The 57,671-nt window shown below is 34.3% G+C and carries 46 protein-coding genes and 1 tRNA gene (2 of these 47 running past the window's edge); 19 read left to right on the top strand and 28 right to left on the bottom strand.

Annotation, left to right across the window (positions count from 1 at the left end):
- Both AAGE00_RS01030 and AAGE00_RS01025 read right to left on the bottom strand, forming a co-directional pair.
- Positions 1–508 carry the beginning of a VirB4 family type IV secretion/conjugal transfer ATPase gene (locus tag AAGE00_RS01030; protein ID WP_007302030.1) on the bottom strand. 1,898 nt of this gene lie to the left of the window's left edge, so 508 of the gene's 2,406 nt are visible here — the first part of the coding sequence; the start codon lies at positions 506–508; its stop codon lies beyond the left edge, outside the window.
- 9 nt (positions 509–517) lie between these two features.
- The gene (locus AAGE00_RS01025; RefSeq protein ID WP_006015054.1) at positions 518–814 is read right to left on the bottom strand and encodes a type IV secretion system protein VirB3; all 297 of its coding nucleotides are present in this window, start codon (positions 812–814) and stop codon (positions 518–520) included.
- Positions 815–878: 64 nt separating this feature from the next.
- Here AAGE00_RS01025 and AAGE00_RS01020 point away from each other — a divergent pair, with 64 nt between their 5' ends.
- On the top strand, positions 879–2,456 hold the full coding sequence (locus AAGE00_RS01020) for a lysine--tRNA ligase (protein ID WP_213863984.1): 1,578 nt from the start codon (positions 879–881) through the stop codon (positions 2,454–2,456).
- A gap of 588 nt (positions 2,457–3,044) precedes the next feature.
- On the opposite strand, the gene AAGE00_RS01015 is transcribed toward AAGE00_RS01020, so the two are convergent.
- From AAGE00_RS01015 to AAGE00_RS01000, 4 genes are all read right to left on the bottom strand, one after another.
- Entirely contained in the window at positions 3,045–3,770 is a 726-nt protein-coding gene (locus AAGE00_RS01015; protein WP_341815281.1) for an ankyrin repeat domain-containing protein, read from the bottom strand.
- Between the two features lie 173 nt (positions 3,771–3,943).
- The gene (locus tag AAGE00_RS01010; RefSeq protein WP_007302033.1) at positions 3,944–4,522 is read right to left on the bottom strand and encodes an RlmE family RNA methyltransferase; all 579 of its coding nucleotides are present in this window, start codon (positions 4,520–4,522) and stop codon (positions 3,944–3,946) included.
- A gap of 75 nt (positions 4,523–4,597) precedes the next feature.
- Positions 4,598–5,113, bottom strand: coding sequence for a PopZ family protein (locus AAGE00_RS01005; RefSeq protein WP_007302034.1), 516 nt, complete (start codon positions 5,111–5,113; stop codon positions 4,598–4,600).
- Between the two features lie 10 nt (positions 5,114–5,123).
- Positions 5,124–6,359, bottom strand: coding sequence for a TolC family protein (locus AAGE00_RS01000; RefSeq protein WP_026097234.1), 1,236 nt, complete (start codon positions 6,357–6,359; stop codon positions 5,124–5,126).
- 131 nt (positions 6,360–6,490) lie between these two features.
- Between AAGE00_RS01000 and rplM the strand changes: the two genes are divergently transcribed.
- From rplM to AAGE00_RS00985, 3 genes are all read left to right on the top strand, one after another.
- Positions 6,491–6,949, top strand: a complete 459-nt coding sequence (gene rplM, locus AAGE00_RS00995; protein WP_006014941.1) for a 50S ribosomal protein L13 — start codon at positions 6,491–6,493, stop codon at positions 6,947–6,949.
- Positions 6,950–6,960: 11 nt separating this feature from the next.
- On the top strand, positions 6,961–7,398 hold the full coding sequence (gene rpsI, locus AAGE00_RS00990; protein ID WP_213863983.1) for a 30S ribosomal protein S9: 438 nt from the start codon (positions 6,961–6,963) through the stop codon (positions 7,396–7,398).
- Positions 7,399–7,543: 145 nt separating this feature from the next.
- Positions 7,544–7,846, top strand: coding sequence for an HU family DNA-binding protein (locus AAGE00_RS00985; protein ID WP_213863982.1), 303 nt, complete (start codon positions 7,544–7,546; stop codon positions 7,844–7,846).
- A 1-nt stretch (position 7,847) separates the two neighbouring features.
- On the opposite strand, the gene AAGE00_RS00980 is transcribed toward AAGE00_RS00985, so the two are convergent.
- Positions 7,848–8,555, bottom strand: a complete 708-nt coding sequence (locus AAGE00_RS00980; RefSeq protein WP_019236674.1) for a pyridoxine 5'-phosphate synthase — start codon at positions 8,553–8,555, stop codon at positions 7,848–7,850.
- A 372-nt stretch (positions 8,556–8,927) separates the two neighbouring features.
- Between AAGE00_RS00980 and AAGE00_RS00975 the strand changes: the two genes are divergently transcribed.
- Positions 8,928–9,383: an Hsp20/alpha crystallin family protein gene (locus AAGE00_RS00975; RefSeq protein WP_019236675.1), complete on the top strand. Its 456-nt coding sequence runs from the start codon at positions 8,928–8,930 to the stop codon at positions 9,381–9,383.
- An 850-nt stretch (positions 9,384–10,233) separates the two neighbouring features.
- On the opposite strand, the gene gltX is transcribed toward AAGE00_RS00975, so the two are convergent.
- Positions 10,234–11,586 (bottom strand): glutamate--tRNA ligase, encoded by a 1,353-nt coding sequence (gene gltX / locus AAGE00_RS00970; RefSeq protein WP_213863981.1) that lies wholly within the window; start codon positions 11,584–11,586, stop codon positions 10,234–10,236.
- Between the two features lie 151 nt (positions 11,587–11,737).
- Between gltX and AAGE00_RS00965 the strand changes: the two genes are divergently transcribed.
- On the top strand, positions 11,738–12,409 hold the full coding sequence (locus AAGE00_RS00965; RefSeq protein ID WP_341815280.1) for an ankyrin repeat domain-containing protein: 672 nt from the start codon (positions 11,738–11,740) through the stop codon (positions 12,407–12,409).
- 61 nt (positions 12,410–12,470) lie between these two features.
- Positions 12,471–14,441, top strand: coding sequence for an acetyl-CoA carboxylase biotin carboxylase subunit (locus tag AAGE00_RS00960; protein ID WP_012481866.1), 1,971 nt, complete (start codon positions 12,471–12,473; stop codon positions 14,439–14,441).
- On the opposite strand, the gene AAGE00_RS00955 is transcribed toward AAGE00_RS00960, so the two are convergent.
- From AAGE00_RS00955 to AAGE00_RS00930, 6 genes are read right to left on the bottom strand one after another with little or no spacing between them, the layout of a single operon-like run.
- Positions 14,424–15,419, bottom strand: a complete 996-nt coding sequence (locus AAGE00_RS00955; protein WP_213863978.1) for a COX15/CtaA family protein — start codon at positions 15,417–15,419, stop codon at positions 14,424–14,426. The two genes, AAGE00_RS00960 and AAGE00_RS00955, sit on opposite strands and share 18 nt — an antisense overlap.
- Complete coding sequence (locus AAGE00_RS00950; RefSeq protein WP_341815279.1) at positions 15,401–16,990, bottom strand: glycosyltransferase family 2 protein; 1,590 nt, start codon at positions 16,988–16,990, stop codon at positions 15,401–15,403. Before AAGE00_RS00950 ends, AAGE00_RS00955 begins: the two co-directional genes overlap by 19 nt.
- A gap of 5 nt (positions 16,991–16,995) precedes the next feature.
- Complete coding sequence (locus AAGE00_RS00945) at positions 16,996–17,472, bottom strand: ATP synthase F0F1 subunit B (RefSeq protein WP_052264897.1); 477 nt, start codon at positions 17,470–17,472, stop codon at positions 16,996–16,998.
- 7 nt (positions 17,473–17,479) lie between these two features.
- Positions 17,480–17,959 (bottom strand): hypothetical protein, encoded by a 480-nt coding sequence (locus AAGE00_RS00940; protein ID WP_213863977.1) that lies wholly within the window; start codon positions 17,957–17,959, stop codon positions 17,480–17,482.
- 3 nt (positions 17,960–17,962) lie between these two features.
- Complete coding sequence (locus AAGE00_RS00935) at positions 17,963–18,190, bottom strand: F0F1 ATP synthase subunit C (protein WP_006014985.1); 228 nt, start codon at positions 18,188–18,190, stop codon at positions 17,963–17,965.
- A 59-nt stretch (positions 18,191–18,249) separates the two neighbouring features.
- A complete protein-coding gene (locus tag AAGE00_RS00930) occupies positions 18,250–18,975 on the bottom strand; it encodes a F0F1 ATP synthase subunit A (RefSeq protein ID WP_096097195.1) in 726 nt (241 codons plus the stop codon).
- Positions 18,976–19,212: 237 nt separating this feature from the next.
- Between AAGE00_RS00930 and AAGE00_RS00925 the strand changes: the two genes are divergently transcribed.
- Together AAGE00_RS00925 and pheT are read left to right on the top strand one after the other, a co-directional pair.
- Entirely contained in the window at positions 19,213–19,482 is a 270-nt protein-coding gene (locus AAGE00_RS00925; RefSeq protein ID WP_010402566.1) for a hypothetical protein, read from the top strand.
- A 110-nt stretch (positions 19,483–19,592) separates the two neighbouring features.
- On the top strand, positions 19,593–21,932 hold the full coding sequence (gene pheT, locus AAGE00_RS00920) for a phenylalanine--tRNA ligase subunit beta (RefSeq protein WP_213863976.1): 2,340 nt from the start codon (positions 19,593–19,595) through the stop codon (positions 21,930–21,932).
- On the opposite strand, the gene AAGE00_RS00915 is transcribed toward pheT, so the two are convergent.
- The 3 genes from AAGE00_RS00915 to miaB form a co-directional block, all read right to left on the bottom strand.
- On the bottom strand, positions 21,929–24,703 hold the full coding sequence (locus AAGE00_RS00915; protein WP_341815278.1) for a hypothetical protein: 2,775 nt from the start codon (positions 24,701–24,703) through the stop codon (positions 21,929–21,931). The two genes, pheT and AAGE00_RS00915, sit on opposite strands and share 4 nt — an antisense overlap.
- A 44-nt stretch (positions 24,704–24,747) precedes the next feature.
- On the bottom strand, positions 24,748–27,918 hold the full coding sequence (gene ileS / locus AAGE00_RS00910) for an isoleucine--tRNA ligase (protein WP_264685567.1): 3,171 nt from the start codon (positions 27,916–27,918) through the stop codon (positions 24,748–24,750).
- Positions 27,919–28,353: 435 nt separating this feature from the next.
- Entirely contained in the window at positions 28,354–29,676 is a 1,323-nt protein-coding gene (gene miaB / locus AAGE00_RS00905; protein WP_213863972.1) for a tRNA (N6-isopentenyl adenosine(37)-C2)-methylthiotransferase MiaB, read from the bottom strand.
- Between the two features lie 666 nt (positions 29,677–30,342).
- Here miaB and recJ point away from each other — a divergent pair.
- Positions 30,343–32,082, top strand: coding sequence for a single-stranded-DNA-specific exonuclease RecJ (recJ, locus tag AAGE00_RS00900; protein ID WP_213863971.1), 1,740 nt, complete (start codon positions 30,343–30,345; stop codon positions 32,080–32,082).
- A gap of 18 nt (positions 32,083–32,100) precedes the next feature.
- Here recJ and AAGE00_RS00895 read toward each other — a convergent pair whose 3' ends face one another.
- A complete protein-coding gene (locus tag AAGE00_RS00895) occupies positions 32,101–33,273 on the bottom strand; it encodes an NADH-quinone oxidoreductase subunit D (RefSeq protein ID WP_213863970.1) in 1,173 nt (390 codons plus the stop codon).
- Between the two features lie 265 nt (positions 33,274–33,538).
- Here AAGE00_RS00895 and AAGE00_RS00890 point away from each other — a divergent pair, with 265 nt between their 5' ends.
- The 6 genes from AAGE00_RS00890 (at position 33,539) to AAGE00_RS00865 (ending at position 42,276) form a co-directional block, all read left to right on the top strand.
- Entirely contained in the window at positions 33,539–34,060 is a 522-nt protein-coding gene (locus AAGE00_RS00890) for a cytochrome b (RefSeq protein WP_213863969.1), read from the top strand.
- Between the two features lie 5 nt (positions 34,061–34,065).
- The gene (locus AAGE00_RS00885) at positions 34,066–35,061 is read left to right on the top strand and encodes an NAD(P)H-dependent flavin oxidoreductase (protein ID WP_010402622.1); all 996 of its coding nucleotides are present in this window, start codon (positions 34,066–34,068) and stop codon (positions 35,059–35,061) included.
- Positions 35,062–35,193: 132 nt separating this feature from the next.
- Positions 35,194–36,555 carry a DUF350 domain-containing protein gene (locus AAGE00_RS00880; RefSeq protein WP_149168655.1) on the top strand — a complete coding sequence of 454 codons (1,362 nt, stop codon included), beginning with the start codon at positions 35,194–35,196 and terminating at the stop codon, positions 36,553–36,555.
- Between the two features lie 104 nt (positions 36,556–36,659).
- Positions 36,660–37,025, top strand: coding sequence for a hypothetical protein (locus AAGE00_RS00875; RefSeq protein ID WP_007302058.1), 366 nt, complete (start codon positions 36,660–36,662; stop codon positions 37,023–37,025).
- A gap of 51 nt (positions 37,026–37,076) precedes the next feature.
- Entirely contained in the window at positions 37,077–39,431 is a 2,355-nt protein-coding gene (locus tag AAGE00_RS00870) for a type VI secretion protein (protein ID WP_007302059.1), read from the top strand.
- Positions 39,412–42,276, top strand: coding sequence for a hypothetical protein (locus AAGE00_RS00865; protein ID WP_213863967.1), 2,865 nt, complete (start codon positions 39,412–39,414; stop codon positions 42,274–42,276). The genes AAGE00_RS00870 and AAGE00_RS00865 overlap by 20 nt, the downstream gene beginning before the upstream one ends.
- A 245-nt stretch (positions 42,277–42,521) precedes the next feature.
- On the opposite strand, the gene AAGE00_RS00860 is transcribed toward AAGE00_RS00865, so the two are convergent.
- The 8 genes from AAGE00_RS00860 to AAGE00_RS00825 all read right to left on the bottom strand — a co-directional run bounded on the left by AAGE00_RS00860 (position 42,522) and on the right by AAGE00_RS00825 (position 50,362).
- Positions 42,522–43,595, bottom strand: a complete 1,074-nt coding sequence (locus tag AAGE00_RS00860; RefSeq protein ID WP_007302061.1) for an ankyrin repeat domain-containing protein — start codon at positions 43,593–43,595, stop codon at positions 42,522–42,524.
- A gap of 90 nt (positions 43,596–43,685) precedes the next feature.
- A complete protein-coding gene (locus AAGE00_RS00855; protein WP_213863966.1) occupies positions 43,686–44,465 on the bottom strand; it encodes an SDR family oxidoreductase in 780 nt (259 codons plus the stop codon).
- Between the two features lie 5 nt (positions 44,466–44,470).
- Positions 44,471–45,115 (bottom strand): alpha/beta hydrolase, encoded by a 645-nt coding sequence (locus AAGE00_RS00850; protein WP_213863965.1) that lies wholly within the window; start codon positions 45,113–45,115, stop codon positions 44,471–44,473.
- A 97-nt stretch (positions 45,116–45,212) separates the two neighbouring features.
- Positions 45,213–45,578: a hypothetical protein gene (locus tag AAGE00_RS00845; protein WP_213863964.1), complete on the bottom strand. Its 366-nt coding sequence runs from the start codon at positions 45,576–45,578 to the stop codon at positions 45,213–45,215.
- Between the two features lie 94 nt (positions 45,579–45,672).
- Positions 45,673–47,469, bottom strand: coding sequence for an aminopeptidase P family protein (locus AAGE00_RS00840; protein ID WP_213863963.1), 1,797 nt, complete (start codon positions 47,467–47,469; stop codon positions 45,673–45,675).
- 1 nt (position 47,470) lies between these two features.
- The gene (mnmG, locus tag AAGE00_RS00835; RefSeq protein ID WP_019236692.1) at positions 47,471–49,519 is read right to left on the bottom strand and encodes a tRNA uridine-5-carboxymethylaminomethyl(34) synthesis enzyme MnmG; all 2,049 of its coding nucleotides are present in this window, start codon (positions 49,517–49,519) and stop codon (positions 47,471–47,473) included.
- Between the two features lie 89 nt (positions 49,520–49,608).
- On the bottom strand, positions 49,609–50,139 hold the full coding sequence (locus AAGE00_RS00830) for a hypothetical protein (RefSeq protein WP_007302066.1): 531 nt from the start codon (positions 50,137–50,139) through the stop codon (positions 49,609–49,611).
- Positions 50,140–50,286: 147 nt separating this feature from the next.
- A tRNA-His gene (locus AAGE00_RS00825) sits at positions 50,287–50,362 on the bottom strand.
- A gap of 131 nt (positions 50,363–50,493) precedes the next feature.
- On the opposite strand from AAGE00_RS00825, the gene murJ reads away from it, so the two are divergent.
- Positions 50,494–51,990 (top strand): murein biosynthesis integral membrane protein MurJ, encoded by a 1,497-nt coding sequence (gene murJ, locus AAGE00_RS00820; protein ID WP_026097235.1) that lies wholly within the window; start codon positions 50,494–50,496, stop codon positions 51,988–51,990.
- Positions 51,991–52,365: 375 nt separating this feature from the next.
- Complete coding sequence (locus AAGE00_RS00815; protein ID WP_341815277.1) at positions 52,366–54,855, top strand: AsmA-like C-terminal region-containing protein; 2,490 nt, start codon at positions 52,366–52,368, stop codon at positions 54,853–54,855.
- Positions 54,856–55,090: 235 nt separating this feature from the next.
- Here AAGE00_RS00815 and AAGE00_RS00810 read toward each other — a convergent pair whose 3' ends face one another.
- Together AAGE00_RS00810 and AAGE00_RS00805 are read right to left on the bottom strand one after the other, a co-directional pair.
- Complete coding sequence (locus tag AAGE00_RS00810) at positions 55,091–55,636, bottom strand: ankyrin repeat domain-containing protein (RefSeq protein ID WP_007302070.1); 546 nt, start codon at positions 55,634–55,636, stop codon at positions 55,091–55,093.
- A gap of 53 nt (positions 55,637–55,689) precedes the next feature.
- The gene (locus tag AAGE00_RS00805; protein ID WP_007302071.1) at positions 55,690–56,865 is read right to left on the bottom strand and encodes a phage portal protein; all 1,176 of its coding nucleotides are present in this window, start codon (positions 56,863–56,865) and stop codon (positions 55,690–55,692) included.
- Between the two features lie 311 nt (positions 56,866–57,176).
- On the opposite strand from AAGE00_RS00805, the gene lipB reads away from it, so the two are divergent.
- Positions 57,177–57,671, top strand: the 5' portion of a protein-coding gene (lipB, locus tag AAGE00_RS00800; RefSeq protein ID WP_052264792.1) for a lipoyl(octanoyl) transferase LipB. The gene runs 123 nt beyond the window's last position; 495 of the gene's 618 nt are visible here — the first part of the coding sequence; its start codon is at positions 57,177–57,179; its stop codon lies off the right edge, out of view.

Here is a 57,671-nt window from a genome sequence, read left to right as displayed (position 1 = left end):
AGGTATCACGCATATCACTTTCCCAAGCATGTTTTGAAGTTACATGCCCAAATTTTTTCAGTAGATGTGATAAAAATTCTACTCCCTTTGTATCTGCCCTACGAATAATCGTAATGTATAAATCATTAATAAAAGATTGCCTAGTTGCGTGTTTTTCTCTCCATTTTAGATTTACATGGTTAGCAAAAAAATTTGGTAAACTCTGATTTGCAAATTCATCAGAAAAAATATTTTTCTTACGTCTGATGGTATGAAAGTACAAACTAAATGCTGGAGATGAAATGCTTCTTAGCATCTGATTTCTGATATTATTTTGTATCACCAAGTCTTCATCATCGGCCGTTTCAAACGCAAAGCCATTTAATTTTATAAATTTAACTAACCAATTCTGCTTTGTTATCAAGGTTGTACTATTCCAATAGCAAGAATAAGGTATAAATTCGGCAGCGTGAACCTCTCTACTTAGAATAGATTTATTCTTTGATTGAATAGCTCTAAATCTCAACATTGCATAACATCAAGTAATGTCATAAGAATTGGCTCCATGATAAAACCGATTTAAACATTTGGAACATTTTCCCAACTTTACCATAAATAACTCAATAAACAACGGTTCCTTTGCAGAAGCTATATAGCCAAGTCCATGTATACCTGGTAACATCAGGAGAATTACTCTAAGATCATTTGTATTAATGAAAATTAGCATGCAAATTAGAACGTTTAATATTGCAAACATATAACTCACACCAAAGAGCATTGCAGGTCTTGTAAGACCTTTAAATAATTGATTCGTTTGTATGCTGCCAGTAGACATATCTTTAACCTTCTAATAAGAGCTCTAACACTAATACTACATCATTAATTAAAAATCTATTGAAATGAATAGCACTTTAGGTAAGATAATTAATTTAAATTCAATGATTATAAGCTGGCCATTTCAAGAAGCAGAAAAAATACTACAAGAATTCCCTAATAAAAAAGAGATAATATTTGAGACTGGTTATGGTCCCTCGGGTTTACCACATATTGGTACTTTTGGGGAAGTTTTTCGTACCACAGTTATTGCAAACGCTCTAAAAAAAATAGCTCCTAGTATAAAAACCAAAATCATTGCAGTTTCCGACGATATGGATGGTTTGCGAAAAATACCAGATAATGTACCAAATCAGGAAATGCTAAGAGAGAATCTGAACAAGCCATTAACCATGATACCTGACCCATTTGGCACTCATGAGAGTTATGGTCATCACATGAATTCGTTGTTGTGTAAATTTCTTGATTTGTTTGGATTTGAATACGAATTTAGGAGTGCAACAGAGTGTTATAAATCTGGCGTTTACGATGAAAAACTTTTACTCCTGCTGAAAAATTATGATAAAGTGATGGACGTAATGCTTCCATCATTTCGGGAAGAAAGGCAGCAAACCTATAGTCCATTCTTGCCGATATGCCCAAAAACTTCCCAAGTTTTACAAGTTCCAGTAATTGAAACAAATACAGATAAAGGAACAATCACGTATGAAGACCGAAACGGGGGAAAAATAGAAGTTCCAGTGACAAAAGGAAAATGTAAACTGCAATGGAAACCTGATTGGGGGATGAGGTGGGCTGCATTCGGAGTTAATTACGAAGCTCATGGAAAGGATTTGACTCCATCTGCTGTGCTTTCAAGTCAAATATGTAAAATACTTGGAGAAAAGCCACCGCTTTTGTTTTGCTATGAGTTATTTCTTGATAAAGAAGGAAAGAAGATATCAAAATCAAAAGGAAATGGTATTTCAATTGAGGAGTGGCTAACTTACGCGCCAACAGAGAGTTTAGCGCTATACATCTTTCAGAGTCCTAAAAAAGCTAAACGTTTATATTTTGATGTGATACCAAAATCAACTGATGAATATTTAGAGTTTGCTAAGCGTTACAATGAGAGTGAAGAAAAGGATGTAAATAGCCCTGTATGGCACATCCACCAGGGTAAAGTTCCAAACGTAGAAACTTCAGGCATAAATTTTTCTTTACTTTTAAACCTGGCAGCAGCTTGTAATGCTGAAAATAAAGAGATTCTTTGGGGTTTTATATCAACTTATGCACCAAACGTTACACCAGAAAGCAACAAAATGCTAGATAGGCTTTCAGATTTTGCAGTTAGGTATTATTATGACTTTATCAAGCCAATAAAAGCATATAAAACCTCAAACGAAAAAGAGAAAGAAGCGTTGCTAGATTTAAAGAATAACCTACATTCCTTGCCTATTACCGCCACTGCTGAAGAGATTCAATCTCAGGTCTTTTCCATTGGAAAAAAGCACAATTACAGCAACTTACGTGATTGGTTTCAGTTGCTGTATGAAACGCTGCTTGGCCAAAAAACTGGTCCAAGAATGGGATCTTTTATAAAGCTTTATGGGATAGATAATACAATCTCTCTTATAGAAAGTGCTACTGAACGTACACTTTAGAGTTTACCTTCTTTCATTTGAGCCCTCTAGTTTTATTACTTGACAAACCTTCCCACTTTCCTTATTATACTAATAAAGGTATTTATCCTTGTTTTTGGGCTCAACGACAAAATTCAGGTGTTTATTGGCAAATTACATAAAATTATAGCAGCTTTTTTTATTTTTTCTACATTCAGCCAAATCGCGCTTGTTAGCACATTATCAATTTACATTATTAAAACTCGCTATACAGGGATTCTTTTGTCTTTTTTTATTTAGTAAATTTCTTAATATTTGTAGCTAAAGTAATTTTAGAGAGCCAGCGCGTGACCAACCTGGTCAGTTTTCTGAATCCCAGTACTGGGATGACAAGAAGAGAGCTGACTTGAATGACACCAAATGGACACTGAGACAGAGGCTACTTGAATAATATTTCACCATGTCATTCCAGCACTTGATGCTGGAATCCAGAAGTTTTTTTGAGCACAAAAGTTATGCTAAGTTTTTCTTGGTAAGAAACCAGTGTCAGCTACTTGAATGAAACTATTTTGGATGAAAATCAGTGTCAGCTACTTGAAAAGGAAGAAGAGACTTCTTCCTTCTACTTAACTACACTGTTACACTTGACTTTGAAGAAATTTCTGATTGTAAATCAACTTCATTTAGCTTATGACCAGGACTTGACTTTGCTTTTGCAATAGCGTCCTTTAACTCATCACAAGGCTTATACACTTCATACGTAATACCACCAGCAACAAGTCCTGTGAGTACAGCAGCAGCCACAGCTATCCCAGCCATAGCACCTACTGATAATGACACACCAAAAAAATATGCATAAGTAACTACTATAGCAGCTATACAAGATGCAATAATAAATATATGAGCACCCAAGTCTACTGCTTTCCCAATTGCTTTTTTAGTAAATATTTCTGCCAAATTTTTGTTACAACGAACTTTTACTAAAGGATCAGCACCGGCTTTTAATAGAGCTCTTACTATCTTGTGATGACCTTTATCAAAAGCTATATACAAAGGAGTTTTTCCAGATCCATCTTGAAAATTAACATTTATACCTTTTACTTCTAATAGAGCTTTTACTACATTTTCTTGATTATATAGACATGCTACATTTAATAATGTTAATCCTTTTTTGTCATAATAATCATAAACACTAAATTTATAATTTATATCAAAACTTTCGTTCTTCCATTCTTCATAAGTAGATGGGTCTCTTTTTTCTATTCGCTCTTTTATTTTTTCAACTATGTTATTACCATTCAAATCATTTTCACGATTTACTGTACTTAATATCTTTTTCAACAATGCTAAATACATATAAAATTCTCCTATAATAATAATATACTTTAATTATCATATACTTAAGCAATAAAGTCAAGAGTTTAATTAATTATCATAAATATTTAAACAAGAAAAAGGGGCTTTTGTGCGAGCGTTATTAATCTTCAGTTTAATAGGATAAGATTCGTCAACATTTCTGTAAGTACCTGCTATACAGAATAGTTGCCACCAATAAAGCCTAAACTTACTAAATACATTTCTGTAGATTCAGATCTACTTGACTTTGGTTTGAAGTATCTTACTGTTTTAAACATTTTTTTTAGCTCATTGCAGAAATCTTTATCAGACTCTCCTTGAAAAATTTTTACTACAAATTTGCCATCATGATTCAAAAAATGCTTTGCAAAATTGAGCGCTGCTTCGCATAAAAGCATAATTCTGATATGATCTAACGATTTTAAACCGCAAGATTCTGGTGCCATATCAGATAAAATTACATCAAATTTGTGATCCTTGAATTTTTCTCTTAAAATTTCAAGTTCGCTGATAATATCACACTGTATACACTCTACTCCACTAATTGCGTTTATTGGTTTTATGTCAACAGCAATCACACTCGCTCCTTTCTTAGATGCAACTTGTGACCATCCACCAGGAAAAGCGCCAAGATCAATAATTTTTTGCCCTTGTTGGAGTAGTTTAAATTTATCGTCTATTTCTATTAACTTATATGCCGAGCGCGATCTATAACCGTCCTTATTGGTTTTTTGCACATACTGATCATTCAAATGGCGATGTAGCCATCTTGTTGAAGATAACTTTCTACCTCTAGCTGTTTTTACTCTGGTCTTTATACTAATAACCTACTTATTATTGATTATATCTTTGAGCTCTTTTTCAACTACTTCTTTTACCAATGCATGTAGATACTTATTCAGCCACTCTGAAAGCTGAGGTTTTAAAAGAGATACAACTAATTCTTCAACAGTAAGATCCGCTCTTTTTTGTTGTTTATGCCGTAGTTCGCTTTGCATCTTTTCAAGCAATGTTTTAATTTCCTCCATATTTTCTTTTAAAACTAAATGCTCGTTACTTTGTTCTTGATAGCTCACTTTGTTATTACTCATTTGGATATTATCATACAAATTTTTCTCTTCTGAGTTGTAACTATTAAATTGGTTATTCATTTTCTCACTTTGGCAATTATTCTCTTCTTCACTATTTTCTTTTTCTTCGATGTCTTCTGGATACTCCTCTTCAAGGCATAATACGTCATCATCTTCATCTATTATTTCTGCTCTATCACCACTTGGATTTTTACCCGATATAGCTTTTTTTATATCTTCTAGTATATCTTTTACAGATTGATTATCGCTCATACCATTAAATTTAAAGGTTTATACTATTTATCATAAAAAGCAAGTTGTAAACACTAATTACATAATTGCTTTTTGCCTGAATTAGATCGGAACGTGCTTTAAATAGTTCATCTTCAGTATCCAAAAGATCAATTGTGCTCTTTAAATTTAAGTTTACTTCTTGCGCAACTCCTTCCAATGCTAAAGCTGCTGCTTTTTCTGCTTCTTGACTTGCTTTAATAATAGCTTTTGCTGTCAGCACGTTATTCCAAGCATTTATAACTGCTTGTTCTATATTTTTTACTGCTTCGTAATAATCGTAAGTGGATTGTTTTGCATCCATTTTAGCTCTACTAACACCAAAAACATTAACTCCTCTTTTAAAGATCGGAATATCAAGAGTAAAGACAACATTCACATTTTCTAGTAACGTGTCCAATTTTATATTGTCCTTTCCAAAATTTTTACTTGCGCTTAGATTCAAAGAAGGAAGCCACTTGGAAGTTTCAGCGATCACTTCCATTCCGGCTGCTCTTTTTTGATAAACTGCTGCTTTTAGGGACAAGTTATTAGTTTTTGCTAATTGTAAACATTCATTTAATTCTGGTATAGAAGGTAGTTTACCATTAGTCTCGTGAAGATTATCAGCATCTTCACCAATTAAATGATAGTAAGCAATATTAGCGAGCTTTAATTCACCTTCAGCATCAACTCTTTTGGATATAGAAGATGAAAATTTTGCTTTTGCGAATAAAACCTCAGCATTAGTAACTTCTCCAAGAGAAAAGCGTTTTTTCATAGCTGACAAATGTTCTAAAGAAACACGTTCTTTATGTTCTCTCAGTTTTAATATTTCTGCCTTTTGTAAAACATTAACATATGCTTTCACAGCGCTGAGTGCAACTTCTTGCTTTGACTGCTGAAATCTAATTTTTGCTGCTTTAAGAAGATGACTTGATCGGCTAAATGTAGCAAAAGTGCCCCCACCGTCTATTATTCTTTGGCTTAATGTTAGACGCTTTCCAGAGTTTTGTCGATCGTTAATAATATTAAAATTACTATCGAAATTATATTGTAAATTAATGTCAGGTAAAAATCCAGCCAATCCAGAAGATTTCAGCTGTTTTTCAGCACTCTTATATTGGTAAAACTGAGACTTTATTTTTGAGCTGTTTTTGATAGCTTTGCTTATGGCTTCTTCCAAATCGATTGCATAGCAACCTATAGTACCAAAAGCAATTATAAGTATAATAATCAATCGAAACATTTTGCTTTCTAGCATGTTGTTTAAGTTATTAGCATAAATTACTTTAATAATCAATAACTAATGTTGTAACTAATGTTGTTGACACTATCAAGCAACTCAGTGTATCATAATCTACTGTTATGTATTGATATATGAAAACTTTTTTCTTAAAAGAGAAACAAGTCGATAAAAAATGGCTTGTTATAGATGCAGAAGGATTAGTAGTAGGAAGGCTTGCAGCGTTTGTAGCAGCGCTATTGCGTGGAAAGCATAAGCCTGAATACACACCTCATATGGATTGTGGAGATAATGTAATTATTGTTAATGCAGAAAAGGTACATTTTACCGGAAAGAAACTTAAAGATAAAATCTACTATAGGCATACAGGTTATTCTGGTGGTTTAAAGAAAACTACTCCAGATAATATTTTAAATGGCAAATTCCCTGAGCGTGTGATAAAAATGGCAGTAAAAAGAATGCTTGATGATGGTCCTATGGCACGTAGACGGTTTGAAAATTTGTATGTTTATTCTGGTTCAGAACATAAGCATCAAGGACAGCAACCTGAAAAAATAGATTTTGCCTCTTTAAATCGTAAAAATAAGAAATAATGGAGTAAAAAGTGAAAATAAATAATAATGATCAGCCAAAAAAGGCATTGATTGACTCACTTGGTCGTTCATATGCTACAGGTCGAAGGAAAGAATCTGTAGCAAGAGTATGGATAAAGCCAGGAAGTGGAAAATTTAGTGTTAATAAAAAAGATGATTTAATTTCTTATTTTAAAAGAGAATCAGTGTGTCAAATGATTAAAGCGCCATTCATAGTAACTTCTATGTTAGATAGGTATGATGTGTTTGCAACTGTAAAAGGTGGAGGACTATCTGGCCAAGCAGGTGCCTTAGCTCATGGAATAAGCAGAGCTTTAAGTAGTATAAGTCAAGATCTACACTCTATATTACGTAAGGGTGGATTCTTAACTAGAGATTCACGTGTTGTTGAGCGTAAGAAATATGGTCAACATAAAGCTCGGAAAAAATGTCAGTTTTCTAAGAGATAATTGTTTCATAATGGTATTTTTTTGTAAATATTATACAAGTTCTTACAAGGTTTTATGACATTTTCTCTTTTTATGACGAATTTAGTTGACTATTGGTATTAGCATAATATGCTGTTTATGTAATTTTTCAATATTAAGGTAATTTATGAGTAAAGAAGATATAGTAAACCAACTGAGTCAAGAGTGCTCTAGTCAAGGTATAGATATAACAAAAGCTAGTTTGAGTAAGATTCATGATATTTTTATGGAAACAATCAAGAACGATCTAAATCGTAAAGGTGAAATACGTTTGCATGGAATAGGGACATTCTCTACTGCTATAAGTAAGGAAAGACAATGCCGTAATCCTCAAAATGGTGAGATTATGACCGTTCCTGAAAAGAAAAGAGTAAGGTTTAAAGCAAGTCAAGCTCTTTCAAGTACTTTAAATACCAAAGAGAAAGTATAAGCTACTTAGATATTGTCATTTTCATCTTTTTAGTTACACTATGTAAGCCATGAAATATAGCCTCGCTGATTAAAGAATGGCCTATATTAAGAGCTGAGATGTGAGGTATTTCTTTTATTCTTTTAGCATGTTTATAATTTATGCCATGCCCTGCGTGGCATTCTACTCCTAGCTTATTAATGTATTCTGCAGAGTTAGTAATAAGTTTTAATTTTTCTTCTGATGGATTATCACAGTAATCCCCTGTGTGAATTTCTATTATGTCAGGCTTTCTTTCTAGCTTCTCAAGATATTTTAGTTGATTAATATTTGGATCGATAAACAGTGAGACTTTTATGTCAAAGCTATGCATTTCCTCTATTATACCAGAAAGTTTACTGTGCATATTCACGATATTCAGGCCACCTTCGGTTGTTAATTCTTCTCTTTTTTCTGGTACTATACAAATCGAATAGGGTTTTACTTCTTTTGCTATTTTGAGCATTTCTTCCGTAGCTGCAATTTCAAGGTTCAACTCAGTGCTAATGTTTTGTTTTAGATTGAATACATCCTCATCTCTGATATGCCTTCTGTCTTCTCGTAAGTGTACGGTGATAAAATCTGCTCCAGCATCAATAGCTATTTTTGCTGCTTTTAATGGATCTGGATAAGAAGCTCCACGTGCGTTGCGAAGGGTTGCAACGTGATCAATATTAACGCCCAATTTCACAATTTACCTCAAAAATTATTTATAAATTATACATATTATTAGATCTTATGCATGTCATTGTTTAATGCCATAGCTGAAAGACGGAGCTAGCAATTATACCAATTCTCATTGTTGGCAAGTCAAATAAGAAACATTCAAAATTGTTTGATTGTGGAAGTGGAAAGAGAAGTAATAAATTTGCATACACTTGCCCTTTTTTACAGTTAATCTAGTTTATAGAACTACTCGTGGTAATCCAAATAAGATTTTTTCTCATAATCAAGTTATAGTAAACGGGGAAAATTTTTCGCATCTAAAAAATTTTAGATTTAGGATTGAAATTAATAAGTGGAGTGATTATGTAATGCATGTATTAGTAAAAGGAGGTACAACATGAGTAATATAGTTCATTTAAATAAAAACAATAATCGTGATAATTTTAGTGTAAGAGGGTTACAAAGAGCCGTTGATGACATATTTGATAGCTTCTTTACAGGATGGAACCCAGAGCTTTCTAAAAGAGGCAGTAGCCTACTACCAGTTTGTGACCTTTATGAAACAAAGGAAAGCTATTGCCTATCATTAGAGTTACCAGGTATTCCTAAAGAAAGCATAGACATTAGTATATCTGGCGATAACTTAATAGTGAAGGGTGAAAAAACATGTGATAATGAATCAAAAGATAAGCAGTTTTACCACAAAGAAAGGTACTATGGTTCTTTCTATAGATCTATTCAACTTCCAACAAATGTAGAGCAAGATAAGGTATCTGCCAACTTTTTAGATGGGGTATTGCATGTAACCATACCTAAATCAGAGAAACACACCAAGAAAATTGATGTAAAGTAACCAGTAAGTAATAGCAGGCTTCTGACCTTGAGGCTTGCTATTTTAATATCTGTTCAGCAGAGTGGCAAAATAAGGTAAATGAGAAAAGACAACTAAATGAATGTCATGAAAGTAGCTGATGCTGGCTCCCTTATGAAGGTGTCATCTTAGCACCCAGACACTGATTTTTTAATTGAAAATGTTGTCTTGTTTGTGATAAATTTTGCTCGATGCCAGTGTCGAGCACTGGCATGACATTATAGAAGCTGGAATTACAGTACTTGAATGACAATATTTGCTGTGTAATTTACCTTAAAAAATGAATATTCCTACAGCTACGTGTAAGCTACTTTCATGATACTCATTTACTTGTCTTTTTTGCCACTTTGCTGAACAGATATGCAAAATATTAACTTAGCAATACAAAAAATTATCTATAGATTAGACACACCATTAGATCTTATGCATAGTCATTTTTTAATTCCATAGCTGAGACGGAGCCTGCTCCCCTTATCATGAAACTGAAGTCTATATGGTACCACAGTATAATGATATAATAAAATATGAAAAAAATACCAATAAAAAAAGGCAAAAAAAGCCCGTATTAACTTTAACAATTTAAAATGATTTAATGTGAAAACCATAGGCGCCAATTGTTTTTTTAACTTAAAAATAAAAGTCAAGTATCAGGAATTCTAGACATAAACCCTCCTATATGAATAAAGAGCTAGCAAAAATAAACTTATATATTTTTTGCTGAAATTTGATTATTTGGTGAAAAAACCTGCAGGTGAAGATAGATTTTGGATCCTAAAAAATCTTCATTCTCCACTATAATGAAGCCACCAGAGTCTGTCAAGTAATTTTTTATTTAAATTGCTTGCAATCTTTTTATACACTCATCTTTACCAAGAATTACCATGATATCGATGATTCCAGGCGCATCCATTATTCCAGTTATTGGGGCGCGTAATGAGTGGTATATATCGCTCATTTTTATATTATGTAATTTTGAAAATTCCTTAATCTGAGAAGATAAAAAATTCTTATTCCAATCTTCACTACCTACACTCGAAAGAAATGATGCAAGTAACTTAATTACATTGAGGTTAGATTTGACAATTTGCTGAGCTTCTTCACTAAAATCAACTTGAATATAAAATTTTGCTAAGTCCAATAATTCGGTCAAATAGTTTGCTCTTTTTTTCAGCTCTGTCAGTCCCTGCAGTAAATAGCTCTTTTTTTTGTCAGTTAGAGTATTTTCTCTAAGCATTAGAGTCAGAATATCTTCATTGCTCATATTACTAATATAGTGGTTATTCAAATGCTCCAGTTTTTTGAAATCGAGCCGTGCAGGTGAGCGACCGATGCTTTCTAAATTAAACCACTCTATTGCTTGCTCATCGCTAATAATCTCATCGTTGCCATGACTCCAGCCAAGTCTTAGCAAGTAATTACGCATTGCCTGTGGCAATATTCCCATCTTTTCATAATCGCAAACACTTGTTGCACCATGCCTTTTAGATAACTTATTCCCGTCTTCTCCATGAATAAGCGGTACGTGTGCAAAGCGTGGGACATCAAAATCAAGAGCTTGGTATATTAGTAATTGCTTGAAGGTATTAGTGAGATGATCAGAGCCACGTATAATATCGGTTATTCCAGCATCATGGTCATCAACCACTACAGCAAAAATATATGTTGGAGTATTGTCAGAGCGCAAGATTACTATGTCATCAAGCTGGTCGCTACTTATTGTAACTTGGCCGTATATTTTATCGTCAACAACAATATCTTCTGAGTCTGGCACTTTGAAGCGAACAACAGGCTCTGCATTTGATGTTGAATGAGTACACTTATGCTTATATATTTTTCCTTCTTCCCTTGCTCTTATTTTCTTCTCCGCAACTTCATTCTCGGGGCAGTAACAATGATACGCCCTACCCTTTTCAACTAAAAGATTTGCAACTTCAATATGTCTATCTATTCTTTTTGATTGATATACTATTTCTCCATCATAGCTTATTCCAAGCCATTTTAACCCATCTATTATTGCATCAATTGCTTCCTGTGTTGAACGTTTTCTGTCGGTATCCTCAATCCTTAGTAAAAACTGGCCACCATGACGCTGCGCATAGAGCCAATTAAACAAAGCTGTGCGAGCTCCTCCAATATGTAAAAATCCTGTTGGTGATGGAGCGAATCTAGTGACTATACCTGGCATATTTGTCTATTGTGATAACGTAACCGATGATAACTAAAATTTGTACTTGCAACAACGTGGAACTATAGTAAATTTGAAAGATCAATTTACATTTATTTTTAACAAACTGCATTGTATAATTTAATATTAGTGAATGCAGTGAGGTGTATATATGGATAATTTATTTGAAATTGCAAGAGAAGTTGTAACAGAAGAGGATGAAAGTAAATTTATTGAAGCTTGCAAGAAAAGAGTTGCTTGTGTAGCTAAGCATAGAATTGATGAAAATGGAAACCCATTTCATATAGCAGCAAGTAAAGGGTTTCTATTATCTGCGTTACAGAAGATCATAAAGGATTTAGAAGAAAGTACCAGGGTTGAGGTTGAAAAAGCAAAAGAAGCCAAAGACTGGGAAGAAGTAAAAAGATTAGAAAAGGAACTTAAGAATAATAAGAAATATATTAAGGAAGCACTCCTCGATAAAAGCTATATTAAGGATAATAAGGCAGTATCACCTCTTTACTTCTTGGATCCTTCAGAGCAGAAGGAAGTTAAGCAAATTGCAGATATAAAATGTGGCTTTATATGTAATAAGAAGTTTCATATATGCTTATATATAGTAGGAGCTATAGTGTGTGCTACCGCTATGTGTGTATCTTTGTATCTTCTATTTTCGGCTTCTCAATCTCTTGCATTGGCTTCAATAGCAACAATAGCTTCTGGAGGATCTTCATATCTGTTATTTAAGGCATGTAATGAAGTATATGGCCTCTATAACGAAAGTACTATAGTGACAGATCCTGATGTTATGCAACTTTTAGATAGTGGTTTAGCCCCAGTGTGAAGTATTTGCAGGTAGTAATATAGAAATTTACTTTCTTAACTTAAGAAAGTATACTTATAAGATGATAAGAAAGAAGTATAGTAAGATTTTAGTAGCGAACAGAGGGGAGATTGCCTGCAGAATAATCAAAACTGCGCACAAGATGGGCATATCTTGTGTGTCTGTGTACTCAGATGCAGATGCAAATTCTGTGCATGTAAAGCAAGCAGATGAGTCAAGGCACATTGGCCCTTCGCCTGCTTATCTTAGTTACTTAAATATCGAAAAAATATGCGAAGTAGCAGTTGAAACAGGTGCCGAGGCGGTTCATCCTGGCTATGGGTTTTTAGCAGAAAATCCAGATTTTCCCCGTGCTCTGGAAAAACATAACATAGATTTCATTGGTCCAAGTGCAGAAACAATAGAAGTTACAGCCAATAAAATAACGGCAAAAGAAGAGGCAAGAAAAGCTGGAGTAAATGTAGTGCCAGGATATATGGGTAAGATCGAAGATGCTGCCCACGCAGCCATCGTTGCTGAAGAGATTGGTTTTCCCGTTATGCTCAAAGCTGCATCAGGTGGTGGTGGCAAAGGAATGCGAATTGTATATTCCAAAAAAGAAATTGAACTAGCATTTACATCAGCAACAAATGAAGCAGAGAAAAGTTTTAAAGATGGCAGTATTTTTATAGAGAAATATATAGAGCTGCCAAGACACATTGAAATACAAATCATAGCAGATAAATACGGCAATATAGTGTGTCTTGGGGAGAGAGAGTGCTCGGTACAGAGGAATAACCAGAAAATAATAGAAGAAACACCAAGCCCATTTATTAGTGAAGAAGTAAGACAAAAAATGTATGCTCAATGTGTTTCTTTGGCAAAGCAAGTTGATTATTTTTCAGCAGGTACTGTCGAGTTTGTTGTAGATAAGAACCAAAACTTCTATTTTCTTGAGGTAAATACGAGATTACAAGTTGAGCATCCAGTAACAGAATTTGTCACTGGAATAGATATAGTGGAAGAGATGATCAGAATTTCTTGCGGAGAAAAATTAAGATTTGGTCAGAATGATATTAAACTTATTGGCTCTGCAATAGAAAGCAGAATTTGCGCTGAAGATCCATCAAAGAGATTTTTTCCTTCCAGCGGAAGAATCAAATATTACGACAAACCAGATGATGTAAGAATAGATGATGGAGTAGCTAGCGGTTCAGAAATCAGCATGTTCTACGACTCAATGATTGCAAAAATTATAACCTATGGAAAAGATAGAATAGAAGCAATCAGCAGAATGCAAAAAGCATTGTCTGAATGTTATATAGAAGGAGTAACAAATAATATAGAATTTCTAGAATCCATTTTCCATCATCCAAACTTTATTGCAGCAAAACTCCACACAAGATTCATTCCAGACCATTATCCTAGTGGGTTTCAAGGCGATTTTATCACAGAGGAATATATTAAAATATTTATTTTTGCTGCACTGTATGTTCACTTAGAAAATGAGGGAAAGTATTACAGTAAGTCAACAGACGAAGCATTCATAGTGAAAATAGATGACAATGAGTACTCCGTAAATGCAAAGTATCAAGATAACACATTAACAACAGTATATAACCACAATAAATACTCCGTGGTGGGTAAGTGGAAATCAAGTTACAGATTACTATATATCACAATTAATGATGATACCAATATAGCACTTAAAATAGAAAGGCAAGGTAGCAAATACTTTATAAGACACGCAGGTATGAAAGCTAAATGTTGTGTATTGAAACCTCATGTAGCTGAACTAAGCAAATTAATGCTAAACAACAAAACAGAAGGGATTTCAGTAGACGCTGTAAAATCTCCAATATCCGGTTTATTGGTTAAATTACACGTCAATGCTGGAGATCAGGTAGAGGTAGGACAACCTCTCTTTGTTGTGGAGGCAATGAAAATGGAAAATATAATATGTGCTGAATCAGAAATGGTGATAAAAAATATCCCTGTTAAAGAAGGAAAAAATATACATGCTGGTGATTTGGTATTAGATCTGATTTCTTAAATAACGCAAGCAGTATAAACCTGATCCAAATAAGATAAATGAAAACATTTGATGGGCTATAGCAATAGCCATTGGTATATGCAGCAACAAAGTGACTATTCCTAGAATTACCTGAATGATGACGGAGAATAGCATAACATATAATGGTTTTATACTGGCATTTTTTATTGTGAGTATTGCTGTCAGAACTAATATCAGCAATGCCAATGCCCGGTGTATGAATTGCACTGTTACTCTATTTTCAAAGATATTTAGCCAAGCAGGCTGTAAGTAAAATAAATCTTCCGGAACAATTTGTCCATCCATTAGTGGAAAGGTATTATAAATTAAACCAGCATTTAGCCCTGCAACAAATGCACCGAAGATTATTTGTACTGTCACTAGGATTAAAATTATCCATATGTAACATGTAATGTTGCTATTAATTTTAATTATCTGTTTTGGTTTGATTTGGTAATCAAAAAATTGATATGACAATAATGCAAAGATAACCAACGCAAGCAGTAAGTGAAGTGCGAGCTTATAGTGACTAACATGAGGATTAGATACCAAACCGCTTTTAACCATATACCAACCGGCAAAAGCTTGTAAAATTCCAAATAATAGTGCTGTAGATAACCTTATTACTGCATTTTTAGGTATTCTTTTTTTTAGTGTAAAGTATATAAATGGTAAGATAAAAACTAAACCTGTCAGCCTTGCAATTAACCTGTGCACATATTCTATTAAGTATATGGTGCGAAACTCTTCCATACTCATACCATAATTAAATGCTTTATATTCAGGTGTAGCTTCATATTTTGATTTTTCTTTTAGCCAGTCTTGTTCACTCAGCGGTGGCAATGTTCCGGTAATTGGGTTCCATTCCGTGATTGACAATCCTGCTTTTGAAAGTCTGGTAAATCCACCAATTCCCACCATGCAAATCACCATGAGAGAGCAGAGAAAAAGCCAAATAGCTACAGGTTTTGCTTCCATAATCCATGCTGAGTTTTATTCCATTGCTGAGGGTGAATAACAAATTCCCACAAAGCGAGAAAAGCTGCAACGCTATGTAGTAGACTATAGACGGGAAAAAATATTGATACTATATAAAAATAAAAAGGCATTTTTTGTTGTCTGATAGCTATTATCAAAAAAATCAAGTTAATACCGTATACTATTATAAAATAATATAAGAATAATTCATTCAAAATTTGAGTCAGCACCAATGAAAGTAACAAAAAAGGAGTCGTGAAAAATATAAAAGCTGAGGAACCAACAAAAAGGTTTAATAGCAAAACTCCCTTAAGCCCAGTGTGCTTAAAAAGTAATTTTATATTTTTTAAATGAACGATATAAGTTTGCATATAACCTTTAATCCAGCGTGCTCTTTGTTTGATCCAAGCAAACACAGTAGTTGGTGATTCTTCCAATGTTTCTGAATCAATAATCCTGGTTTTATATCCCATTTGCGCAAGTCTCAAACCAAGGTCAGCGTCTTCAGTGACATTGTAAGCATCCCAAAAAAGCACTTTCTTTAAAATTTCCACTGAAAAATGGTTACTGCTACCACCCAAAGGTATTGGCATGTTCATTTTTTGAAATCCAGGCAAAAAATATTGAAACCAGTTCATATACTCAAGAGAAAAGAATTTTGTAAGAAAATTGCAACCAAAGTTATAGTAATTTAATTTCGCCTGTACACAAGCCAACTTTTCGTCGCCCTTATTAAATTCAATTAGTGCTTTTTTTAACTGCAACGGATCTGGCTTGTCATCTGCATCATATATTACCACATACTTTCCTCTAGCAAAGCTCATAGCATAATTGCATGACTTAGCTTTTGTTCTAGGCAGAGAATGAGGCACTTTTATTACTTCAAAATACTGTGGTAAAGTGCATTTTTCTATAGCTGCCAACATTTCTTGATCATCGCTCTCTATCACAAGCTTTACATCTAATTTTGATTTTGGATAATCCAAACTTTCAATGCTCTTAATCAATTGCTTTATAACCGCATTCTCTTTAAAAGCAGGCAATAAAATATTATATATAGGTTCATTCATCTTATCATAATCTGCTTTTTGGTTAGAAATTTTACGCAAGCCAAAAATTTTAGTTACAAATTTGAATAAAGAACTAGAACATCCGATTATAAATATCAACACCAAAGCAAAATATGCATATTTTTTTGTCAGTGTTAAAGTCGAAATCATAACAAAGAAAGAGGAAAAAAAGATTGAACTGAGCCTAATGCTTTTAGCTGAAAAATTAGGATTCTTATAATATAAGTAGTTACTTGCGAATTCTGAAATACCAAAGTGTGAGTTAAGAAGATTTAAAATCTGTTTGCTATCTACTTTTATCAATACATATTCAATACCGTAATGAGATTCGACCCAAAGGTTGATATCTTGGCTTATGTCTTCAACCATAAAAAAAGTAGTATCATTTAATTTTTGCCAAGGAATTATATTAAACCTATAGTAGAAAAGTTTCTCTTGTTCTTTGCATAAACTAGAATCAAATTTAATTTTTTCTACATTATCAGTTTGAAGTACAGGCATTAAACTTAATGCAACTTTTTGCTCAAGTCACGTGAAAACGAAGATATAACCTCACTACTACGCTTATCATCTTTACGTTCATGCATTATTTTTTTTACAGCATCAGCAGCTATACTCGCTGTGTTAGCTTGTAAATCCCCAAGAGCTTTTTCAACTTGGTCAGTAACTTTCTTCAAATTAGAATGGGCATTTTCATCTAACGTTTGATCGAGTTGCTGTCTATTATGCTTAATAATACTATTAGCCTTATCAAGTGCTTCATTCATCATTTTGTTAACTTCTGCATCTAATTTTTTGTATTTTTCAGAAGATTTTTTGTAATACTCCAACATATCTTTTCTGAATTTTTCAGTTTCTTCACTTGAAAACTTGCTTTTGTTACGTTTATTGTTAAGCGCGTTTTTTATTACCTTCCTTAGCAATTTATATGAGAGGATAAAACCTACTAAAAAAGCAAGGCTTATAACTAGTAATGTAGACATAAAAACCCTAAAATTCTTTGGATACCAAATCAGCAACAAATTCCTCTTCAATCTCAGAATTAGTTAACTTAGTATAGTAAATCAAAGCAATACTAGTAGCCATTTGTTTTAATTCACTAATATACTTAGATTTAAATTGTACTACCTTTTCTTCAACAAGTTTAATCATCTTCTTGTCTTCCTCTTCCAATATAGCCTTAACATTCGCTCTCATTTCTTCTACTTGAGCAAATGCATCATCTATGATTTTTTTTGCCCGTACTCTAGCTTGATTTAAAGCTGCATTATACTTGGCAATTTGCTCTTCTGTAAGTCTTAAAAGGTGAATAGAACTATTAAATGAATCTAACACTTCTTTACTTCTAGTGCTTATTATTTCATCTAACTTCGGTAAAAACAAACAACTCACTACAAAAAAAAGTGAAGAGAAAAAAATTAAAAACCAAAAAATTTGAGAAGAGAAAGTTGAAACATCAAGCTGTGGCATCTGTTAAGCAGCAAATATTAATAACATTGCAAGTACAAACGCAAGCAACCCCATGATTTCAACCATGGCAGCACCAATATAAACGTAACTTTTCATTTTACCTTCTGACTCAGGATTTCTCGCAATCCCATTTAACATAGCAGAGAAGATATTAGCTATACCTAAACCAGCACCGAGCATTCCAAACACAGCCAAACCAATTGCTATAAATTTTAAAGCCACTAAATCCATATATTACCTTTAACTATTTCTTTATAATATAATTGTAAAATATTCTGCAAGGAAGTCAATTACTTTACTGCATCTGACAAATATACACATGTTAATATAGTAAATATATAAGCTTGCAAAACTGCAACAAATACTTCAAATCCTATTAGTGCAATTATAAACAAAAAAGGTGCAGGTGTAAAAAATATGTTCATATTTATGACGAATCCTGCTATCACTTTGATGATTGTATGACCCGCAATCATATTTGCTGCAAGCCTTATTGATAAACTAATCGGTCTTACTAAATAAGCAAATAATTTAATAATGATGATTATAGGTGCAAGCCACGAAGGAGTTCCTTTTGGTAGCAATATGCGTAAAAATTCTACTCCTCTTTCTTTAAACCCAACAATCGTTATATAAGTAAAAACCACCATTGATAAAGCGAAGGTAACTATCACATGACTTGTAACTGTGAAACTATAAGGAAGAACACCAACTAAATTACACGATAAAATGAAAATAAATACTGTAAATATCAAAGGAATGTGCTCCAAACCTTTGCTTCCAGTGTTACTTTCTATTATTGAAACAACAAAATCATATACATATTCAACTGCAGCTTGCAAATATCCTGGTATTACTGCACCTTTTCTTATTCCAAGGAGCAAAAACAGTACCATTAATACCACCGAGATCATCATAAAAAGAGATGAGTTGGTAAAGTTTATGTCATACCCAAATAATTTTGGTAGTTCTATTATTGTATATACTTTAAATTGTTCTAGCGGATTTAACGCCATCTTGATTTATATACTTAAACTATAATAGTAAGTAAAATATAGATTTTATAGGGTAAAGTCAAGAATTAAGATAGAAGATCCATGCCATTATGGCATAAATATATCAACAAAGTATGTGATTAGAATGCTAATTATAGCCAGCGTTCTATTTAAAAATTCACTAATCTTATTAAGTTACTTAACATCTTGACTTAACATCTTATTTTAACTATAATTTAATTTTAATATGAGGCAATTATGAACGAAATAGATTTTACTAATCCACCTTTAAATTTAGAACAGGAATGTGGTAACGGGTACATCAAGTTTACAGATTATTCTTCTAACTCAGACACTGGTCTTTTCCACATGGCAGGTGAAATGCTAAATGAAAGCCATGATGTTATAGGAAATTTCACTGGTGATGCTTACATTTATAATTTCCATATAGATGATCACAATATGAACATTCAACTCTGCATGGAAATGGACTGCAAAGGTGACATAAAGAAAATTCTTTCTTTGTAGAAAGAGTAGGCTTCTCTGTTGTTTCTTGCAATATAGAAGCCACTTATTACAACAAACTTTAAAAACATCACATTTTACATTACAATGAATTTTTGTTTCTTGTTAGATAGATGAAATTCACATTATCTTGGTTACTAGAGTACTTAGAAACTAATGCCAATTTAGAAGAAATTACTGGTAAGCTAACTCACATAGGATTGGAAGTCGAAGATATAGTAGATAATACCAAATTAGCTGGATTTGTTGTTGCAAAAGTATTAGAAATCGCACCTCATCCAAATGCTGATAAATTAAAATTATGTAAAGTAAATGATGGAAGTAAAGTTCTGCAGATAGTCTGCGGAGCAAAAAATGTTAAAGAAGGCATGAAGACTGTACTTGCATCTCTTGGTAGCACATTGCCAGAAAGCAACTTTACAATTAAGCCTACAAAAATAAGAGGAGTGCTAAGTGAAGGGATGCTCTGCTCTGCCTCTGAGCTTTCGCTGACTCAAGATGAAAGTGAAGGAATAATCGAGCTTTCTGATGATTATAAAACAGGAGATAAATTTTTCAATTGCGATCCTGTAATTGACATAAACATCACTCCAAACCGTGGAGATTGCTTAGGTGTTTATGGAATAGCACGTGATCTAGCAGCAACTGGAATTGGAACGTTAAAGACTTTAATCATTCCACAACTTACCGCTTCTATGAACTCACTAATAAACGTCAAAGTCATCGATGGGGAGAGTTTTATTAGTGGAGTATATATCACTAATGTAAAAAATAAAGAGAGTCCAAAATGGCTAAAAGATAGTCTGGAATCGATAGGAATGCGCTCCATTTCTGCAATAGTTGATATTACTAATTACATCATGATATCCTTTAATCGCCCAATGCATACATATAATGCAAAAAAAATAGAAGGAGAGCTCACAGTACGTAAAGCAAACGATGGAGAAAAATTTATTGGTTTAAATGATAAAGAATACTCATTGAACAAAGACATAAGCGTTATTTCTGATGATAAAAATGTTCATGGAATTGCTGGAATTATGGGCAGCAAGTATAGCGAATGTACACTTGAAACTACTGATATCTTTTTAGAGTCTGCTTGGTTTGACCCCATCTCCATCACTAAATCTTCAAGGCAGCTAGGCATCTCCACAGACTCAAGTTACAGATTTGCACGTTCAATTGACCCTGAATTTACCCTTGATGGACTCAATCTTGCAGCCAAAATGATTTTGGATTTATGTGGCGGAGAAGTGTCAAGCATAGTGTCTGCTGGCAATTTGAATAAGGCTTATACCAAGATAAATTTTGATTATCAGAATGCAAACAAACTTGGAAGTGTATCTGCATCACCTAATGAGGTATTCGATATTTTAACAAAGCTAGGGTTTAGTATCGATAAAAAAACCGAAGGTAATTGGAATATACAAGTACCAAGCTGGAGACCGGACGTAACCATACCTGCTGACTTAGTTGAAGAGGTAGTAAGAATATACGGCTATGATAAAATAAAGGAAGAGCAACTAGCAGAAGACGTTACAGTAGAAGAAGAGACACAAGATGATTTGCGCATTTTAATGACAAGCAGAGGGTTTCATGAAGTGATAACTTGGTCTTTTATGAGTGAATCAACAGCTGAAAAGTTTGGTTACTTGAATAAGTTATTCATTATCGATAATCCATTTAATAATAACTTCAATATAATGAGGCCAAGTGTCATACCAAATTTGTTGCAAGTCACTGCAGATAATATTGCTCACGGGATATCTGATCTCGCAATTTTTGAAATTGGACCAATTTATAATGGTGAGGCTCAGTCTAAGTACGTTTTAAGTGGAATTAGATCAGGAAATAATTCGCCGAAAAACCACTATAACACTGATAGAAAAATAGATATTTTTGACGCAAAGGCTGACCTCATAACAGCTTTGGAACTTTTTAATGTCAATTGTGATAATTTAGCAATAGAGAGAGCAGAAAAAGAATATTATCACCCAGGAAAATCAGGCTCCTTATCTTTTAGAAGTAAAATAGTTGGTTATTTTGGAGAATTGCATCCGAGTATATTGGATTTTTTTAACATCAAACAAAAAATTGTAGGCTTTGAGTTGATATTAGAAAATATCGAAAATTTACCTATAAGTAGAAAAAAATTTATCGATTATAAATATCAAAGTGTAAAACGCGACTTTGCATTTATTGTAAATAAAGATGTAGCAGCAGGCAGTATAATCAATATGGTGAAAAAAAGCTCAGAGCTCATCACAGAAGTTTTGATATTTGATGTATATCATGGAAACAATATAGAATCGAATAAGATGTCTATAGCATTTTCAGTTACTTTCTGCTCTCCAACTCACACTTTAACTGAAGAGGAAATCCAAAAAGAATCAAATATGATAGTCAACTTAGTGTGTGAAAATACTGAAGGAACTTTGAGAGCTCATCATTAAGCCGTAATCGCCGTTTCCTGATTTTGCTGTGTCACGTTTACTTCATCCAATTTATTTCCTATCTTGAATTCAATATCCTTGAAAAACCTATCCCACATTCCATGCAAATGCTCTTCTACTTTAGGCCATACATCATTTTTAAATGTCGTTCCATCATCAGAAAATAAATTACCCAAAAAAACTCCTACTTCCTCATAACTTGATTGAAAATGTTGAAGAAATGTTTCTACTTCCTTATGAGTATCATGTGCCACACTCAACGCTTTTCCTTCTGTGCTCTTATCCCCACGCATTGCAACGGCAAGACCTGTTTGAATATATCCCAAGCCTGTCCTAATAGCTTTTATAGGCTGCAGCCATGAACTCTTATCACTTTTTGGTACATTATTTACTATATTTTCCACCAACCTATTTATTAAAGGAGACAATAAATCTTGACAAAAATGTTTGATATTGTCTTTTGTCTTAATCACAGGACTTTTTATGCACTTTTTTGCCAAATAGTACTCAAGTTCTGCTCTCTCTAGTAACTTCTTAATTGCTTCTTCGTTAAAAGTTTCATGCTCGAACGCCTTCAGTAAATCATCTTCTATTATTGCAAATTTTATTTTTTCACGAGATTCTAGTTCTTCTCTATAATCATTTTTTGTTTTTTTATTTATCAACAATCCTTTTTCTTCCAATTTCAACTGTTCTAATGTTTTTAGAATTTCTTTGTTATTTTCTAAGTGCTTCTGTACTAGCTTTGTATTTGGATGCTTTTCTCCTCTTCTCTCTTGCTCATCTTTTAAGTACTTATTTAAATCCTTACTCCCTTCTATTATTTTTCTCAATAGCATAGGTTTTTCAGGTCTTTTTAAGTATTTTTCAATTCTCACTCGATGTGAATTAATCTTTTCTACTAGATCTGGTGCCTCCCTTTCTAATAACTTACATGAATTCTCTATACCCTTTGCTTGACCTCTAAATAAATTTAGCATTTTACATTTCGTTATTTCTAAATACACCTTTTCTACAAAATCATTCACTTTACCCGAAATCCTTATTTCATTTAATTCACATTGCTTTATTTTTTTATCTGACTTATTCGGTAGAGTTTGAATAGTCCTTATTCTCGATTCTATTAGCATTTCCTCAACTTTTTGACCATCATATTCAAATTTAAAAAAATCTTCTAATTTCCTTTTTAAAGCACCATCTTTTAAGTTACCGTTTTTCCTATTTTTATGCATCTCTTTTAATTTTTCACCATTATATCTTATCTGTACTATTTCTCTTAAATCCTCAATCTCTCTTTCAGCATTATCTAGAGCTTTCTTTGTTTCTTGAGGGTACATATCTTCATAAGTATTAATTATTGTCCTTTCAGCTATTTTCCCTTCTTTTATAAGCTGTTTCCATTTTGCTTTAAATACAGGAAGTGCATCATCACTTATATCATCTACTTTCATAAGGGACTCTAGCCGATCATCTTCATCAGTCAAATTAAGTAACTCCTTTATTTTTAGTTCTTTCAAATCTTTGATTATCACTTCTTTCTCATTTGGTAATTCCTTACCTTGACTTTCTAATTTCTGTTTCACTAAAGTATTTTTTAGCTCATCCTCCAGTGAAAAATCTTTTCCCCGTCTATTTTGCTGAAACTTAATTGCTTGTATAAAAGCAACTTGATAAGCATTTTCTATTAAGTGAGTTGTCAACTTAGAATCTATGCTACTCACCACTTTCAGCCTGAATTTACTCAATAATTCCTTCAGTTTATCATGTGTAATATCTTTCTTTTCTAGATTCACCAGCTCTTCCATAGTTCTTGCGCATTCTTGAATCGAAGTTGCAATTACACTTCCGATCTCATTACGCAAGGGCTGAAGACCATTTTTTAAATTGATATTAGCTGATAATTTCAGTATGGTATTATGCTCTGAATCTCGTGTCACATTAAACCACTTATTATCTTCATTCTCGCATAAATCTTTAAGTAATTGTTTAAATTGCGGTGGAAACTTTATTTCCATATCATATGCAATGCTTGACTCAGAAACCTCCATTTCATGAAAAGATACCTCTATATTTTGGTGCTTATTAGAATACTGCCCCATACTTATTTTAAGAGCAGTAACTAAAGAGTGAGATAACTCTCTATTTAAAAGATAAAAAGTAGCCAAAGCAACTGTTGCAGGAACGATTAAGGCTACAAGCACAGTCACATTAACAAAAATTGCCATTGCAGCAAGAGCGCCATATGCCAATCTTTTTGGCACACCTGTTTCACTCTTTTTTATCTTATCTTCCACTACACCTTCTTGTGTCTTGCTATTTGCTTTAAATCTACTGTATATGACTAACCCCAGTGCAGTAAAAGCAATATAAGGGAGCATTAAAACTGACAGAGCTAAATTTAATACTTTCTTCTCTGGGCAAGCTCTGTTTATCTCTTTCAATATTTCGCTTGACATATTATACCAAGAGGTAAAAAAGTCAGAGTCATAATCCTTATAATGGAATATACTGAGCGGAACATTAAAAGCAGCTATTTGTTTAATTAACCAATCCTGCTTACTTACAGCATCAAAAAACTCTTCTTCCTCTTCTGAATTAGCAAGACCTAAATCATTCCCTTCTTCTACATTAGAAACATCTTCCATAGCATCAAAAAACTCTTCTTCCTCTTCCAAAGCAACATTGGAAATAGATTCTACTTTACCTGAACCATCACTGTTGTTATTTAAATCAATAACTTCTCTATGACCATCTGCAACAACTTGATTCATATCACCACCCTACTTAAGGTAATTTAAGTATAGCATAAACATTACTAACTTTGCAACTTTATTAACTTAATACCAACTGTCAAACCTTGGTATTCCTTAGAATAGAAATCGGCCTCGATCTCTTTATTAGTGTCCAAAGATAAGGCAAGGGTCTGCTCTTTTATATACTCATCCCACCTGTTTATTGCCTCTTTAACTTTCTCATCTTCTGCTTTGATTATTACTCTGATTCTATCTGATATATGGAAATCAGCCTGCTTTCTAGTTTCTTGAATAAGCCTCACAACATCTCTTGCGAGTCCTTCTAGAATTAGTTCGTCATTGAGCTCAGTGCTCAGAATAACAACCCCTTTATTGTCATCAAATACAGAAGAATATTCACTGTTTGCTTTTAACAATAGTTCATATTCACCTTTTTCTATAGTATAGTTCTCTGTTTCATCCCCCAGAAATATTTGCTCATTCTCAATTTGCTTCCACTTTTCTTCTTTGACATATTGAACTAGTTTCTTGATTTTATCTGGAATCTTCTTACCAAGTAGCGGAAAATTTAGTTTTAGCTCTAGTGACGCAACTTCTTTCAACTCACTTACTATTTCTAGTTCTTTTACATTCACCTCATCTCTTATTATCTCTTGATATTCATTTTCAAGGAAATCGCAGGAAGACCTATGATAAATGGTCATACTGCCAAGTGGCTGCCTGATGCGCATGTTAAACGTATTTCTGATGGATAATGCAGAGTTACATATCTCTCTTACCAAATCCATCTTGGCAATGAGTTCACTGTCATATCTATCTGATTGTGGAAAATCAGCCAAATGAACAGATGTTTCTTTGTACTCAAGCCCTTGCCATATAGTCTCTGTTATGAGTGGCAACAAAGGAGCTGCAGCCCGTAGTATGTAATAAAAAACTGTGTATAGAACATTATAAGCATCAGTTTTGTCTTGATCTAAATCATTTTTCCAAAAACGCTCACGACTACGACGAATATACCAATTATTTAACACTTCAAAGAAATTCATCAGGGTTTTACAAGCCTCTTGGGAATTATAGTTGTTCATAGAAGCTTGTATACTTTCCACAGCTTCAAAACATTTGGAAATCATGTAGCGATCAATGGTACTCTGATAATCTTTACAAACCTCAGCTCTAATTCCATCTGCATTTGCATACATGGTAAAAAAGTGATAACTATTCCAAATAGGTTTTATTACGTCCTTCAGAATATCTCGTATCGATTTTCCTTCTTTGTCGAGTAGTAAATTACCACCGCAAACAATGGAACCAGATAGCATAAGAAAACGCAGCGCATCAGAACCACATTTGTCAAAAACCTCCATTGGATCTGCATAATTATTTAAACGCTTGGATAATTTCTGACCTTTCACATCAAGAACCACACCGTGGCATATGCAATTCTTAAATGGCTCACTATCAAATAAAGCAGTGGAAAGCACAAAAAGCGTATAGAACCATCCTCTTGTTTGTGCTATATATTCAGTGATAAAATCCGCAGGGAAATTTTTCTCGAACCATTCTTTATTTTCAAACGGATAGTGAACTTGCGCGAACGGCATCGAGCCAGACTCAAACCAACAATCAAACACATCAGGCACACGACGCATAACTGATTTTCCTGTTGGATCATCAGGATTTGGTCTTATCAAAGTATCGATAAATGGTCTGTGCAAGTCATCTATTTTAACATTAAAATCTCGCTCTAGTTCTGCTATTGAGCCATACACATCCACTCTTGGATATTTTGCATCATCTGATTTCCACACAGGAATTGGCGTACCCCAAAATCGATTGCGTGAAATAGACCAGTCGTGCGCTCCTTCAAGCCATTTTCCAAATTGACCATCTCTAATATGATTCGGCATCCAATTAACTCTCTTATTTAGCTCTGTCATTCTTCCCTTAAACTTTGTCACAGCAACATACCAAGAAGGCATAGTGCGGTAGATTAAAGGAGTGTCAGTTCTCCAGCAGTGTGGATAATTGTGAATATATTGCTCAGTTTTAAACCAGCTCCCCTGCCTTTTTAATTTCTTGATTACTGTATCATTGGCATCAAAAACATGAACTCCTGCCAAATCTGAAACTTCAGTAGTAAATTTTCCAGCGTTATCAACTGGACAAACAGCTCGAATATCATGGCTTTGGCAAAGGTAAAAATCTTCTTCACCAAATCCAGGAGCAGTGTGCACAACACCAGTACCATCTTCTCCTGTAACATAATCAGCAATGAAAACACGGAACGCATTCTTTGTATCTTTAAAGTAATCAAACAGTGGTTTATAGGAAAGACCTGCAAGATCACTCGCTTTAAGTTTTGTATTACAGTTTTCATATTGAATATTGCTTTGTTCACAGTGGCTGACAAATTTCTCTAAATAACTTTCAGCAAAGATGCAGACTTCACCATTTACTAACACCATACAATACTCAATATCCTCCCCTACTGCCAGTGCAAGATTGCTCGGCAACGTCCAAGGCGTTGTAGTCCAAGCAAGTAATCTACATTTTTGTTTAAATTGCTTTGGATTTTCTAAAAGTTCAAAAGCAACAGTTACAGCTTTGCTAATTTTTTCTCTATATGCATTATCAAGCCTTGTTTCAAAATTAGAGAGTGGAGTTTCGCACGCCCAGCTATAGGGAACAACGCGTATTGATTCATACACCAGACCTTTATCATAAAGCTGCTTAAATGCCCACATGACCGACTCCATGAATGACTTATCCATAGTCTTATAGTCATTGTGAAAATCTACCCATCTTGCTTGTCTATTTACATACTTCTCCCATTCTGATGAAAATTTCATCACAGAAGTACGGCAATGATTATTGAATTTTTCAATGCCAAATTTCTCTATCTCAGTTCTACCAGATATTCTAAGTTCCTTTTCCGCGCCCATCTCAGCCGGTAGCCCATGGCAATCCCAACCAAATCTGCGTTCAACCCTTTTTTGCAGCATAGTTTGATATCTTGCAAATGCATCTTTTATAAAACCAGTAAGCAAGTGTCCGTAATGCGGAAGTCCATTTGCAAACGGAGGCCCATCATAAAATACAAAACAATGATCCTTGGAACGTTTCTCGACTGACTGCTCAAAAATTTTATTTTCCTGCCAAAATTTTATGATTTCCTTTTCTAGCAATGAAAAATCAGGACTGCTGCTTGTATCAGGATAATACTTCATATTCATTTTAACTGGATAAAATCAAAGAATATAGAGCTTTCTGGAAAATTACAAATTCAAAAACTCTGTTTCTATAAACATTGATAGGTATTGACATTATTATACAGCATATTAATAAATCAGACTTATTTACTTAAGTTAAAGATGAATAAAGACAATAACAGTTGGCCTTATCAGAAATTTCACGATGCTAACAAAAATAATAGTAAAAGCAGCGTTATTTGGAGATCGCTTTCTTATGAATATAATAATTCTGGAAAGGTTGAAAAAGTACACTATCAGTGGGAAAAGAAAAAAATCCCGCAAATCTATTATATCAAGTCTCATATGATTGCGTAACAGAGAGTTGTAGTCCCTTAAGGATTAAATCTAGATAGCTTATAAACTTATAAAAACACACAAAGTGCTTCTACATGAGACCATGGGAGCACTTTTCTCTAATTAGGCAGCGCATCCCAACAAACTATTTTGCCGAGCTTCCAATATCCTTACATTTACTATTTTATCTTTGTATTTATCGTCAGGATCATCAACGCATACTGATTGCATGTATGGGCTTTTACCAATAATTTGATTTTGGTGTTTACCTTTTTTATCACTGAATAGAACAGGAATAGTTTTTCCTATCATACTCTGATTAAATTCAAGTTGTTGCTTGCTAATTAATTCCTGTAAACGAAGAAGACGCTCTGTTTTAACCTCTTCTGGTACTTGATCTTTTCTTTCCGCCCCTGGCGTTCCTGGCCTTGGGCTATATTTAAAACTATAAGCCTGAGCGTACTTTACTTTTTCTACTAACTTCATAGTTTCCTCAAAATCTTTTTCAGTTTCTCCAGGAAACCCAACAATAAAATCAGAAGAAAATTCGATTTCAGGTTTCAATTTGCGCAATCTGTCTATTATTCCCAAATATTCCTCTGCCGTGTGTTTTCTATTCATTGCATGCAATATTTTATTCGAACCTGACTGCACAGGTAGGTGAACAAACGGCATGAGTTTTGATTCCTCCGCATGTACCAAGTAGAGAGATTCGTGCATATCTCTTGGATGAGAAGTTGTGTAGCGGATTCTTTCTAGCTTTTCAATTTTAGCAATGTGACTAATTAATTTTCCTAAATCCCACACCTCTCCTTCGCACTCTCCATGATAAGCATTAACATTTTGACCGAGCAAATTGATTTCCCTTGCCCCATTTGCAACTAACTTCAATGTTTCACGGAATATTTCATTTACTGGTCGTGAATACTCAGCCCCGCGTGTATATGGTACCACACAAAACGTACAAAATTTATCACAACCTTCTTGTATGGCAAGAAACGCAGAAGACCCCTGGCTATTGCCATAGCATTCATCTGGCAATTTATCAAACTTCGCAACTTCTGGAAAATCAGTATTTATTACATGACCTTTACTTCTGCTTGCTTTGACTATCAGCTCCGGTAAAACAGCGATACTCTGCGGACCAACAACAATATCAACAAAAGGAGCCCTTCTGAACACTTCTTCTCCCTCTGCTTGCGCTACACATCCAGCCACCACTATGGTCATTTCCTTATTTTTTTGTGATGAATGGATTCTTCCAAGCTCTGAGTAAAGCTTTTCTGCTGCCTTTTCTCTAATATGACAAGTATTTAATATCACCAAATCAGCTTGTTCTGCATCACTAACAACGTTGAACCCTAAAGGCTTAACTATATTCTCCATTAAAATGGAGTCATAAACGTTCATCTGACAGCCGTAAGTTTTAATATATAGGCCTTTCATATTTAAAATTCTTCACACAAATTCTAGCAAATTATACGAAAAACTGAATTCTAGTACAACAGCCAATAAAGATTGCTTGACAAACCTTCTCGCTTTCCTTACTCTGACAGTAGGGGTATTTTAAGAGCTCAAAAATCTATCTCAGTCTGCAGACTTTTCAGTCAATTTTTCAAAAAAAAACGTAGTGTATCTTCTTCAGCACGTGTTCAAATTCTGTTGTATATGCGCTGCATTTTCTTTCTAATTTTTCAGGAGGATTTTATGTCCAGAATTCCAGATACTTAACCTTTATTCTTAAGCTAAAAACCGATTGGTACCTATGGTTTTTATAAAGAAAGTGCAAAAAATACTTTAAAGAATATGAAATAAAGGTAGAAAAGGTTTGAGTAACCAAAAACTGTTTCCAGGCATAAATTTGTTATGTATACCAAAAAGTAATTACACTAATATAATATTCACACTCATATTCTAATATAGATATAATACTAATTAAAGAGCATGTTATGCAAGAAGAAGTATCAGATTTTACAGATGCTCTTTGTCAAAATAAATGTGATTCCTTTCGAGTGACACTCTCCTATATCTTTCTTTAGGTTATACAGAAGTCTAACACAATTATAGAACAAGCGTAAAAGTTCTGGTAAAGTAGTTTTATTTACAATAAATATGCTACTTGATATTGAAAAACGCAGCATAACAAATGCACTGTGGAAGTTACAAGAAGCAGATCAAAGGGAGATTTTTACTCTTATACAGAGATTTGAGTTGCCAGAAATATTAGCAAGAATATTAGTTGCTCGTGGTGTTAACATAGAAAATGCACATGACTTCTTACACCCACTAATCAGATCGCTATTACCAGATCCCTTTCACCTCCTTGATATGGATAAAGCTGTTTCTCACATAATAAAAGCAATAAACAATAATGAGAATATTGCAATATTTGGTGATTACGATGTTGATGGTGCAACGTCATCAGCATTGATTAATAGGTACCTAAGAGCGATTGGAACACGCTCTATAATCTATATTCCAGATCGTGTTGATGAGGGCTATGGATTGAACACAGATGCTTTATTACAACTTAAAAAGAATGGTATTGATTTATGTATTTCTGTTGATTGCGGTACGCTTGCATATCAACCAATAGAAGATGCAAAAGTCTTTGGACTTGATATTATAGTTGTCGACCATCACCTTGGAACAGAAAAATTACCAAGTGCTGTAGCAGTTGTTAATCCCAACCGCCTTGATGAGAGCTCTCCTTATAATAACTTAGCAGCAGTTGGAGTGTCATTTCTGCTAATTGTTGCTCTTAACAGAATCCTACGTGAGCAAGGATTTTTTACCAACAAAAAAGAACCAGATTTATTTGATCTACTGGATTTGGTTGCTCTTGGAACTGTCTGTGATGTTATGCAGATTACAGGCCTAAATAGGGCTTTTGTTTTACAAGGATTAAAAGTTATGTCAGCAAGAAAAAATGTTGGCTTACGTGTTTTGTTTGACGCTTTGGGAATCCTTGAAAAACCAAGTGTTTCGCGATTAGGGTTTAGTATTGGGCCATGTATAAATGCCGGAGGAAGAATTGGAGAAGCATCGCTCGGTGCAAGGTTGCTTTCCACCGATGATGATGATGATGCACATTCAATCGCGCTAAAACTAATAGATTTGAATAATGCAAGAAAAATGCTAGAAAATGAGGCTATTTTGGAAGCCACAACACAAGCGGAAAATTTTGCCCACTTAGGTGTAAATTTTATAATGGTAAGTGGTAATTGGCACCAGGGAATAATTGGTATCATTGCATCAAGACTAAAAGAGCAGTTTCACTTACCAACGATAGTGATATCTTTAAACAATGGAATAGGAAAAGCAAGCTGTAGGTCAATTTCTGGAGTAGATATTGGTGCTGCGGTTCTTTCTGCAAAATTTACCAACCTAATCATTGAAGGTGGTGGTCACAGTATGGCAGCAGGATTTTCGATTGAAGAAGATAAAATAAGTGATCTACATGATTTTTTTACTGAAAGATTTGCAAACTCCACAAACGATAAAACTATAAAAGCTGATGGTATAGTAACAGCTAAAGCAATAAACTTATCCCTTTGGAATCAACTGCAGCGCTTAGAGCCATTTGGAGCTGGCAATCCTGAACCAAGATTCATCATTCAAGGGGCAAAGATAAGAAAGCCGGAAGTTATAGGAGTTGACCATATAAAATGTTTTATTGCTGACGATAATGTTATGGTCAAAGCTATTGCGTTTCGCTGTGCAAATACTGAGCTTGGCTCTGCTATTATGCAGGGTAATGTTAAAGCCATTTTGGGTAAAATCTCTATGAATTACTGGAATGGCAATGAATTTGTGCAGTTTTTAATAGAGGATGTATTGACCATTAGTTGAGTTACTATTTTACAATAATTACCTATCAATCTCACCAAAGACTATATCGAGTGAACCGATAATTGCTGCAATGTCAGCAAGCATGTGTCCTTTTGCCATGAAATCTAAGGCCTGTAAATGCGCAAAGCCAGGTGCTCTTATTCGACATCTATAAGGTCTATTGGTACCATCTGAAACTATATATACTCCAAACTCGCCTTTTGGCGCTTCAACAGCCACATAAGCTTCACCTTCTGGTACACTATATCCTTCTGAATAAAGCTTGAAATGATGAATCATAGCTTCCATGGATTCTTTCATTTCTGCTCTTGGCGGTGGAGAAATTTTTCTATCTTCAGTTTTTATTGGCCCTTTAGGAATTTTCTCTATGCATTGCTTCACCAAGCTAATAGATTGCCTAATCTCCGCCATTCTTACTAAATAACGGTCATAACAGTCACCATTTTGGCCGATAGGTATATCAAAATCTAACTGATCATATATCTCATATGGCTGGCTTTTTCGCAGATCCCAAGCAAGCCCAGCAGCACGGAGCATTGGTCCACTAAAGCCCCAATCAAGCGCCTGTTTTATTGATATTTCACTAATTCCTACAGTGCGTTGCTTCCATATCCTATTTTCCGTTAAAAGTTCATCAACATCATCTATATACTTTGGAAATTGCTCTATAAATTTTGCAATATCTTCAATCAAACCTTCTGGGATATCTGCTGCAAGTCCACCTGGCCTTATATAAGCTGCATGAAATCTTGCACCTGAGGCCCTTTCATAGAACTCGAGTATTTTTTCTCTCTCTTCAAAGAGCCATAAAAGAGGAGTCATCGCCCCAACATCAAGTGCTTGAGAAGAGATATTTAGTAAATGATTTAGTATTCTTGTCAGCTCACAAAACAAAACACGCAAATATTTTGCTCTAATTGGAATTTCACATTGCAACAATTTCTCTACACACAACGAATATGCATGCTCTTGTGACATTGGCGACACATAATCAAGGCGGTCAAAATAAGGCAGAGCTTGAAGATATGTTTTATGTTCTATCAATTTTTCAGTGCCACGGTGCAAAAGCCCAATATGGGGATCTGCCCTCTCGATCACTTCACCATCCATCTCTAAAACAAGACGTAACACCCCGTGTGCAGCTGGGTGCTGAGGGCCAAAATTTAGCATCATTGTCTTTAGATCAGGCATGCTTTGGTAGCTTAAGGTATTGGAATTGTATAGGGTAAAATGTGCTTAAAGTCAATAGGCTTCTTGTACAAGCTATAACTCATCGTTACAATAGAAAAACTCTCAAAAACTTCACCACTTCTTCATAATCTGATAGACAATGTTTATGTGTCACATACAATTATTGCACTTATGTTGATCAAGGCAGCGAAATTATGTATAGATAATTTTGATTGAGAAATAGTTTTTCTACTATATAAATTCTACTTTAGAGTAATCAAAATTAATGAAAGACAATAAATATAGTTTAGGTTTAAGGATCATTCATTGGTTAATGTCTGCTTTTATTATTGGCATGCTTTGTTCTGGGCTGTACATGAAAAGTTTGCCGATTAGCAGTGAAATTAAATTCAGCATATACGCTGTTCATAAGGCTTGTGGTATCACCGTTCTTGGATTAATTATAGTACGTATATTTTTTCGCGTCTTTACTTATGTTCCTCCATTACCAGCCAATTTTTCTCGATTTGTAATCAATGCGAGCAAAACGATACACTTTGGTTTATATGCTTTGATGGTGCTAATGCCACTATCTGGTTATGTCATGTCTTCTGCTTCTAGCAAAGAGATCAAATATTTTTTCCATATCCCTTTATTAATTAACCATAATGAAGATCTAGCTAGTGCAGCTAATCAGTTACACTCGATACTTGCATATTTTATGATACTCTTTATAGCCTTGCATATAATTGGTGCTTTAAAACACACATTTATAGATAAACAAAACATTTTTAAACGTATGATATAGGTTATATGTTAAGTAGCCTCTGGAAAAAAGGAACAAATTTTCTCGGTAGTGAGTTTGCCATAATGGGTGGTGCTATGAGCTGGGTTTCAGAGAGAAATTTGGTTTCAGCAATCTCAAATGCTGGTGGATTTGGCGTGATTGCTTGCGGTGCAATGTTTCCAGACTTACTGAAAAAAGAAATCATAGAGACACAGAAATTAACTAACAAACCATTTGGTGTAAATCTAATTACTATGCACCCAAAGTTGAGTGAGTTGATAGATGTGTGCATTGAAACGAAAGTAAGCCATATAGTGCTTGCCGGTGGACTACCAACGAAGCCTAATATAGAAAAAATCAAGAGTGCGGGCATTGAAGTTATGTGTTTTGCACCAGCATTAAGCCTCGCGAAAAGGTTAGTAAAAATGGGAGTAGATGCGTTAATAATAGAAGGTATGGAAGCAGGAGGACATATCGGTCCTGTTAGCACTTCTGTTCTCGCACAAGAGATATTACCTCATTTTAAAAATGAGAAAACACCGGTGTTTGTTGCAGGTGGAATAGGAAGAGGCGAAATGATAGTGAACTACCTAGAAATGGGAGCAAGTGGCTGTCAAATAGGTACATTATTTGTCTGCACGAATGAGTCAATCGCTCACAAAAATTTTAAAGAAGTATTCATCAAATCAGCTGCGCGTAATGCTGTATCTTCTGTGCAGATTAGTGCTGATTTCCCTGTAATTCCAGTAAGGGCTATAGTTAACAAAGCAAGTGACGATTTTATGGAGCATCAAAGAGACATTATTGATAAATATCAAAATGGAGAAATCTCAAAAGAAGATGGGCAGCTTGAAATAGAAAAGTTCTGGGCTGGAGCTTTAAGAAGGGCAGTAATTGATGGAGATGTTGAAACAGGATCTTTAATGGCCGGTCAAAGTGTTGGCATGGTTGATAGAGAAAAGCCTGTAAAAGAAGTGATAGATATGTTAGTTCAACAGGCAAGCAATTATGTTGAAATGTAAAATCAGTAATCAGCAAAGAAAATAGTTAGCAAATTGCTATAATTATCCGCAATAAGGCATAACTGCCCAGTTTTAATGTAAAATTAACGCTAAAGAGGTATTCATACATTTTGTTATGTATGGAGAAATGTTATGCTAAGTCGTTTTGCAAAACATCAGAAGAGTGAAGATATTAATCAACAATTGTACAATGCTATATACAAAAAGGTCACAAAAAAAACACATAATCATGGAAATCTAAAAAAGGGAGATGGAACTATCGCAAAATGCATAGAGTTGTTTAACAAAGGAGCTGATCCCAACGTATTAATTGAATTAGAAAAGTCATTGAGAAAACAAGAAGAATATTATAAATATTATATTGACAACTTCCTTCCAGCATTGAAAACAAAAGTGATAGAGTCAGAGGAATTAATGAAATCTTCAGTACTTAACAATGAAGAAAAATCATCACAAAGATCACCAACAAGAAGAGGAAAAATATTAGAAATAATTTTAGAGATTACAGGGATTACTAATAAAAGTAGTGACAAAGATCATTCTAGTAGCACTATTCAAAATCAGAAAAGTCTTAGAAGTAATCAAGCAAATAGACAAAATAATACTATGGAACTATTTAACAAAAAAAGTCTTTCTGGTGAAGTTGAAATTCCCAAAAATTCAGGTATTAATCCTCTGGAAAAGGATTCTTTAGCTAAGGGTGTAAGTGGAAAAGGAACCCCTGGAAAATACAATACCTTGAGAAATTCAGGTTATTATGGTGCTTCAGCACATCCTACATCAAAACAATCGCAAGCAAGAAAGGAGATCGCACAATCACAATTGAATAGTCAATCTGATCTTTCGATTGATAGTAAAGATTTAAAAAATGAAAAGCCTAATATAACTGTGAATGCTGTAGAAGTGCCAAGCGGTGCAAATACTTCTAAACTCAGTAGTAGCAGTGACTTAGATAGTGGAATAAATTCATCTAGCTTGGCATCAAGTAGCAGAAGGAACAGCTTAACTTCAGTAACAAGCATTTCATCTGAGGAAAGTGTACACTTAAAATTAAACCCTGCTGAGAAAGATAATAGTTTGCAACTAGAAGATGAAGGAAAAACAAAATTAGCACATCCGAACAAAACAAGGCCCAAAGGCCCAAGCGGAAGAATATCCCCTTCTAAACATTATAAGAAGACTGAAGAAGGGCCTCATTGTGTGATCTCAGTGACAGGCAGTAAGGTAAAAGATACAATGCAATCCAATAATTATGAAAATAATAGTAAAAACAAAAATCTTCACGTCGCACTTGTAACAAGTTCTGCTCTCTTAGCAATAGGGTGCATTGTTGCAGGAGCAATGACATCAGGATTAGTAGGAGCAGGACTGTTTGTGGTGGCTGCGGTGTTTGCTACAGCAGCTGCTGCTGAATTGTGTTCAAACTTTCTGTCAAGTAAATTGACATCCATTAGTGTGAGTCCTCTTGTTGATAATAAAGAGCTAACACGGTGATAAAAGTTAAATATGAGTTACTTATGGTGAGCAAGTGAATTCGGTTCTTGCCTATTGATGTAAAAATTGTTACATTTGAGGAGTATCTTAAAGGTATTTAGCTGATGCGTATTCAATTGGGTAGAGTTTTTGCTATTGTAGCCCTGTTAAGTTTTATCTTCATGTCATGTTCTAGCAAAGCAAGTGATGAATTGAAAAATATACCAGGAACGTTGAAAGAACTTATTTCTTCATTTTCAGTTAAAGATACTGTAGAAAATATGAATCCTTCGACAATTATAGGGTTATGTATAGCTACAGTGATACTTGCAGTAGTGTTCAGAGGCCTAATTTTTTTCATGATAATATTTGGCGTACTGATCATGATGTTTGGAAGCACAGAAAAGGCAACAGATTACCTGAAAGAAAAATTCAACTTTGCAAAGGACATACAGTTACAATCCAATAACAAAAAAGAAGATAAGGATTAAGTAAGATAGATGATTCTTTATTATCTTTTTATTGAATACGCATGATATTGTATGCAACCAAAAGTACCAGCCACTAGATCTAATTCTGAAAAAAAGAACAATTTAGCGTTACTAGAAAGTATTAATTTAGATTTTATCCCTTATGCTTGCCACTACGATGAAGAAACTATACTAACAAAACAGGGGGAATTATTAAAAATAATCAAATTAGAAGACTATTCTTCAGTTGATAACTATGGTGATCTTAGAACTGAAATTAGAAAAAGTATATCAAAAAATATCAAGAGTTTATATTTTACCGTTTGGATTCACACTGTCCGTAAGCGCAATAAACTGAGCTTACAGTGGAATAAAACTTCAGACTTTTCCGATCAGCTACACTCAACGTGGTTTAATAAACTAGTTGATAGTAAACTACAGTATATAAATGAGTTATACATTGTGGTGTTACTTAGTGATTTTGGCAAACATATTAATAATGCATTTTTTTTTGGCAGGATAAAGAATAGGCACAAGTTATTTTTACAAAAAAATCATCAAGAATTACAAAAAATAACTGACCTGATTCAAAAAGATTTAGAACCTTTTGGAGCTAAAAAACTGGGCCTTAGGTCTAGTGAAGGCAAAATATATTCTCAAATGATGGAATTTCTCCATTACATTATTACATTAACGCACAAAGATTATCCAATATGTGAAAGGGATCTATCGCAGCATGTTAAAAATTTAAAAGTAGCTTTTGGTTTCAATAAATTTCAAACATCGTTTGAAGGTCAACAGAAGTTTGGTTCTATTTTTTGCATAAAGGAATATCGAGAAATCCCCTTAGAAAATATAGATAGGTGTTTGCAACTTGACTCTGAGCTTATCATCACAGAAATAATAATATTTACTAGTAATAATAAAGCAGTAAAAGAATTCAAAAAACAAATTAATATACTGCAAATCAGTGAGGACAATACCTTACTTCAAAACTCAGGAATAAATGAAATAATAGAGCTTGAAAAAATTTCTGCTATGGATTTTTGTCAACAGAAAATTATTGTTACAATCTTTGCAGATGATAAGAATAGGTTAGCTAAAAATATCAGTGATTTATCCTCTGTAATGTCGTTAATCGGGTTGATGATGTTTAGGACTGATCTGCACATGGAAAATCATTTTTGGGCACAGCTTCCTGGAAACTTTGCTTTTGTTACACAACCAAAAAATATATTAGAAAAATATGCTTGCAGCTTTGCTATGTTGCATGATTTTACATCAGGTACGTTAAAAGGAGGAAGATGGAAAGAAGCAGTAACAGTTTTTTTTTCAAAAAAAGGCAGTCCTTACTTTTTTAACTTTCATGGAAAGAAAAATAATGGTCATACCACAATACTTGGAGCTCCAAATTCAGGTAGAACCTCACTGATCAATTTCTTACTTTCGGAATCAAGAAAATTTAACCCTAGGATTGTTATATTGGATAATACTGGAAAATCAATAATATTTACTAAAGCAGTAAGCGGCCAATATTACATAATTGATCCAAAATATAAAGATAAAAGTCTAAAATTTAACCCACTGAACATTGAAGATAGTGCTTCTAATCGCAATATGCTTGTTGAATTGATCAAAAGGATGGTTGCAGATGCAAGTTTGGTAGACGTAGAAGAAAAGACAAAAAAAATTGTAGATTCTATATTTGCTATACCAAGAGAATCGCGATCTATTTCTCAAATTTCTGAAGTGCTTTTACTTCTTGGAGGCAAAATAAGTAAATGGTGTGGTGAAGGTGAATTTGCTTACTTATTCCAAGATGGTGATGAGTCAGACATTGACTGGGGAACAAAAACTATATCCCTCAATACTGCAAATCTCACTAAGCAAAAAGAATGTATGTCCGTGATACTTTACTATTTCTTATACTCTTTCGAAGCAAAATGTGATGGCTCACCTGCAATACTTGTTTTGGATGAAGCATGGGAGATAAGTAATATTTTTCCTACAGAGGGAGAGTTTGACGACTGGATGCAAAGAATGACAAAGTTAAATGTTGTAGTAATTCTAAGTACTGAAAACTTAAACCTAGCATTTGCTAGCAAGTTTACTCAATATTTAGATAAGCATGTCGATACGAGAATCCTGATGCCGAACATCAATGCAAACAGATTATACATGAAGGCATTTTCTCTGTCGAAAGAGGAACTGAATGTCATTTTGCAAACACCAACACAGGAAGGTTTATTTTTGATAAAGCAATACAAAGGTTTAGTAACTTTAAATCTAGATTTGAAGAATATGAAAGAAATACATGTACTTTCAGCTAATAAAGAGACTATAAAGTATATGTATGAAGCAATAAAGGAAAAAGGCGAAAAAGTGAGTAAGTGGTTACCGGCGTTCTATGAAAAATGTAAAGCTTAATTTTTTATTGATATTCTCCTTGATATTTTGTCTTTCTTATCAAGGATATGCTGATTGTCCAACATTTGTAAAAAGTAATACTGAAATTGAAGCTACAGGAAGTAAAGCAGGAAAAGGTATTGCGAATTTTTTTAAAGGCAAGTGGAGCGATTTAGATTTTGACGAAAAATTATTGCAATTTATTAAAGTTACAGCAGTAAATAATCAGGAACCAGAAGGTTACTTCGATCCAAAGATTAAGGTCTGCGATTACGAAGGGAACGACAACTGTTATATATTATCCAGTGGAACATTCTGCCGCCAGATATATGGAACGCAGAGTACAGGAGCTGGAGTTTCTGCAGCAGCTTTTATAGATTGGGAAGGAGATAAAACAAAAGCTGGAGGAGAAATTGCCCAAGGTCTTGGATGGGAATGGGCAGATGGTGTTACTGATGAAGAAAAAGTAAAATTTGCTAATTCTCCTAAGATATGTGCTTGTAGTCAAAAAGGGGCTTGTATGTCAGGAATTTCTTCATGGGGCTCTAGAGTATTTTCTGGGGAAAATATTTTTCGTCCTGGAGAGATGGAAAAAGTTTGTGATACATGCTATCAAACAAAAGTAAAGTGTGCCCCTGTGCAACTTGCACCTGGCCCACCTGCATTTTGTGAACAACTTGCGATGTCACCACCACAAGTTAGAATTGTCCCTATAACAAATGAAGAAAATGATTATTTCCATCCAAGAGTTGGAGTCATTATTGGTGAGCTGAAGGAAAGAAGAGAGCTACCTTTTCCACGCGTTATTTCAAGTAATAAAAACATTCAAAGTGCTACATACTCTATTCCAGATAAAGATACCCACCATCACTTTAAAACTTATAGAAAAAAAGGTCAGCTCTGCACTGAATATTATGGTACTGAGAGAGAAGAGTCCAAAAGAAAATTACAATTTCCTGCTCGCTGCTTCCCAGCGCCACCTGCTCCAAAGATTGAAGAAGTGAGCATACCAAAGCCTAATGAGGGTAAAGGCGAAAATACGCTAAAAGTAAAAATGAAGATGAGTGAGAACGTTTGTACTTATGACGCACGTGGAACTCACAGTAATGGCATCTGTACTTTTTATGTTAATAAAAATTCTCCTACATATGTTGGCCATCTACCTTTAAAAGTAGTAAAGCCAGCAATAGTGGCAAAAACAACTGATAGCAGTAACAGTAAAAGCGACATCGATAGCGTAATAGAAGGTATATTAAAAAATAATTCGCAATTTGAAGTTCTAGAAAAATATGGGTATGTTCCCGATATCGAAGCAGAATGTAAAGAGCTTCAGAATGGTAAGTGCAAACTAGATGGCTCAGGATATCCAAAAGTAGAAATAAAATATAAAGAAAATTCTAAAAGTAAAATGCTCTGCCTTTCTGGGTGGCAACCAGAACCAGAGGAGTTTGTTCTTAAAAAAGAAAGTAAGCTAATATCGCTAAAATCAATGGGGGCAAGATACAATAAATACAATACTGTTTATTCAAAGGAGTCTGATCAGCTTTATTATTTTCCCTGTAACGAAACAATTGAGGTTTTAGCAAAGCCACAAGATGCACTGAATGAAATAATATTTAATAAAAAAGGATATATTTCCATTCCTGCTGAAAATAAGTCTAGAGATAACTGCATGGCAAAAGAGGATAAAGAGGTAGATACAAAACAAAATTGTGACAAATGCAAAATAGTATATGAGTTAACAGATGGAAAGTATGAAGAAAAAAACTGTAATCACGGTGATGATGGTTGCCTCTGCTTTGATGGAGTATGTAGTCGCTCAACACAGTATGTAGATAAGAATGATAAACTATTTTACTTAAGATATGAGGAAGTGGATTGCAAGGATAAGGATGGTAAAACAGTAAAAAACGAGAAAGGTGAAATACAAAAGTGCACACAATTAAAAAATCAACCGATTAAAGCAAATAGAACAGAAGTTTTTTATGCTGATAAATTGTGTAGGTTCGATTTAGAGGGTTTAAAAAAGAGATTACGTGAAATAATAATAGCACAATTGAAACATAAGAAGCAGATTATTGAAAACAGGGATCAAAAACTTTATGAGCTTGGAGATGGCTCTACAGATGATCTGTCAATGTATGATTACGTTGAAATAGAAGCATGGGGAGGTGGTGAAGCTGGTCATATAGATGGTAAAGCTCAGTCTACTGTAAGTAGACTAGGAATGCCAGGTGATTACATTAAAGCTAAACTGAGAGTCAACCCTAGTTATCCATATATTAAAGTAAAAGTAACAGAAGGAGGTGGTGGACAAGAAAATGATAAATCTAACAAGGATGGGGGACCTACTTTAATAAAAATGTGCAGAGACTCTTCAGAAACAATTTGTAAAGATTTAATTACTGTTGCAGGCGGAGGTACATACAGAACCTATGGGGGAAAGAATTACAAAGATACAATAATTCATGAACAAAGTTTAAAATTAAAAGAAGAAATTAAGAAAGGGGACAAGCTAAACTCTAGTAAAGATAATAAAATAGCATATATAGAAAATGGTGAGATTGGGTATAAAGATGTAACAAAATGTAGTAAAAACTACGTGAATAAAACATATGGTGCTGGTGGTTGTATCAACGAAAGCAGCAAAAGTTATAGCAAGGGCGCTCCTGGTTATGTGAAAATTAAACCTATATTTGAGGAAATTAATGAAAAAAGAGTAAAAAAAATAGATGATGCTATTGAAAAAATGATACAAAATCCAGATGACATCACAGGTATTGATGATTCCTTAATAAATAAACTTGATAAAAAGATTATTGATACAATTAAAGAAGAAATTAGAAAAGAATTGTTAGGTCTATAGTCAAAGAACCCTGATGGTTGCAAATGGGGTAAAGTCGAATTTACATCACTGAGACAGATGCATGTCAAACCAGTGTTTCTTTTCTTGTATCTCAGTTCCCATAATGTCATCCCAGTGCGTGACACCCATTTCTTTCTAGTGCTTCCTTCCTTGTCATCACAGCTTCCATAATGTCATTCGAGTAGCTGACACTGGAATCCATGTAAATTTAACTGGACACCAATGTCACAAACTAGTTTTCTCATCTATCTTATTTTGCTACTCTGCTGAACAGATACGTCAATTTCATCTACTGATGAGCTAGGTCTGCTGTCCTTTATATGTTGTACCAAAAGCTCCATAATTTTTTTTTGCTCATAAAATTGCTGAAATGAATATATTCCATTCGAGCCAACTAACACGAAGAATCCTCCTTGTACATTTGGAGGATTATCATGCCAGCTAATTTTTCTTACGTATTCAGCAGCTTGTAAGGAAGTATCTCCTGAAAGGTTTTTAATATTAGGATCAGCACCTTTTTCTAGCAGTAATCTTGCCATTTTTTCATTACCTTTCATAGCTGCTATATGTAGAGGTGTATTGCCAAGCTGATTGCCAATATTGACATCCACCCCTTCTACACTAAGTAATAATTGAGCTACCTCGTCATGGCCATTATCAATAGCTACACACAAAGGATTCATACTGGTATCACAGCCATTGACTTTAGCACCATTATCAAGAAGCAACTTAACTACTGCTGCATGCCCATTCTGAGCAGCTAGATACAAGGGTGTGACATTATTTTTTTTATCTACTATGTTAACATCAGCATTTTTTGTGCTAATTAATAGTTCAACTATTTCAGTATGTCCGTTCTGAGAGGCTAAGTACAGAGCTGTTATACCAAATTCATTGTCTTTAGCATCAATCTCAATTTCTTGAGTATTAAGTAACACCTTTACAACTTCTACAAGTCCATTTTGAGCAGCAATATGTAAAGGTGTCTTACCATCAGTACAGTCTTTTATATTGGGATCAGCTCCCGCTTTAATTAACTCCTCTACTATAGCTTTGCTTTTAGCTACAACAGCAAAGTGTAAAACTGTACTGCCTTTAGTAGTTCTTGCATGAATATTAGCTTCTTTACTGATTAGTAACTTTACTACGTCTAAATGTCCTGAATAAACAGCAAAATGCAAGGCTGTAAATCCTTTTTTATCCTTGATATTGATATCAGTTTTTACATTAAGTAATAACCTAACTTCATTTATGTTACCATTATAAGCGGCTTGATGTAATAGAATATTTTCAACCGGGAGCGATTGAGTGCTGAACATATTTACCTCTATATAATAGTATGCCTAGTGGTATTACATCAAAACAAGGAACATTCAAGAAAAATTTTTGCATCTGGCAATCTATTTTCTCTATTCTGATATATACAAACTCTTTAAACCCACCTTGTAATCAGGATAAACTAGAGAGACACCAAGATCTTTTTTAATTTTAGTATTGCTTACTTTTTTTGACCCTAAATAAAAACCCCGTGCGTAATTTGGTACGGAAGAAATCTCAACTGGCTCTGGAGGGCTAATATTGAGAAGCTCGGCTGCATACGTGACCACTTCAGATTGCGTAGCAGGTAAATCATCTGCACAATTGTATATCTCATAAGGCTTTATATTTTGCATGGAAGAAAATAAAATATTCGATATATCTTCAACATGAACACGAGAAAAAATTTTTTTCACATTTCTTGCTTTGCCAAGCTGCAGGTCAATTAGCGCATTTCTACCAGGACCATATATCCCAGCCAAACGAAAAATATGTACAGGCAATTTGCTACTTAGCCACTTCTTTTCAGACTCAAGGCGCTTTTCTCCTCTAATTTCTATAGGCTTTGTTTCAGATTCCTCATTCACCCAATTACCACAGTGGTCACCATAAACATTAGTTGCAGACAGATAACCAAGCCATTTAATATTCTCCAGACAATGACCGTATCTCTCCATAACATCATCGCCGTCTGGAGGAATAGAAACTAAAACATGCGTTACGCTTTTAAGCAGATCTTGATCAACCTTTTCATAATCAAAAAGTTGTATATCTTTATTTCTTGATGTACCGTTAACTTTCCAGCCTAAATTTAGCAATTTTTTCGATAGAAATTTGGCTACATATCCGTAACCAAAGCAAAACAAGTGCATGGAAATTAATTTCCAAAATTCTTCTTGATAAACTCAACCCCTAACCTTATTCCTTCTTCATTAATAATATGGCCTAATCCATGAATTGGGTATCCTTGAGCGTTTACTCCATTTTCTTTCAGAGCTTTAACCGCTAAATCAAGGGACGAAAAAGGTACCACATCATCAGCGTCACCATGAATAATACATATGTTGGGTTTTGATTTTATCTGCGGTGCAGTTTTTGAAGGCGAAAGAAATCTACCAGAATATGCAACAACCGATGCACAAGACTGAAGCCGGGTAAGAGCCACATGTATTGCAAGCATTGCCCCTTGAGAAAATCCAACTAAAGAAAGCTGAGTATCTTTTAAATTAAGCTCCTTTAATTTTGTATCAATAAAATGATTTACAATTGATGCAGCATTTTTCACCCCATTATATAGTGCTTCTTCACTACGATCCTCTAAACTAAACCACTGATAACCATCACCTATTTCCCTCTCAAACGGAGCATTCGGTACCACAAAACATGAATCAGGCAAAAACTTGCTCATAACTTTAGCAAGATGCACGAAATTATCGCCACTTGAGCCCCAACCATGAAAAAAAATAATCAAATTTTTCTTATTTCCATTTGGACAAATTTCTTGGCTTTTAAGTTCAATCATCTCTTCATCCCTTTATGTTTATATTTAACTTTATGGTAATACTAAATTTGAGGAACAAGACCTCACTACTGCTATAGCTCTTTGATATGAATAAATACTACTTAGCTTCAATTTTCTCTATCAATTTCTTGACCAAGCCTCTCAATCTTCTGCTGGAATCATCAAGCTCTTGAATTTGTGAAGCATCTTTTCCCATGAGCTCTTTGTGATTACTCTTTATGTAATCATACATTTCCTTCATCTGAGCAATCATCTTGTTGATATCCATACCACCCATATCAGGTATCATGCTAGGCATATTTCCTTCTAGCATACCACCAGCCATAAGTTGCTGAGACATTTGCATGAATGGCTTTAAGGTCTGTTGAAGCAAATTAGGGTCGCTTGCCAATTTTTCTATTTGCTCTTTGCAAGTATCCATGTACTGCTTCATAAATTCATCATCTTGCACTTTATCTGTCATAATTACACCTATTTGAAACTAATATTATATATTGTTTTTAATTAAAAACAATACAAGAACAACTATATTAATACTTGATTAAATGACAAATTAACTATTTTAAAGGTTCACATACTCTCTTTAACCATTCCTTATCTTTTATGCCATTTTCTATATTTTTATAAACAAATTGGTGATAGCTATTTATCCATTTAACTTCATCTTCAGTAAGCATTTGTATATCTATTAGCTTTTTATCATAAGGAACAGAGGTCAATTGTTTAAAGCTTAAAAAGACGTTTTCTCGCCTTTCAATATACATCAGATTCTCAATTCTTATTCCATACTTTCCTGGAATATAATAACCAGGCTCGTTAGAAAGTATCATGCCTGGAATGAGTTCCACTTTATTTCCTCTTGATATTGCTTGCGGTCCTTCGTGTACCGAAAGGTAACTTCCTACTCCATGTCCTGTACCGTGCATGTAATCCATTCCAAATTTCCATAAATGTATACGCGCTAATATGTCCAATTCTCCACCAGTAGTGCCAGAAGGAAAGACCGCACTTGCTATCGCAATGTGAGCTTTTAATACTATTGTGTAGTGAGCTCGTTGCTCATTGGTTGGACTACCAATTGCTATAGTTCTTGTAACATCGGTTGTGCCATCAAGGTACTGACCACCAGAGTCAATTAAATACAGCCCATCTTCTTGAATGACTTTATTTGTCTTATTGCTTGCACGGTAATGAATGATTGCTCCATTCTCGTTGAATGCTGAAATTGTTGGAAAACTCGGTTGCTTAAACAAATTCTGCTCTTTTCTGTATTCTAAAACTTTTTCTTCAGCTTCAAGCTCAGTAATTTCACTGTCAATATTGTTTTCAAGCCAATATAGAAAATTTATAACTGCTACTCCATCTTTGATGTGCGCACTTATAGCTCCAGTTATTTCAGTTTGATTTTTTACTGCTTTGTGAATCAAACAAGGATCCTCCTTCTCAATTATCTGCTTATTTTCTATTAGACCTCTTTCATTACTTATCGTCATCCCAGTGCTTGACACTGGGATCCATGCTTTTTTATTTCTGGTCAAGCACTGGAATGACACCGAAGCTGATTTTTCATTTAAATAATGGTTATACAAGGGATCTATTGCATTCATAATGCTCATTGGAGTCGTGCTTGGATCTATCACCACCAAATTTAACTTATGTAGTGAATTTTCTAGCTCACTAATATCAAAAACATTTATATGGTTATCAAAATTTGCTTCTATAGTTGAATGTTCTTTATCTTGAATAAATAAATCAACATTGGCATTTTTATACAATATAGCACGACCCAATATACAAGGAGTATATTCAGCACTTTCATTTCTTAAATTTAATAACCACGAAATTGAATTTGGATCAGTCAGAAGCACTGCTTCAGCCTCTATGTTTTTAGCTACTCTTTCACATTTATCCTTACCACTCTCACCAGATACATGTGAGACTATTGTTTGTGCTTTATGACTACTATCTTTTTTAATTAAGTATGGTACTAGTTTACAAATGCCTTCATATTTTCTTATGTCCTTCATAGTAAAATATTGCGGATAGTAACCCAGTGAGGTAGTCAATGTTAAGTTTGCTTTTACCCATTTGTGTGGATCCTCTTCTTGTATATTATATACTCGAAAACTGCCCTGATCGAGCTGACTGCGAGCTTGTGTGATATAGCGTCCATCTGTAAAAAATGGGCACTTATTACTCTTTGTAACGATAAGTAGCCCATTTGTTCCCGTGAAGCCACATAACTCTGCTAACTCTTTTGAATATTCATTTAAATACTCGTCTTTAGTATTCAACATAAATGTATCAACATTTATTTCGTGCATAAAAGAGCGAAATTCTTCGATTTTTGACATGTTACGCAGAATTAGCAGCTATTTTCGTTTTCTTATTCCTAAGGTACACTAATATGCTAACTATCGCTGCTGGAGTGATACCTTGTATTTGCTTCGCAATACCAATTGTTGCTGGCTTTATTGACTGCAACTTTTCTATCACTTCAGTTGACAAGCCTTTAATCTGTGAGTAGTTGAAATTAGTTGGAATTTGAGTATTAACTTCCTCTTGTAGAAACTTCATATCTGCTTCTTGTCTTACTAAATAAGGCTTGTATTTTGCTTCAATTGCAACTGCTTCATATATTTCATTCTTGGCTATGCTATCAGTTATAGTGTTATTCCAGCACATGACGCTGGAATCTACATTTTTTTCAGTGTCAACTGCATCCATTCCATCATCATTCAAGTACTGGATCCCAGTGTCAGCTACTTGGATGACAGGAAGAGGTGCTTTGGCGTTATGCAAGTAGCTGACACTGGAACCCATGTTTAACTCTGGCCATATTTCTCGTAATTTATTCCAGTCAATATTTGGATAACCGAGCAAATCTAATGCTGTTTTTCTTATTCCATCATAAGATATTTTAATGCCATAGGACCTGAGCTGCTCAGGAGTAATTGTTAGGCTCTCTAATTTCTCCTCAAGTTGCTTAATGGATTTAAGTTTACCCTGCAAAACAGAGTATCTCTCATGCGACACAAGAGAGATGTCATAACCTTTTTGTGTCAATCTTCTATCTGCATTATCTGACCTGATTGACAGTCTATATTCTGCACGCGAGGTAAATAATCTGTAAGGCTCGGTAATTCCCTTAGTGACCAAGTCGTCTATCATTACACCGATATATGAGTCTGTACGATGAAGAACAAAACTTTTTTGAGATAAAGAGAGTGCTGCATTGATTCCGGCAATAATTCCCTGCCCAGCTGCTTCTTCATATCCAGTGGTACCATTAATTTGACCAGCAAAATATAGTCCTTTAACTTTCTTAGTTTCGAGAGTATGAAATAGCTCTCGTGGATCGATATAATCGTATTCAACTGCATATCCAGGTCTTAATATTTCTGCATTTTCAAGCCCTTTTATACTCTTTATCATTTCATACTGCACTTCGATGGGCAATGAATTTGAAATTCCATTTGGATATATAGTGTTATCATCAATCCCTTCTGGTTCTAGAAATATTTGGTGATTATTTTTTTCTGCAAATTTTTTAACTTTAGTTTCAATTGATGGGCAGTATCTTGGTGCAATAACGTTATCTAAATATGAAGAAGCTGATCTGTGAAGATTCTCTCGAATTACTCTGTGTGTATGTTCATTAGTATGAGTAATAAAACATGAAACCTGAGGCTGGTTAATTTTCTCTGTAAGATAAGAAAATGGTGTAGGTGGATTGTCACCCACTTGTTCTTGTAATACCGACCAGTTTATAGTGCCACGATCAAGCCTCGGTGGAGTTCCGGTACGTAACCTGCCCAGTTTAAAATCATACTTCTTTAGCGTGTTTGCAAGCTCTATTGCAGGTTTATCTCCTATTCTTCCAGAAGGAGTTGTTTGCTCTCCTATATGAATCACACCACGTAAAAAAGTCCCTGTAGTCAAAACAACTCTGCTTGTCAGTATACGTTCACCTGAGTCTGTTATTACAGCTTTTATATAAGATTCTCCATTGCTATCACTTTCGATAAGAAAATCGTCAACTGACTCTTCTTTTACTGTCAAGTTGTTATAATTTAGAATAATTTCCTGTATTGCTTTTTTGTATAATTTTCGGTCTGCTTGTGCACGTGGGCCCCATACTGCTGCGCCTCTGCTGCCATTTAAAACGACCGAGTGTATGCTTGCTCGGTCGATAGCTCTCCCCATTATTCCATCAAGGGCGTCTACTTCTCTAACTACAACACCCTTTGCAACTCCTCCAATTGCTGGATTACAAGACATCTCTCCTATAGTTGAAATTTTGTGAGTTATAAGTAGCGTGCTTGCACCAAGACGTGCTGCAGCTGTAGCTGCTTCACACCCGGCATGACCGCCACCTACTACCACTACGTCGTACTTATGCATCTTCTTGAGTAATTCCTAATCTATAATATTCCAACTATCAGTGATTGATGTCAAATTTTACAGATTCCAGTGTTACAAACTAACTTAGCTCAAATTATCGTCTCTTTTACAGAAGAAACTTTTTCAACTGTAGGAGAGGTAATACGCTCATCCACTTCTTCTTCCTGAGATATTCTAACAAATGTAGAATCTGTAATCGAAGTTGCACTTGCTGCAAATGTAATTGCTGCTTCATCTGCACAATGCACTAAAGATGTGGCTACATAAACCCCCATAATTGTTGCTATTAGCCCTGTTATTGCACTTACTAAGATAATCACTGTTACTACTGGGTTAGGAAGAACAGCAATCACACTTGCATTAAGCACTGCCCCAATCATAGTACTTATAGGTATAGCCATACCCAAAAAAATTGCTATTTTTCCATGATCTTCCTCAATAGGATCTCTTTTGCAAAACTTATATAGCAAACATCCTACGTGCAAAACCGCAATCAATGCTAGAGCCATAGAACCAGCAATTGCACCTATGGCTAAAGGTGATGAAGTGTCAAAACTCAACCACCAAGCTAATATTCCTAGTGCTGACACTATACTATAAGCTAACAAACAAATATACATACAATCCCTCTCACTAATTAATAGGCATCATTTTTACTCTAAATTGCAAACTTCCCCTCCACCATCTAAATACTAGAGCAACAAGGAATGCTAACGGCCGTGCAAAAATATCTAATGTTTATATTTATGTAAAGTGAAAATTTTGAGTGGGGCGAGCGACCAGGATTGAACTGGCGACATTCAGTACCACAAACTGACGCTCTACCAACTGAGCTACGCCCGCCAAGATATAAAATTTTTAACATACGAGCACAAATAGTCAATTAATTATTTAAGTTACCTCCTTTTGCAGAGGGTGTTAAATATTTTCATTCATGCTTTTATCATTATACTCAATCGTATTGACACCATGATATGTTTAAAAGTATTTTCACATTTAGTTTTTTTACAGCTATTTCAAGAATCTCAGGGCTAATAAGAGATGTATTGATTGCTACGGTTATTGGTGCAACCTCTCTTGCAGATATATTCTTTTCCTCGTTTCGCTTTGCTAATTTATTTCGATCGTTTTTTGCAGAGGGGGCATTTACTACCTCATTCATACCATTATACTCTGCAGAGTCATATGATAATAAAAAGGCATTTAATTTCGCAAGTAGTGTAATATCCATTACGTTTATTATTCTAGTAATTTTTTGCCTTATCACACAAACCTTCTTCCCTTACATGATCAAAATCTTCACTCCTGGATTTGACCAAAATAAATTTACCTTTACTGTAACTTTGTCGAAAATTATGATGCCCTACATAATCTTCGTGTCAATCGCATCACTTATTGGTGGAATGTTGCAAGTAAAACAGCATTTTGCTTCAACAGCTATTTCACCAATCATTTTGAACCTCTGTTTAATCATCAGTTTGTTTTTACCTTACATTGAAACACCGGCTCATAACCTTTCTATAGCCGTCCTGATTGGAGGGATTTTGCAGCTACTTTTAATAATATTTAGTGCATACAAATTAAAGGCTTTCTTTTCTTTTAGTTTAGAACTAAGTAACGAAGTGAAGTTGTTTTTCAAGCGTGTAATACCTGCAATTATCAACAATTGTGTAATACAAATAAGTGTATGGATTGACACAATCATGGCGAGTTTTATACCAAATGCAGTTTCTTATATATATTATGCCGATAGACTAAATCAACTACCGCAAGGAGTAATTGGCACTGCAATTGGTACAGTACTTCTTCCTATGATTTCAAAACGAATAAATGATACTGAGAATATAGTCAAAATACAGAACAAGGCCCTTAATATAGGGTTAATATTAATTATGCCAATAACTGCTGCTTTTATCATTATTCCTGACATGATTTTACTTACGCTTTTTTCTTACGGCCGATTTGATTATTATGCAGTGCAGCAAACTGTTCCTACATTAGTAGCATTTTCTCTTTCTTTACCCGCATTTATTATAAATAAAGTATTGCTACCCACATTCTTTGCTAGGGGAAAGCTAAAAATACCAACTATGTTCTCATTAACGTGCCTTGGAATTAACGTAATACTAAATCTCCTATTAATGAACAAATACCAACATATAGGAATTGCTATTGCTACTTCCATTTCCACTTGGATAAATTCTATTTTATTGATTAATTATTTAACAATAAATAAGATGTATAAGCTTAGCCAAGCATTATTACTAAATATTGTAAAAATTCTCACTGCAACATTGGTTATGTCAATAGTTCTTTATCTCTCTAATTACTTATCAGCAGGGTTGTTTTTCGATAGAGGGCTAGCTCGTATTGTTTATTTAGTAACTTTAATAGCTTTGAGTGTTATTATTTATTCTAGCACTCTTTACCTGATTTTTAGAGGAAATTTGAATAATTTGAAATATGTGTAAATTACACCCTTTGTATTGCTATATGTCATTTCAGCTACTATTCCAATATCCACTTCTTTCATCCCATAACCTATTCCTGTCATCCCAGTGTCAAGCACTGGGATCCAGAAATTTTGTTGATTATATAATCTGGAAAACCTTATTTAAGTCACACTGGATCACAGTGTCACACACACAACTGTATAAGTGTTGTGGTTTGAGAGCAATTTCCACTGGGAACCCAGTGCTCATCAGACCAGCTTCTCATGTAAAAATGCTGTGCTTTAACATAAGAATAGCTACTTTTTTGCTAATTAACTTAATGTCTAATCAAATTTCCTGGATCCCAAACTGGGATGACAAGAAGAGAAGGGATGCTGGAATGAGAGGTCTATTATGAAACTTTCTTTATACGCCATATTATCAATCTCGTTGCTATTAATTCTCATGCACGTTGCTGCAACTTTTAAGGATTGGAGTGGCTACAGAGAATATATCGTAAAAGAGTTAGAGAAGACGTATGATGCTAAAGTACATGTTGGAGGAAAAATTGAAGTTTCGCTCATTACTCCAAAACTTACTATTCACAATGTATATGTACAATACAACAAAAACAAGGAGCAAAAATTATCAGATTTAATTAGTGCAAAAAAAATTGAAATAAGGCCATCGTTGTTTTCATTTTCATTGCAACCAAAGTCAATCTCATTTTTGGGCATGAAAAGCAACAAAGAAAATTTACTTAATATTATAAATACGAAAGCCAATGATAATATAGTTGATATATTAATAAAGGACAGCCAAATAAGTTTTAACGCCGATACTATTAATATCAAGGAAGTTGCTATAAAAAAAAATAAGCAGTTTTTTGGTGAAGTACAGATTGGTGACAACAATTACGATTTTTCTGGAAAGGTTAATGTCACAAAAAATAATGTACACATTAGTGTTGATTCAAATTTTGCAAATTTGCTATTTAAAGGTAATAGAAATCAAGAAGAGCTCAAGGGCAATTTAGTATTGACGATTAATAATAATTCTGATTCTATGAGCGGCTTGGCAAAAATCATTAATCTTAGCTTCCTTTCTTATGTGATTCCCAGCGAAAATATTGAGATATCATCCAATATCAATCTCAATGAAAGCGAGTTTACGGCAACTGATTTAAAAATTGAGTCCAAAAGCATGCAAGGCACTGGTATAATACAAAATGATAGAAAAAGTCATCATACTAATATCAATATTAGTTTTAGTAAAGTCGACCTAAAAAACGGCTCACACAAAACAACAGATATGAAGGGTCTTTTAGAATCTTTTAGAGAGGTTGTGCCAAAGAACCTGAGCTTGGATTTTAATATGGAAGCTTCAAATATTCAATATCAAAACAGGATATTGGACAAATTTCATGCTACGCTAAAATTTGCTAATGGCGAAATAAACGTTGATACTCTTCTTCAGTTTCCTGGAACCAATAATATATCTCGCTTATCAGGAAAAGTTTCAAACAATGGCAACTTGTCTGAATTTAATGGTGATATATTGATAAAGGGTGAGTCGTTCATTTCACATATTTTACCTTCTATCAAGATGCAAGAAAGAGAGAAAAGTCAATTTACAGCAAGTTCTAAACTATATTTAGCACCTAGAATATTATCTCTTTCAGATATCAGATTGCTAAATAACAAAGAATCTTGGCAAGGATCAATTAAGGTAAATCACACAAAAAAACACAATATGATCGATAGTAAATTTCGCATACATAACATTAATATAGATAAATATGATTATTCATTATTCAGCAAAGTGCAATGGCTGAAAAATATTAAATATGATGTAAATATAAGAACTAGTGTTAAAGATTCTATATTCAATGGTACAAAAATTGAAGATTTGGATTTTTCATTAAAAATACAAGAGAACAAGCTAGTTGCAGATAAAATAAAGTTATTCGGAGAAAATTTCGACATTACCGGTAGTGTAAAAATATTAGTGGATCAAAAATACACTAAGCCTTTATTAGACGTAAACCTTACAGGTAATAAATTTAATGGAAATATCTTTAAATTACCAAAACTATTAGAGGTAAAAAGAAACTCAAGAAATGAAATAAATCAAATTCAATGGTCAACAAAGCAGCTTAATTTTTTAGATGAGAAAGGAGATTTTGATGCAAACGTGCAAATCAAAACTACAGAATTTAAAATTGGGCAAAACGTCTTAAAAGATTTTAACTTGGATACAGTGATAAGAAACAGCACTATCACTATCAAAAAGATAAGTTACATACTAGAACATGGACAAATGTTTTTTCAGGGTTATCTAAAAGCAGGCTCAATTCACATAAAATTTTCTATTGCAAATTTGGACACCAAGGAAGTTATAGGAGTTAATAACATAAATGGCAAGATAAGCTTAAGTGGTGAAATCAAAACTCAAGGGACAAGCTTTGATGATTGGGCTAGTAACTTATCAGGAAATGTAAACTTTCAAGCACAGAAAATAGAGTTTACAAATGTGGATTTTAATTCATTCATCACTAAGTTGTTAAGCAGTAAGAATAAACCTGAAATTTCCAAGCTTGCTTACGTTGATATATATAATGGCAGTACGCTTTTTGAAAATATTAATGGAAAAGTAAGTATTAACAGTGGTGTATGTTCAACTAGTTCACAGTTTAGTATCGATCAAGCATCAGGTTCTATCTCTTCTAATTTAATCTTATCTAAGTTCTCCTTAACTTCTATATTCAGACTCTTTTTCATACTACCAAATCATAATAGTCCTCTTTATATCGAGGCACACTTAGATGGCCCTATTTGGTGCCCTAAGATGAGTTTTGATGTAGACCAAATTTACAACACCTTAGTTAGCAAGAAAAATAGTTAACTCATTTAGCTACATGATTTAGGGTATCCGTTCAGCAGGGTGGCAAAATAAGATAGACAAAAACGTAGCAACAAATGGTCAGTGCCTGACACTGGCTTTTTCACAAAAAACGTTGTAGAGCGCTTTCGTCAAACTGGATCCCAGTGTCAGCTACTTTCATGACAAGAAAAAAAGGACTGATTTCACATGAATCTGAACAGATACGATTTAGGAGATAGTAAACTTCATCTACCCTCTAATAATAAGACTTACTAGTTACTTGTAACTCTTCAATGCTTATATCGATGCAGCTTGTACTTGGAGTCTCCATATCTCCAAGCAATAACTTTGTTATCTCTGTGTGGCCTTTGAGAACAGATAAATGTAAAACAGTCTTGCTAGAATTATCTGCTATATTAATATTTGCTCCGTTTTTAAGCAATAATTTTACCACATTCTCATGGCCTCCCTGAACAGCTAAATATAAAGGAGTAGCACCGAAATGATTTCTTACATCAATATCTGCTCCGTTTTTAAGCAATAATTCCACCTCCTCTTTACAATTTATGGAAGCAGCATAATGTAAAGGAGTAAAACCATAATTATCCAATGCATTAACATTTGCTCCGTTTTTAAGCAATAATTTCACTTGCTCTAAGCGATTTCCGCAAGCAGCATAATGTAAAGGGACAAGACCTTCATTATCTGTTGGATTAGTATCTTGTTTGGCTCTCAACGATAATTCCATATGAGGAAGAGTCAATCGAGAATTACTTACTGAATTTTCTTGTTCTTGATACATAAAATACCTCTAATTTCTTACAGCTTAGTATAAATATCTATACTATATAAACATCAATTCAACTTATCACCACCGGGTAACGGTTGCAAGCCAAAAGCTTCTCTTTTTTCATTGAGCGTCATGAAGCTTGCGTTTTGCACGTATTTCCACATCTTTTGTCTTTTCTCCATTAGAATTTCTATCGCGTCTTTATCATATGACAAACATAAATCTTTGCCAAACTTGGGCACTAGCCAAGAATTCAGGTGACAGATAATATTTTCTAGCGTTGGTAAAATCGTCTGTTCCCAAAGGGAAAGACGTGCTTCAACTAAATTACTGTAAGTGTTATCACCCGGTATGCCAAGCAACTGCGGCGGAACGCCAAAAGCTAGCGCAATATCACGAGCTGAGCTATGTTTTGACTCAATAAAATCCATATCCCTCGGTGATAAGCTCATTTCCTTCCACTCTAAACCTCCTTCAAGTAATATCGGTCTTCCAGCGTTGACAGGACCTGAGTAATGATCATTTATCTGCGCTTTTAAGCGTTGGTACTGCTCTTGACTTAAGTTTCCAACGCTTCCATCCTTTTCTGATTTCACAACTATTGCACCACTTGGTCTTGCTCCATTTTGCAGCATTGCCTGATTCCAAGCACCAGCCTGATTATGCTGATCTATACTATATGCAGCTGCCTCAATTGGTGAAAGTCCATACCAATCATTCAAAGGGTTAAAGGTTTTAAGATGCAGTACTGTTGAACGCCCAGTCAATTTATCAACTTTAAAGTCATAACTGTTGTTATTTACGGTATAACGATAGGCATAAGGAACGTTACTTCTCCCCGGAACAATTTCAACTCTATCAGGGCGCAGAAGATAAAGCTCTGTTGGTTTGTTCTGCAGCTCAATCATCAATATATAAGAATTGCCGTTAACTAACCGATAAGTTACAATCCCCTCAATAAATTCTGATTTTGATGTCATTGGATTAGGAGAATAAAGTAACTTCAGTAACGGATGTGCTTTTAGTTGTGATTTTCCCTGGTCAGTAAGCTGGCAGAGAATAAAAGGTACCGAAGATGCAGCACTTGCGATCATATTAATTGCTCGAAAGGCAATAACATTTTTTATGTAACCTTCCTCAGCAAAACTTACATAATCACGCCTACTCCAACTTGGTTCCATCATTAGTTGCAAAGCAGAGTATTCACTGCTTTTCTTTCTTTGAAAAATGTTAAAATTCATATGTGCCTCCTGAAAAATTAAATTTGTTAAAAGATTAAAATTATAGTTGAATTATATCAATTGGTGTTACAAGAATGATATCATCTGAGTAGCTGACACTAGTTCGTTTGCGATAGTGCCATTCAAGTAGCCCATATTTGTCATCCAAGTAGCTTGACACTAGGATCCATCTTTTTATACAATTTAGTCAAATACGTTCCTTTTAGCGTAAAGCAACTATGCTCACCAGTTCAGTGTGCTATCTACAATTAAATTTCTGGATTCCAGTGTCAAGCGCTGGAATGACATTGATAGACCTAAAGAAATAGAACATGACAGAATGGCTAATCTCTAACCAATTTACTGATTATAACCATGCTATAAAATTCATGGAAGCAAAAATTCAACAAATTTACAATAATTTGTCTGATGAGCTAGTATGGCTGCTCCAGCACCCTCCACTTTACACAGCAGGAATCGGTGCAACAGATGATGACATTATTGAAAAATTATTTCCTATATATAAAACAGGTAGGGGTGGTAAATATACATATCACGGACCAGGGCAGCGCATTATATATTTAATGCTAAATCTTAAAAAAAGAAACAAATGTGACATAAAACTATATATCAGAGACCTAAGTAATTGGATCATAAATGTTTTAAAACACTTTAATATACTTGGGGAATTTAAGGAAGATAGAATAGGCATTTGGGTGAACAACAACGGAGTAGAAGAAAAAATAGCAGCTTTTGGCATTCGCTTGAGAAAATGGGTAACTTATCACGGCATAGCGCTTAATGTCTCTCCAAACCTTTCCCACTAT

This window comes from Wolbachia endosymbiont (group B) of Aricia artaxerxes, assembly GCF_964026975.1.
Classification (GTDB): Bacteria; Pseudomonadota; Alphaproteobacteria; order Rickettsiales; family Anaplasmataceae; genus Wolbachia.
Note: the sequence above shows the minus strand (reverse complement) of the source record. Positions and strands in the feature narration are given on the sequence as shown.

Bases quoted from the DNA above. Each gene is read 5' to 3' on its own strand.
- AAGE00_RS00945 (WP_052264897.1), bottom strand. From the start codon at position 17,472: ATGTCTACATTACTAGTTATAAGCCTTGCTTTTTTAGTAGGTTTTATC.
- AAGE00_RS01005 (WP_007302034.1), bottom strand. From the start codon at position 5,113: ATGAGCGATAATCAATCTGTAAAAGATATACTAGAAGATATAAAAAAA.
- rplM (WP_006014941.1), top strand. From the start codon at position 6,491: ATGAAAACTTTTTTCTTAAAAGAGAAACAAGTCGATAAAAAATGGCTT.
- mnmG (WP_019236692.1), bottom strand. From the start codon at position 49,519: ATGCATAAGTACGACGTAGTGGTAGTAGGTGGCGGTCATGCCGGGTGT.
- pheT (WP_213863976.1), top strand. From the start codon at position 19,593: ATGAAATTCACATTATCTTGGTTACTAGAGTACTTAGAAACTAATGCC.
- AAGE00_RS00890 (WP_213863969.1), top strand. From the start codon at position 33,539: ATGAAAGACAATAAATATAGTTTAGGTTTAAGGATCATTCATTGGTTA.
- AAGE00_RS00840 (WP_213863963.1), bottom strand. From the start codon at position 47,469: ATGTCAAAAATCGAAGAATTTCGCTCTTTTATGCACGAAATAAATGTT.
- AAGE00_RS00885 (WP_010402622.1), top strand. From the start codon at position 34,066: ATGTTAAGTAGCCTCTGGAAAAAAGGAACAAATTTTCTCGGTAGTGAG.
- AAGE00_RS00960 (WP_012481866.1), top strand. From the start codon at position 12,471: ATGATAAGAAAGAAGTATAGTAAGATTTTAGTAGCGAACAGAGGGGAG.
- AAGE00_RS00865 (WP_213863967.1), top strand. From the start codon at position 39,412: ATGAAAAATGTAAAGCTTAATTTTTTATTGATATTCTCCTTGATATTT.
- murJ (WP_026097235.1), top strand. From the start codon at position 50,494: ATGTTTAAAAGTATTTTCACATTTAGTTTTTTTACAGCTATTTCAAGA.
- AAGE00_RS00860 (WP_007302061.1), bottom strand. From the start codon at position 43,595: ATGTTCAGCACTCAATCGCTCCCGGTTGAAAATATTCTATTACATCAA.
- gltX (WP_213863981.1), bottom strand. From the start codon at position 11,586: ATGCCAGGTATAGTCACTAGATTCGCTCCATCACCAACAGGATTTTTA.
- AAGE00_RS00930 (WP_096097195.1), bottom strand. From the start codon at position 18,975: ATGGCGTTAAATCCGCTAGAACAATTTAAAGTATATACAATAATAGAA.
- AAGE00_RS00850 (WP_213863965.1), bottom strand. From the start codon at position 45,115: ATGATTGAACTTAAAAGCCAAGAAATTTGTCCAAATGGAAATAAGAAA.
- AAGE00_RS00870 (WP_007302059.1), top strand. From the start codon at position 37,077: ATGCAACCAAAAGTACCAGCCACTAGATCTAATTCTGAAAAAAAGAAC.
- AAGE00_RS01025 (WP_006015054.1), bottom strand. From the start codon at position 814: ATGTCTACTGGCAGCATACAAACGAATCAATTATTTAAAGGTCTTACA.
- AAGE00_RS00895 (WP_213863970.1), bottom strand. From the start codon at position 33,273: ATGCCTGATCTAAAGACAATGATGCTAAATTTTGGCCCTCAGCACCCA.
- AAGE00_RS00985 (WP_213863982.1), top strand. From the start codon at position 7,544: ATGAGTAAAGAAGATATAGTAAACCAACTGAGTCAAGAGTGCTCTAGT.
- recJ (WP_213863971.1), top strand. From the start codon at position 30,343: ATGCTACTTGATATTGAAAAACGCAGCATAACAAATGCACTGTGGAAG.
- ileS (WP_264685567.1), bottom strand. From the start codon at position 27,918: ATGAATATGAAGTATTATCCTGATACAAGCAGCAGTCCTGATTTTTCA.
- AAGE00_RS00975 (WP_019236675.1), top strand. From the start codon at position 8,928: ATGAGTAATATAGTTCATTTAAATAAAAACAATAATCGTGATAATTTT.
- AAGE00_RS00915 (WP_341815278.1), bottom strand. From the start codon at position 24,703: ATGAATCAAGTTGTTGCAGATGGTCATAGAGAAGTTATTGATTTAAAT.
- AAGE00_RS00875 (WP_007302058.1), top strand. From the start codon at position 36,660: ATGCGTATTCAATTGGGTAGAGTTTTTGCTATTGTAGCCCTGTTAAGT.
- AAGE00_RS00805 (WP_007302071.1), bottom strand. From the start codon at position 56,865: ATGAATTTTAACATTTTTCAAAGAAAGAAAAGCAGTGAATACTCTGCT.
- AAGE00_RS00940 (WP_213863977.1), bottom strand. From the start codon at position 17,959: ATGCCACAGCTTGATGTTTCAACTTTCTCTTCTCAAATTTTTTGGTTT.
- AAGE00_RS00815 (WP_341815277.1), top strand. From the start codon at position 52,366: ATGAAACTTTCTTTATACGCCATATTATCAATCTCGTTGCTATTAATT.
- AAGE00_RS00845 (WP_213863964.1), bottom strand. From the start codon at position 45,578: ATGACAGATAAAGTGCAAGATGATGAATTTATGAAGCAGTACATGGAT.
- AAGE00_RS01020 (WP_213863984.1), top strand. From the start codon at position 879: ATGAATAGCACTTTAGGTAAGATAATTAATTTAAATTCAATGATTATA.
- AAGE00_RS00810 (WP_007302070.1), bottom strand. From the start codon at position 55,636: ATGTATCAAGAACAAGAAAATTCAGTAAGTAATTCTCGATTGACTCTT.
- AAGE00_RS00955 (WP_213863978.1), bottom strand. From the start codon at position 15,419: ATGGAAGCAAAACCTGTAGCTATTTGGCTTTTTCTCTGCTCTCTCATG.
- AAGE00_RS01015 (WP_341815281.1), bottom strand. From the start codon at position 3,770: ATGTATTTAGCATTGTTGAAAAAGATATTAAGTACAGTAAATCGTGAA.
- AAGE00_RS00925 (WP_010402566.1), top strand. From the start codon at position 19,213: ATGAACGAAATAGATTTTACTAATCCACCTTTAAATTTAGAACAGGAA.
- miaB (WP_213863972.1), bottom strand. From the start codon at position 29,676: ATGAAAGGCCTATATATTAAAACTTACGGCTGTCAGATGAACGTTTAT.
- AAGE00_RS00950 (WP_341815279.1), bottom strand. From the start codon at position 16,990: ATGCCTGTACTTCAAACTGATAATGTAGAAAAAATTAAATTTGATTCT.
- AAGE00_RS00830 (WP_007302066.1), bottom strand. From the start codon at position 50,139: ATGTATATTTGTTTGTTAGCTTATAGTATAGTGTCAGCACTAGGAATA.
- AAGE00_RS00880 (WP_149168655.1), top strand. From the start codon at position 35,194: ATGCTAAGTCGTTTTGCAAAACATCAGAAGAGTGAAGATATTAATCAA.
- AAGE00_RS01000 (WP_026097234.1), bottom strand. From the start codon at position 6,359: ATGTTTCGATTGATTATTATACTTATAATTGCTTTTGGTACTATAGGT.
- AAGE00_RS00935 (WP_006014985.1), bottom strand. From the start codon at position 18,190: ATGGATTTAGTGGCTTTAAAATTTATAGCAATTGGTTTGGCTGTGTTT.
- AAGE00_RS00965 (WP_341815280.1), top strand. From the start codon at position 11,738: ATGGATAATTTATTTGAAATTGCAAGAGAAGTTGTAACAGAAGAGGAT.
- AAGE00_RS00855 (WP_213863966.1), bottom strand. From the start codon at position 44,465: ATGCACTTGTTTTGCTTTGGTTACGGATATGTAGCCAAATTTCTATCG.